Source organism: Sphingomonas sp. ATCC 31555 (assembly GCF_000282895.1).
GTDB lineage: Bacteria > Pseudomonadota > Alphaproteobacteria > Sphingomonadales > Sphingomonadaceae > Sphingomonas.
In genome coordinates this window covers 57,672-111,120 of record NZ_ALBQ01000009.1, presented here as the reverse complement: position 1 = coordinate 111,120, position 53,449 = coordinate 57,672, and the positions used below count along the sequence as shown (strand labels likewise).

Annotated in this window: 57 protein-coding genes, 1 tRNA gene and 2 pseudogenes (1 of these 60 running past the window's edge); 22 read left to right on the top strand and 38 right to left on the bottom strand. The window is 65.4% G+C overall.

What is annotated here, in order from left to right:
• Positions 1 to 81: 81 nt before the first annotated feature.
• Positions 82 to 981, bottom strand: a complete 900-nt coding sequence (gene metF / locus B215_RS0104305) for a methylenetetrahydrofolate reductase (protein WP_019368396.1) — start codon at positions 979 to 981, stop codon at positions 82 to 84.
• Positions 982 to 995: 14 nt separating this feature from the next.
• Positions 996 to 1,946 (bottom strand): ArsR/SmtB family transcription factor, encoded by a 951-nt coding sequence (locus B215_RS0104300; RefSeq protein WP_019368395.1) that lies wholly within the window; start codon positions 1,944 to 1,946, stop codon positions 996 to 998.
• A gap of 117 nt (positions 1,947 to 2,063) precedes the next feature.
• On the opposite strand from B215_RS0104300, the gene B215_RS0104295 reads away from it, so the two are divergent.
• The 3 genes from B215_RS0104295 to B215_RS0104285 are packed head-to-tail and all read left to right on the top strand — an operon-like array spanning position 2,064 to position 3,513.
• Positions 2,064 to 2,297 carry a hypothetical protein gene (locus B215_RS0104295; protein ID WP_019368394.1) on the top strand — a complete coding sequence of 78 codons (234 nt, stop codon included), beginning with the start codon at positions 2,064 to 2,066 and terminating at the stop codon, positions 2,295 to 2,297.
• 38 nt (positions 2,298 to 2,335) lie between these two features.
• Complete coding sequence (locus tag B215_RS0104290; RefSeq protein WP_019368393.1) at positions 2,336 to 3,286, top strand: aldo/keto reductase; 951 nt, start codon at positions 2,336 to 2,338, stop codon at positions 3,284 to 3,286.
• Complete coding sequence (locus tag B215_RS0104285; protein ID WP_019368392.1) at positions 3,286 to 3,513, top strand: hypothetical protein; 228 nt, start codon at positions 3,286 to 3,288, stop codon at positions 3,511 to 3,513. Before B215_RS0104290 ends, B215_RS0104285 begins: the two co-directional genes overlap by 1 nt.
• 166 nt (positions 3,514 to 3,679) lie before the next feature.
• Here B215_RS0104285 and B215_RS0104280 read toward each other — a convergent pair whose 3' ends face one another.
• Entirely contained in the window at positions 3,680 to 5,989 is a 2,310-nt protein-coding gene (locus B215_RS0104280; protein WP_019368391.1) for a TonB-dependent receptor domain-containing protein, read from the bottom strand.
• 260 nt (positions 5,990 to 6,249) lie between these two features.
• Between B215_RS0104280 and clpB the strand changes: the two genes are divergently transcribed.
• A complete protein-coding gene (gene clpB, locus B215_RS0104275) occupies positions 6,250 to 8,829 on the top strand; it encodes an ATP-dependent chaperone ClpB (protein ID WP_019368390.1) in 2,580 nt (859 codons plus the stop codon).
• A 54-nt stretch (positions 8,830 to 8,883) separates the two neighbouring features.
• On the opposite strand, the gene B215_RS21215 is transcribed toward clpB, so the two are convergent.
• The 8 genes and pseudogenes from B215_RS21215 to xseA form a co-directional block, all read right to left on the bottom strand.
• Positions 8,884 to 9,177 (bottom strand): hypothetical protein, encoded by a 294-nt coding sequence (locus B215_RS21215; protein WP_152997729.1) that lies wholly within the window; start codon positions 9,175 to 9,177, stop codon positions 8,884 to 8,886.
• Positions 9,178 to 9,229: 52 nt separating this feature from the next.
• Positions 9,230 to 10,630, bottom strand: a complete 1,401-nt coding sequence (locus B215_RS0104270; protein ID WP_237718454.1) for a tetratricopeptide repeat-containing sulfotransferase family protein — start codon at positions 10,628 to 10,630, stop codon at positions 9,230 to 9,232.
• A gap of 21 nt (positions 10,631 to 10,651) precedes the next feature.
• A pseudogene (locus B215_RS22115) lies at positions 10,652 to 10,930 on the bottom strand (tetratricopeptide repeat protein); the annotation flags it as partial.
• Between the two features lie 400 nt (positions 10,931 to 11,330).
• Positions 11,331 to 14,474 carry a TonB-dependent receptor domain-containing protein gene (locus B215_RS0104265; RefSeq protein WP_019368388.1) on the bottom strand — a complete coding sequence of 1,048 codons (3,144 nt, stop codon included), beginning with the start codon at positions 14,472 to 14,474 and terminating at the stop codon, positions 11,331 to 11,333.
• 498 nt (positions 14,475 to 14,972) lie between these two features.
• Entirely contained in the window at positions 14,973 to 17,852 is a 2,880-nt protein-coding gene (locus B215_RS0104260) for a TonB-dependent receptor domain-containing protein (protein ID WP_019368387.1), read from the bottom strand.
• A gap of 316 nt (positions 17,853 to 18,168) precedes the next feature.
• Positions 18,169 to 19,014, bottom strand: coding sequence for a M23 family metallopeptidase (locus B215_RS0104255; RefSeq protein ID WP_019368386.1), 846 nt, complete (start codon positions 19,012 to 19,014; stop codon positions 18,169 to 18,171).
• Entirely contained in the window at positions 19,014 to 19,211 is a 198-nt protein-coding gene (locus B215_RS0104250; protein ID WP_026008932.1) for a DUF2093 domain-containing protein, read from the bottom strand. The genes B215_RS0104255 and B215_RS0104250 overlap by 1 nt, the downstream gene beginning before the upstream one ends.
• 40 nt (positions 19,212 to 19,251) lie before the next feature.
• Complete coding sequence (xseA, locus tag B215_RS0104245) at positions 19,252 to 20,760, bottom strand: exodeoxyribonuclease VII large subunit (protein WP_019368384.1); 1,509 nt, start codon at positions 20,758 to 20,760, stop codon at positions 19,252 to 19,254.
• On the opposite strand from xseA, the gene purD reads away from it, so the two are divergent.
• Positions 20,759 to 22,024, top strand: coding sequence for a phosphoribosylamine--glycine ligase (gene purD / locus B215_RS0104240; protein ID WP_019368383.1), 1,266 nt, complete (start codon positions 20,759 to 20,761; stop codon positions 22,022 to 22,024). The two genes, xseA and purD, sit on opposite strands and share 2 nt — an antisense overlap.
• 45 nt (positions 22,025 to 22,069) lie before the next feature.
• Here purD and B215_RS19555 read toward each other — a convergent pair whose 3' ends face one another.
• Positions 22,070 to 22,651 carry a YbjN domain-containing protein gene (locus tag B215_RS19555; RefSeq protein WP_156804354.1) on the bottom strand — a complete coding sequence of 194 codons (582 nt, stop codon included), beginning with the start codon at positions 22,649 to 22,651 and terminating at the stop codon, positions 22,070 to 22,072.
• Positions 22,652 to 22,690: 39 nt separating this feature from the next.
• Between B215_RS19555 and B215_RS0104230 the strand changes: the two genes are divergently transcribed.
• Positions 22,691 to 23,302 (top strand): helix-hairpin-helix domain-containing protein, encoded by a 612-nt coding sequence (locus B215_RS0104230; RefSeq protein WP_019368381.1) that lies wholly within the window; start codon positions 22,691 to 22,693, stop codon positions 23,300 to 23,302.
• 74 nt (positions 23,303 to 23,376) lie between these two features.
• On the opposite strand, the gene B215_RS0104225 is transcribed toward B215_RS0104230, so the two are convergent.
• On the bottom strand, positions 23,377 to 24,678 hold the full coding sequence (locus B215_RS0104225; protein WP_019368380.1) for a hemolysin family protein: 1,302 nt from the start codon (positions 24,676 to 24,678) through the stop codon (positions 23,377 to 23,379).
• Positions 24,679 to 24,811: 133 nt separating this feature from the next.
• On the opposite strand from B215_RS0104225, the gene B215_RS0104220 reads away from it, so the two are divergent.
• Complete coding sequence (locus B215_RS0104220; protein WP_037513011.1) at positions 24,812 to 25,477, top strand: OmpA family protein; 666 nt, start codon at positions 24,812 to 24,814, stop codon at positions 25,475 to 25,477.
• Positions 25,478 to 25,486: 9 nt separating this feature from the next.
• Here the strand turns inward: B215_RS0104220 and B215_RS0104215 are convergent, their stop codons facing one another.
• The 4 genes from B215_RS0104215 to B215_RS0104200 all read right to left on the bottom strand — a co-directional run bounded on the left by B215_RS0104215 (position 25,487) and on the right by B215_RS0104200 (position 26,962).
• The gene (locus tag B215_RS0104215; RefSeq protein WP_019368378.1) at positions 25,487 to 26,008 is read right to left on the bottom strand and encodes a hypothetical protein; all 522 of its coding nucleotides are present in this window, start codon (positions 26,006 to 26,008) and stop codon (positions 25,487 to 25,489) included.
• A 70-nt stretch (positions 26,009 to 26,078) separates the two neighbouring features.
• Positions 26,079 to 26,507: a nucleoside deaminase gene (locus B215_RS0104210; RefSeq protein ID WP_019368377.1), complete on the bottom strand. Its 429-nt coding sequence runs from the start codon at positions 26,505 to 26,507 to the stop codon at positions 26,079 to 26,081.
• A gap of 30 nt (positions 26,508 to 26,537) precedes the next feature.
• The gene (locus B215_RS20795) at positions 26,538 to 26,714 is read right to left on the bottom strand and encodes a YqaE/Pmp3 family membrane protein (protein ID WP_019368376.1); all 177 of its coding nucleotides are present in this window, start codon (positions 26,712 to 26,714) and stop codon (positions 26,538 to 26,540) included.
• Positions 26,711 to 26,962 carry a hypothetical protein gene (locus B215_RS0104200; RefSeq protein ID WP_026008931.1) on the bottom strand — a complete coding sequence of 84 codons (252 nt, stop codon included), beginning with the start codon at positions 26,960 to 26,962 and terminating at the stop codon, positions 26,711 to 26,713. Before B215_RS0104200 ends, B215_RS20795 begins: the two co-directional genes overlap by 4 nt.
• Before the next feature lie 149 nt (positions 26,963 to 27,111).
• Between B215_RS0104200 and rpmB the strand changes: the two genes are divergently transcribed.
• Entirely contained in the window at positions 27,112 to 27,408 is a 297-nt protein-coding gene (gene rpmB / locus B215_RS0104195) for a 50S ribosomal protein L28 (protein ID WP_019368374.1), read from the top strand.
• 71 nt (positions 27,409 to 27,479) lie between these two features.
• On the opposite strand, the gene B215_RS0104190 is transcribed toward rpmB, so the two are convergent.
• The 4 genes from B215_RS0104190 to B215_RS0104175 all read right to left on the bottom strand — a co-directional run bounded on the left by B215_RS0104190 (position 27,480) and on the right by B215_RS0104175 (position 32,677).
• Positions 27,480 to 28,475 (bottom strand): esterase-like activity of phytase family protein, encoded by a 996-nt coding sequence (locus B215_RS0104190; RefSeq protein ID WP_019368373.1) that lies wholly within the window; start codon positions 28,473 to 28,475, stop codon positions 27,480 to 27,482.
• Positions 28,476 to 28,674: 199 nt separating this feature from the next.
• Positions 28,675 to 29,397 carry an acetoacetyl-CoA reductase gene (phbB, locus tag B215_RS0104185; protein ID WP_019368372.1) on the bottom strand — a complete coding sequence of 241 codons (723 nt, stop codon included), beginning with the start codon at positions 29,395 to 29,397 and terminating at the stop codon, positions 28,675 to 28,677.
• Positions 29,398 to 29,432: 35 nt separating this feature from the next.
• A complete protein-coding gene (hemH, locus tag B215_RS0104180; RefSeq protein ID WP_019368371.1) occupies positions 29,433 to 30,440 on the bottom strand; it encodes a ferrochelatase in 1,008 nt (335 codons plus the stop codon).
• A complete protein-coding gene (locus B215_RS0104175; RefSeq protein ID WP_050990127.1) occupies positions 30,437 to 32,677 on the bottom strand; it encodes a xanthine dehydrogenase family protein molybdopterin-binding subunit in 2,241 nt (746 codons plus the stop codon). Before B215_RS0104175 ends, hemH begins: the two co-directional genes overlap by 4 nt.
• A gap of 130 nt (positions 32,678 to 32,807) precedes the next feature.
• Between B215_RS0104175 and lgt the strand changes: the two genes are divergently transcribed.
• The 4 genes from lgt to pgeF are packed head-to-tail and all read left to right on the top strand — an operon-like array spanning position 32,808 to position 36,061.
• On the top strand, positions 32,808 to 33,686 hold the full coding sequence (gene lgt / locus B215_RS0104170; protein ID WP_026008930.1) for a prolipoprotein diacylglyceryl transferase: 879 nt from the start codon (positions 32,808 to 32,810) through the stop codon (positions 33,684 to 33,686).
• Positions 33,687 to 33,696: 10 nt separating this feature from the next.
• Positions 33,697 to 34,797 carry a class I SAM-dependent methyltransferase gene (locus tag B215_RS0104165; protein WP_019368368.1) on the top strand — a complete coding sequence of 367 codons (1,101 nt, stop codon included), beginning with the start codon at positions 33,697 to 33,699 and terminating at the stop codon, positions 34,795 to 34,797.
• A complete protein-coding gene (locus B215_RS0104160) occupies positions 34,794 to 35,297 on the top strand; it encodes a GNAT family N-acetyltransferase (RefSeq protein ID WP_019368367.1) in 504 nt (167 codons plus the stop codon). Before B215_RS0104165 ends, B215_RS0104160 begins: the two co-directional genes overlap by 4 nt.
• Positions 35,294 to 36,061, top strand: coding sequence for a peptidoglycan editing factor PgeF (gene pgeF, locus B215_RS0104155; protein WP_019368366.1), 768 nt, complete (start codon positions 35,294 to 35,296; stop codon positions 36,059 to 36,061). The genes B215_RS0104160 and pgeF overlap by 4 nt, the downstream gene beginning before the upstream one ends.
• A gap of 3 nt (positions 36,062 to 36,064) precedes the next feature.
• Here the strand turns inward: pgeF and B215_RS0104150 are convergent, their stop codons facing one another.
• The 15 genes from B215_RS0104150 to B215_RS0104080 all read right to left on the bottom strand — a co-directional run bounded on the left by B215_RS0104150 (position 36,065) and on the right by B215_RS0104080 (position 46,642).
• Positions 36,065 to 36,643: an outer membrane beta-barrel protein gene (locus B215_RS0104150; RefSeq protein WP_019368365.1), complete on the bottom strand. Its 579-nt coding sequence runs from the start codon at positions 36,641 to 36,643 to the stop codon at positions 36,065 to 36,067.
• An 86-nt stretch (positions 36,644 to 36,729) separates the two neighbouring features.
• Positions 36,730 to 37,641 carry a hemolysin family protein gene (locus B215_RS0104145; RefSeq protein WP_026008928.1) on the bottom strand — a complete coding sequence of 304 codons (912 nt, stop codon included), beginning with the start codon at positions 37,639 to 37,641 and terminating at the stop codon, positions 36,730 to 36,732.
• A gap of 8 nt (positions 37,642 to 37,649) precedes the next feature.
• Positions 37,650 to 38,159, bottom strand: a complete 510-nt coding sequence (gene ybeY / locus B215_RS0104140; RefSeq protein WP_019368363.1) for an rRNA maturation RNase YbeY — start codon at positions 38,157 to 38,159, stop codon at positions 37,650 to 37,652.
• A complete protein-coding gene (locus tag B215_RS0104135; protein WP_019368362.1) occupies positions 38,159 to 38,551 on the bottom strand; it encodes a type II toxin-antitoxin system VapC family toxin in 393 nt (130 codons plus the stop codon). The genes ybeY and B215_RS0104135 overlap by 1 nt, the downstream gene beginning before the upstream one ends.
• A complete protein-coding gene (locus B215_RS0104130) occupies positions 38,548 to 38,796 on the bottom strand; it encodes a type II toxin-antitoxin system VapB family antitoxin (protein WP_019368361.1) in 249 nt (82 codons plus the stop codon). Before B215_RS0104130 ends, B215_RS0104135 begins: the two co-directional genes overlap by 4 nt.
• A 51-nt stretch (positions 38,797 to 38,847) precedes the next feature.
• Entirely contained in the window at positions 38,848 to 39,852 is a 1,005-nt protein-coding gene (locus tag B215_RS0104125; RefSeq protein ID WP_019368360.1) for a PhoH family protein, read from the bottom strand.
• A gap of 199 nt (positions 39,853 to 40,051) precedes the next feature.
• Positions 40,052 to 41,362, bottom strand: coding sequence for a tRNA (N6-isopentenyl adenosine(37)-C2)-methylthiotransferase MiaB (miaB, locus tag B215_RS0104120; RefSeq protein ID WP_019368359.1), 1,311 nt, complete (start codon positions 41,360 to 41,362; stop codon positions 40,052 to 40,054).
• 177 nt (positions 41,363 to 41,539) lie between these two features.
• The gene (locus B215_RS19550; protein WP_019368358.1) at positions 41,540 to 42,433 is read right to left on the bottom strand and encodes a lysophospholipid acyltransferase family protein; all 894 of its coding nucleotides are present in this window, start codon (positions 42,431 to 42,433) and stop codon (positions 41,540 to 41,542) included.
• Positions 42,411 to 42,833 carry a Fur family transcriptional regulator gene (locus tag B215_RS0104110; RefSeq protein ID WP_026008925.1) on the bottom strand — a complete coding sequence of 141 codons (423 nt, stop codon included), beginning with the start codon at positions 42,831 to 42,833 and terminating at the stop codon, positions 42,411 to 42,413. The genes B215_RS19550 and B215_RS0104110 overlap by 23 nt, the downstream gene beginning before the upstream one ends.
• Before the next feature lie 136 nt (positions 42,834 to 42,969).
• Positions 42,970 to 43,386, bottom strand: a complete 417-nt coding sequence (locus B215_RS0104105; RefSeq protein WP_019368356.1) for a MucR family transcriptional regulator — start codon at positions 43,384 to 43,386, stop codon at positions 42,970 to 42,972.
• 112 nt (positions 43,387 to 43,498) lie between these two features.
• Positions 43,499 to 43,969, bottom strand: a complete 471-nt coding sequence (locus B215_RS0104100; protein WP_019368355.1) for a GNAT family N-acetyltransferase — start codon at positions 43,967 to 43,969, stop codon at positions 43,499 to 43,501.
• 2 nt (positions 43,970 to 43,971) lie between these two features.
• On the bottom strand, positions 43,972 to 44,616 hold the full coding sequence (gene tsaB, locus B215_RS0104095; RefSeq protein WP_019368354.1) for a tRNA (adenosine(37)-N6)-threonylcarbamoyltransferase complex dimerization subunit type 1 TsaB: 645 nt from the start codon (positions 44,614 to 44,616) through the stop codon (positions 43,972 to 43,974).
• Between the two features lie 32 nt (positions 44,617 to 44,648).
• Complete coding sequence (locus tag B215_RS0104090; protein WP_019368353.1) at positions 44,649 to 45,242, bottom strand: malonic semialdehyde reductase; 594 nt, start codon at positions 45,240 to 45,242, stop codon at positions 44,649 to 44,651.
• A gap of 49 nt (positions 45,243 to 45,291) precedes the next feature.
• The gene (locus B215_RS0104085) at positions 45,292 to 45,867 is read right to left on the bottom strand and encodes a NifU family protein (RefSeq protein ID WP_019368352.1); all 576 of its coding nucleotides are present in this window, start codon (positions 45,865 to 45,867) and stop codon (positions 45,292 to 45,294) included.
• A gap of 67 nt (positions 45,868 to 45,934) precedes the next feature.
• On the bottom strand, positions 45,935 to 46,642 hold the full coding sequence (locus B215_RS0104080) for an NAD-dependent deacylase (RefSeq protein WP_019368351.1): 708 nt from the start codon (positions 46,640 to 46,642) through the stop codon (positions 45,935 to 45,937).
• Between the two features lie 172 nt (positions 46,643 to 46,814).
• Here B215_RS0104080 and dapB point away from each other — a divergent pair, with 172 nt between their 5' ends.
• From dapB to B215_RS0104065, 3 genes are all read left to right on the top strand, one after another.
• Positions 46,815 to 47,543 carry a 4-hydroxy-tetrahydrodipicolinate reductase gene (dapB, locus tag B215_RS0104075; protein ID WP_019368350.1) on the top strand — a complete coding sequence of 243 codons (729 nt, stop codon included), beginning with the start codon at positions 46,815 to 46,817 and terminating at the stop codon, positions 47,541 to 47,543.
• Positions 47,540 to 48,193: an endonuclease III gene (gene nth, locus B215_RS0104070; protein ID WP_019368349.1), complete on the top strand. Its 654-nt coding sequence runs from the start codon at positions 47,540 to 47,542 to the stop codon at positions 48,191 to 48,193. The genes dapB and nth overlap by 4 nt, the downstream gene beginning before the upstream one ends.
• Positions 48,194 to 48,272: 79 nt before the next feature.
• A tRNA-Arg gene (locus B215_RS0104065) sits at positions 48,273 to 48,349 on the top strand.
• Between the two features lie 321 nt (positions 48,350 to 48,670).
• Here B215_RS0104065 and B215_RS0104060 read toward each other — a convergent pair.
• Both B215_RS0104060 and B215_RS0104055 read right to left on the bottom strand, forming a co-directional pair.
• Positions 48,671 to 49,132: a DoxX family protein gene (locus B215_RS0104060; protein ID WP_019368348.1), complete on the bottom strand. Its 462-nt coding sequence runs from the start codon at positions 49,130 to 49,132 to the stop codon at positions 48,671 to 48,673.
• Between the two features lie 57 nt (positions 49,133 to 49,189).
• Positions 49,190 to 49,453: a BufA1 family periplasmic bufferin-type metallophore gene (locus B215_RS0104055; RefSeq protein WP_019368347.1), complete on the bottom strand. Its 264-nt coding sequence runs from the start codon at positions 49,451 to 49,453 to the stop codon at positions 49,190 to 49,192.
• 208 nt (positions 49,454 to 49,661) lie between these two features.
• Here B215_RS0104055 and B215_RS0104050 point away from each other — a divergent pair, with 208 nt between their 5' ends.
• The 7 genes and pseudogenes from B215_RS0104050 to B215_RS0104025 form a co-directional block, all read left to right on the top strand.
• On the top strand, positions 49,662 to 50,195 hold the full coding sequence (locus B215_RS0104050; RefSeq protein ID WP_026008924.1) for a sigma-70 family RNA polymerase sigma factor: 534 nt from the start codon (positions 49,662 to 49,664) through the stop codon (positions 50,193 to 50,195).
• On the top strand, positions 50,192 to 50,860 hold the full coding sequence (locus tag B215_RS0104045; protein ID WP_019368345.1) for a DUF1109 domain-containing protein: 669 nt from the start codon (positions 50,192 to 50,194) through the stop codon (positions 50,858 to 50,860). Before B215_RS0104050 ends, B215_RS0104045 begins: the two co-directional genes overlap by 4 nt.
• Before the next feature lie 74 nt (positions 50,861 to 50,934).
• Entirely contained in the window at positions 50,935 to 51,195 is a 261-nt protein-coding gene (gene bufA2, locus B215_RS0104040; RefSeq protein ID WP_019368344.1) for a BufA2 family periplasmic bufferin-type metallophore, read from the top strand.
• A gap of 58 nt (positions 51,196 to 51,253) precedes the next feature.
• A complete protein-coding gene (gene bufB / locus B215_RS0104035; protein ID WP_019368343.1) occupies positions 51,254 to 52,075 on the top strand; it encodes an MNIO family bufferin maturase in 822 nt (273 codons plus the stop codon).
• An 11-nt stretch (positions 52,076 to 52,086) separates the two neighbouring features.
• Positions 52,087 to 52,326, top strand: a pseudogene (locus B215_RS22110) (HvfC/BufC N-terminal domain-containing protein); the annotation flags it as partial.
• Between the two features lie 111 nt (positions 52,327 to 52,437).
• The gene (locus tag B215_RS21730; protein ID WP_236704395.1) at positions 52,438 to 52,812 is read left to right on the top strand and encodes a hypothetical protein; all 375 of its coding nucleotides are present in this window, start codon (positions 52,438 to 52,440) and stop codon (positions 52,810 to 52,812) included.
• A 116-nt stretch (positions 52,813 to 52,928) separates the two neighbouring features.
• Positions 52,929 to 53,449, top strand: partial view of an MFS transporter gene (locus B215_RS0104025; protein WP_019368341.1) — the 5' end (the start) only. The gene runs 727 nt beyond the window's last position; the window shows 521 of its 1,248 coding nt (coding positions 1-521); it begins with the start codon at positions 52,929 to 52,931; its stop codon lies beyond the right edge, outside the window.

The following is a 53,449-nucleotide window of genomic DNA, read 5'->3' as shown; positions in this document are numbered from 1 at the left end:
CTGAAATCGATACGGTCCGGCGAAGAGGCGCCCATCCCCTCCCCTAGCCCCTCCCGCAAGCGGAAGGGGAATGAAGTTGGGTCAGGCCGCCGCCACCGCCGCCTGTTGCCGCGGGCGCAGGCCCAGCAGGTGGCAGATCGCGTAGCTCAGTTCGGCGCGGTTGAGCGTGTAGAAGTGGAACTGCCGCACGCCGCCCGCATAGAGCTTGCGGCAGAGTTCCGCCGCCAGCGTCGCCGCGACCAGCTGCCGCGCGCCCGGGTGCTCGTCGAGCCCCTCGAACAGCTTCTCCATCCAGGCCGGCACGTCGGTGCCGCACATGGCGGACATCTTCACCACGCTGGCATAGTTCATCACCGGCATGATGCCCGGCACGATCTCGGCATCGATCCCCGCCGCCGCCGCGCGGTCGCGGAAGCGCAGGAAGGTCTCGGCCTCGAAGAAGAACTGGGTGATCGCGCGGTTGGCACCGGCATCGATCTTGCGCTTGAGATTGTCGAGATCGGCCTCGGGGCTCGGCGAATCCGGATGGCATTCGGGATAGGCGCTCACCGAAATCTCGAACGGATGCAGCCGGCGCAGGCCCGCGACCAGGTCCGCCGCATTCTCATAGCCGCCGGGATGGGTGCGGTACTTCTCGCCGGCGCGGGGCGGATCGCCGCGAAGGGCCACGATATGCCGCACGCCCGCCGCCCAATATTCCTCGGCGATCTGGTCGATCTCCTCGCGCGTCGCCTCGACGCAGGTGAGATGCGCGGCGGCGGCCAGCGGCGTCTCGCGCGCGATCTTCGAGACCGTGGCGTGGGTGCGCTCGCGCGTCGTGCCGCCGGCGCCATAGGTGACGCTCACGAAACGCGGCCCGAGCGGCGACAGCGTCTCGATCGAGGCCCAAAGCGTCTCTTCCATCTTCTCGGTCTTGGGCGGGAAGAATTCGAAGCTCACCGCCACATCGCCCGCCACGTCGGCGAACAGGGGCGGTGCCATGGGGTCTACGATACTCATGCCGCCTTCACCTTTTCCCCGCTCCCCCCGGTCTTGCGACCGAGCCATAATTTCACCGTCAGCGCACCGCCTTCCAGCGTCTGCACCTGCACCGGGGCGAGCCCGGCGCGATCGAACCAGCCGAGCATCTGCTCGTCCGAAAATCCCAGTCGCGCATGCGCATCGCGGGTGCGCAGTTCCTCGCGCTCGTGCGGCGCGAAATCGACGATCAGCAGCCGCCCGCCGGGGCCGAGCACCCGTGCTGCCTCGCCGATCGCCGCTGCCGGTTGCTGCGCGAAGTGGAGCACATGATGCAATATAGCAGTATCTGCGGTCCCGTCCGCCAGCGGCAACGCATAGAGATCGGCCTGGCGTAACTCGGCATGAGCAAGATCCGCCAGCTTGGCACGCGCTAGCCGCAGCATTTCGGACGAGCGATCGATGCCCAGCGCCTGGGCCGATCGCGGCCCGAACAACTCGAGCATCCGCCCCGTGCCCGTGCCGATGTCGACCAGGCTGCCGAGTGAGCCTTCACCCAACGCGATCGCCATCGCGGCTTCGACTTCGCTGTCCGCGACGTGCAGCGAACGGATCGCATCCCATTGATCGGCATTCGCCTCAAACCATGCCTCGGCAGCCGCGGCACGATCGGCACGCACCGCCGCGAGCCGGGCCTGGTCGGCGATTACCCAGGGATCGCCCGCCAGTTCCCAGGCGTCCAGCGCTGCAAGCACCGGCGCCGTGATCCCCCGCCGGCCCAGCGCCACGAACACCCAGCTGCCTTCCTTGCGCCGCTCAACCACGCCGGCGTCGCAGAGGATTTTCACATGACGCGAAACCCGCGGCTGGCTTTGCCCCAGCACCTGCGCCAACTCGCCCACGCTCAATTCCATGGCCCGCAACAATGCGACGATCCGCAGCCGGGTCGAATCCGCGAGCGCGCGGAAGATGGTGAGGGGCTCTGTCATGGGCGGCTTATAGATATAAAGATATCTTTATATCAGGTCAACGCATCGCTGCGCGGTTGCGTGCGTTTGCGCCTGTGGCTAGCCCCGACACCTCTCCCCGTGAAGGAACCCACATCCATGCGCAAGCTTCTCCTCCTCCCCGTCGCCGCGTTTGCCCTTGCCGGCCTTTCCGCCTGTGGCGGCAACGCGCAGAACGAAGCCGCAGAAGCCAATGAGGCAATGGTTGGCGACAGCAACACGATGGGCGAAGCGGTGGCAGACGTGAACGCGGCCGAAGATGCTGCCTTCACCGATGCCGAGAACGCCTATGCCACCAATGCGACGACCATTGGCAACGAGATCGTCGACTAAGGCGTTTGTGCAGCCTTCCCTCTTCTCGGAGCATCGCCATGCCGCATCTTCGCCCGCTGGGCGCCTCGGGCCTGGATATCTCGCCGCTGGTTCTCGGAGGCAACGTCTTCGGCTGGACCGTCGACAAGGCGAGGGGCTTTCGGATCCTCGATCGCTTCGCCGAGCGCGGCGGGGTGATGATCGACACCGCCGACGTCTATTCGGCCTGGGTCTCTGGCCATAGCGGTGGCGAATCGGAAAGCCTGATCGGCGAATGGCTGCGCACGTCCGGCAAACGCGACCAGGTGCTGATCGCCACCAAGGTGGGCATGCTACCGGGCGATGGCGGCGAAAAGCTGGCGCCCGCTCGCATCGCCGCCGCGGCCGAGGCCTCGCTCCGGCGGCTCGGCGTGGAGACGATCGACGTCTACTTCGCGCACCAGGATGATGAGAGCGTGCCGCAGGAGGAGTATCTCGCCGCATTCGGCACGCTGCTCGATGCCGGCAAGATCCGCGTGCTAGGCGCTTCCAACTTCCATGCGATGCGGCTGAAGTCGGCGCTCGACATTGCCGCCAGGGAAGGCCTGCCGCATATTCGCGTGCTCCAGCCTGAATATAATCTGGTCCGCCGGCACAAGTTCGAAGGCGAGTTGCAGGATCTGTGCATCACCCAGAATATCGGGGTGGTTCCCTATTACGGGCTCGCCTCGGGCTTCCTAACCGGCAAGTACCGCAGCGAGGCCGACCTGGGTAAGAGCGTGCGCGGCGCCGGCATGGCCAAGCTGCTCGCCGGCAGGGGCGGCCCGGTGCTGGCGGCGATGGATGCGGTTGCAGCGGAGACCGGCGCCAGCCTGGCCCAGATTGCCCTCGCCTGGGTGACGGCGCAGGACGGTATCACCGCGCCGATCGCCAGCGCCACCAGCGTGGAGCAGCTCGACGAGTTGATCGGAGCCTGGGATCTCGAACTCAGCCGCGACCAGCTCGATCGCCTGACTGCCGCCGGGGCCTGATGACCGCAGCAGACCTGATCGATCGTATCGTCGCCCAACTCGTCCGCCGCCACGGCGGAACCGTGCGCCGTTGGAAAACGGTGCTGGGCAAGGTGCGCGTCTATGACGCCGAGACGCACCCGCATTGCAACTGGTCGCTGGCCCCCAGCGGGGCGGCGGGCGACGTCGCGGCGGTGGAGAAGCTGCTCGACGAGCTGCGGATCACCTATCCGATCGTCGCCAGCTGAAACCTTGCACCGTCATCCCGGCGATAGCCGGGATCCATTGGGGGCAACGTTGCGGCTCTTGCTGAAGCCGAGAGGCGACTGGATCCCCGCTTTCGCCGGGATGACAAAGGCAAAGAAGGGCGGAGCACGTGGTGCCCCGCCCTTCTTCATCCTCTCCCGGCAGCGATTAGATCCCGACCTTCAGCGTCAGAAAGAACTGCTGCGGCGCGCCGACCATCAGCGTCTGGTTGTCGCCGCTGTTGCCGAACCCGTTGGTACCGATCGTCGAGATGTACTTCTTGTCGAACAGGTTGGTGACGTTGCCCTGCAGTTCGAGCTTCCGGCCGCCCAGGTCGAACGCGTAGCCGAGCGTCGCATCCACCACCACGCGGCCGTCCACGAACTGGTCGTTGGTATAGGTGAAGTAGCGCTTGCTCATGTAGTTCGCGCCGACGCGGGCGTTGAAGCCCTGGCCCGACCAGGTAACTTCGCCCTTCAGCATGTGCTTGGGCGAATCCACCACTGTCTTACCCTTGGTGGGGATCACCGCCGTGGCGGTGCGGACATCGTCGCGATAGGTCGAGTCGTTGTAGCTGTACGAGGCGAACAGCCCGAAGCCCATCGGCAGGCGCACGTCGCCAGTCGCCTCGACGCCGATCGAGCGCGCATCGCCGACATTCTGCAGGATCGCCGGGTTGCCGACGATGCCGGCGCTGGTCGTCACCGCCAGCAGGCGGTTGCGGAAGTTGACGTAATACCCAGCCAGCGAGCCGGTGAAGATGCCGCTCCGATAGCGGCCGCCGACTTCATAGGTGTCCGATGCTTCGGGCTTGAGCTTGGTCGCACCGCTGTTGAGCGCGTTGAAGCCGGCCTGGGTCGTCGCGAACGGGCCGCTGGTCGCCGCCGACACGAAGGCGCGGGTCACCTGGGTGAAGCCGGCGAACAGCTCGGCATTGTCGTTCACCCGGTAGTTGAGGCCGGCATGCGGCTGGAACCAGTCGGTCACCTTGATCCGGCCGCCGGCGAGCCCGCCCGCGACGATCGGCGTCGCATGGTTGGTGACGGCGAAGCCCTTCCAGCCCAGATTCGCGGTCAGCGCGCCCAGCTCGATCTTGTCCTGCACGAAATACTGGACGGTGTCGGTCTGGTACTTCCAGTACCACTGGGTGGCGAACGGGTTGCTCTGGAAGGTCAGGCTGTCGCGGCCCGGGTTGGTGCGGCTGTCCAGCGCGTAGAAGCGGCGCGCCTGGCGGAAATCGTTGCGCTCGTACCACCCGCCGACGGTCACGTCGTTAAAGCCGAGCTTGGTGCCGATATTGCCGAACACGCCGCCGCGGCGGATGTCATATTCGGTGGTGCGCAGCGACATCGGCACGCCGTTGGGCGAGGCGACGTACGGCGTGTACCACAGGCCCTGGCCATGGTTGTTGTGGAAATAGCCCTTCAGCACGCCGTGGACCGCCGAGCCGCCGGTCGTCTCCAGGCCCGCCGAGGCGAGATAGTCGCGGCGCAGGCCCGCGGCGTTGTAATAGGCGTCGTCCGGGTTGAGGAACGGCGCCGGATACACCTTGCCGGCACCCGGATTGGTCGGCGTCACGCCGGTATAGCCGTTGTTGGCGCCGATGTCCGAGACCAGGATCGCCTTGGCATAGTCGTTCGAGATATTGTCCCAGTTGTAGCCGAGACGCTTGATCATATCGAGCGACATGTCCTGATAGTCGTTCTCGCGACGATCGGAGAAGTCGAACGTGCCGACCGCGCGCAGCTCCGGCGTGATCGGGGTGACGATCTTGCCATTGACCTGGTTGATGCGCTGCGCACCCCAGCCCTTCCACTTGTCGGTATCCGAGTGGAGGTAGGAGAGATAGGCGCGGGTGCCGCCCGGGGTGAGCTCACCGAAATCGAGCCGACCGAAGACGCGCCAGAAATTGTCGCTGCCGCCGGTGGCGTTGACGTCGATGCCGAGCTTCTCCTTGGGGTCGCTCGACAGGAATTCGAGCGTGCCGCCGAGATTGTTGGTCGCCTGGGTATCGATCCCGCCCGAGCCCTGCGACACGCGTGTCTCGGCGATGTTCTCGCTGATGATCGCGCGGCTGATGTGCAGGCCGTTGACGTTGCCGTAGCTGGCATCGCCGAGCGGGACGCCGTCCAGCGTGAAGCCCAGCTGGTTCTGGTTGAAGCTGCGGATCGACACGCGCTGCGCCCATTCATAGGCGCCGAACGGATCGGCGCCCTGGAAGTTGACGCCCGGCAGCTTCTCGATCGCCTTGAGCGGGCTGGTGCCCGGCGCGAGTAGTGCGATGTCGGCCTGAGTCAGCGTCTGGATCTGGCGGGTCTCGCCCTTGCCGATCACAACGATGTCGTCGGCGCCGCTCTGCGGCTGGGTGTCGTCGATCAGCGTGGCGGTGGGCGCCGTCTGCGCGAAGGCCGCGCCGGCAGTGAACAGCGACGTGCCGGCGAGCAGCCCGGCGGCAAGCATACGGATGCGCATGCGCATGATCCCCTTGGGAAAGCACCAGGCCCCTCGCCCGTGCTGGGCCGCCGCTAGCCGTGCCGCGTTGCAACATTCGATAGTTAACGCTTCATTCTCGGGACTCCATCGTGACATCTCCGTGACGTTTGGATTTACGCTTCGGAAAAGTCCGGATTTCCCGTTGTCGACCGCTGCCGCACTACGATAGCCATGACGCATCTCGCCCCTCTTGTGTTGCCCAATTGCAACACTATCTGCTGGTCACACGCGAACAGGGATCAGGCATGAACCTCGAAAAATTCACCGACCGCGCCAAGGGCTTCCTGCAATCGGCGCAGACCGTGGCGATCCGCATGAACCATCAGCGGATCAGCCCGGAACATCTTCTGAAGGCACTGCTCGAAGACGAGCAGGGCATGGCCAGCGGCCTGATCCAGGCGGCCGGCGGTGACGCCAAGCGCGCGCTGAGTGAGACCGATCTTGCCCTGTCGAAGATCCCCGCCGTCAGCGGCTCGGGCGCGCAGTCGACGCCCGGGCTCGACAACGATCTTGTCCGCGTGCTCGACCAGGCCGAGACGATCGCCCAGAAGTCCGGCGACTCCTACGTCACCGTCGAGCGGCTGCTGGTCGCGCTGGCGCTGAGCCTCAACACCGCCGCCGGCAAGGCGCTGCAGGCCGCGAATGCCAAGCCCGAGGCGCTCAACACCGCGATCAACAGCATGCGCGGCGGCCGCACCGCCGACACCGCCTCGGCCGAGGACCGCTACGACGCGCTCAAGAAGTTCGCCCGCGACCTGACCGAGGCGGCGCGCGCCGGCAAGCTCGATCCCGTCATCGGCCGCGACGAGGAAATCCGCCGCACCATCCAGATCCTCGCTCGCCGCACCAAGAACAATCCGGTGCTGATCGGCGAGCCCGGCGTCGGCAAGACCGCGATCGCCGAGGGCCTCGCGCTGCGCATCGCCAATGGCGACGTGCCCGATACGCTGAAGGATCGCACGCTGATGGCGCTCGATATGGGCAGCCTGATCGCGGGTGCCAAATATCGCGGCGAATTCGAGGAGCGGCTGAAAGGCGTGCTCGACGAGGTGAAGGGCGCCGAGGGCCAGATCGTGCTGTTCATCGACGAGATGCACACGCTGATCGGCGCAGGGAAAGCCGAGGGCGCGATGGACGCCGGCAACCTGCTCAAGCCCGCGCTCGCCCGCGGCGAACTGCACTGCATCGGCGCGACCACGCTCGACGAATATCAGAAGCATGTCGAGAAGGACCCCGCGCTCCAGCGGCGGTTCCAGCCGGTGTTCGTCGGCGAGCCCACGGTCGAGGACACGATCTCGATCCTGCGCGGGCTCAAGGAGAAGTACGAGCTGCACCACGGCGTGCGGATCACCGATGCGGCGATCGTTGCGGCGGCGACGCTCTCCAACCGCTACATCGCCGACCGCTTCCTGCCCGACAAGGCGATCGACCTGATGGACGAGGCCGCCAGCCGCATCCGCATGGAGGTGGAATCCAAGCCCGAGGAGATCGAGTCGCTCGATCGGCGGATCATCCAGCTCAAGATCGAACGCGAGGCGCTGAAGCGCGAGACCGACGAGGCCTCGCGCGACCGGCTAGCGACGTTGGAGGAGGACCTCGCCAATCTCGAGGAGCAGTCGGCCGGGCTGACCACGCGCTGGCAGGCGGAGAAGGACAAGATCAACGCCGAGGCCGTGCTGAAGGCACAGCTCGATCAGGCAAGGATCGAGCTTGACCAGGCGCAGCGCGCGGGCGACCTCGCGCGTGCAGGCGAATTGTCCTATGGCGTGATCCCGCAGCTCACCCGCCAGCTCGACGAAGCACAGAACGTCACCAAGGGCGCGATGCTGCGCGAGGAAGTGACGGCCGACGACATTGCCGGGGTGGTCGCGCGCTGGACCGGCATCCCGATGGAGCGGATGCTGGAGGGCGAGCGCGAGAAGCTGCTCCACATGGAGGAGCAGCTCGGCAAGCGGGTGATCGGCCAGGCCGATGCGGTGAAGGCGGTCTCCACCGCCGTGCGCCGCAGCCGCGCGGGCCTGCAGGATCCGAACCGGCCGCTGGGCAGCTTCCTGTTTCTCGGGCCCACGGGCGTGGGCAAGACCGAGCTGACCAAGGCGCTCGCCGAATTCCTGTTCGACGATCCCAACGCGATGGTGCGCATCGACATGAGCGAGTTCATGGAGAAGCACGCGGTCGCGCGGCTGATCGGCGCCCCTCCGGGCTATGTCGGCTATGAGGAAGGCGGCGTGCTCACCGAGGCGGTGCGACGCAGGCCGTATCAGGTGGTGCTGTTCGACGAGGTGGAGAAGGCGCACAACGACGTGTTCAACATCCTCCTCCAGGTGCTCGACGACGGTCGCCTGACCGACGGGCAGGGCCGCACGGTGGACTTCTCGAACACGATCGTGATCCTCACCTCGAACCTGGGCAGCCAGTATCTCACCAACCTGGCCGACGGACATCCGGTGGAGGAGGTGGAGCCGCAGGTGATGGAGGTGGTGCGGGCGCATTTCCGCCCCGAATTCCTCAACCGTCTGGACGAGATCATCTTGTTCCACCGGCTGGGCGCGGACCACATGGCGCCGATCGTCGACATCCAGGTCGGCCGCGTGGCCAAGCTGCTCAAGGACCGCAAGGTGGGCATCGACCTGTCGCCGGCGGCGCGGGAATGGCTTGGCCGCGTGGGCTATGATCCGGTGTACGGCGCGCGTCCGCTCAAGCGCGCCGTGCAGAAGTACCTGCAGGATCCGCTCGCCGACCTGATCCTGCGCGGTGCGGTGAAGGACGGATCGACCGTGCATGTCGACGAAGGCGACGGAGCCTTGGCGCTGCGCGTCGATTGATCTGCGGGAGGAGGGGCGGCCATCGCCCCTCCTCCCGCCCGGTACTCTAGACGATCAGCAGCCTGCTTGCGGCTGGCAGCTTCCAGTCTGCACGCGCTCGATATTCTGACGGTCCGCTTGACGAAGTTCAGCCCATTGCGCGCGCGTGTGGCAGACCTTGCGAGTCTGCAGCCGGCTCCCCAGAACCTCTTCCTTCACACAAACCATCTCGTTTGGATCGCGCGCAGCGCGCGATGACTTCTCAGGCGGTTTCGTAGCCGGGTCCGGTTGCTGCTGCGCTGTAGCCGTCCCGATCCACAGCAGCCCCAGCAGCGCAGCGCACCCCCAAGCGAGACGATTGTTGTTCACGCCGAATCCTCCTGCTCTGCCCACTAGGCATCGATCGAATTGCCGATGTATGCTATAGCTTGTAGCCGAATTTCGTCACCCAAGGCGCAATTTTCGGGAAGATCGGCGCAAGGTGATCCCGGTAGCGATGCCACCGTCCCGCCGCCCGCTGATAGATGGGCTCCGTCACCTGCGAATAGCTTGCCGTGGTGATAAGGCCGCGTTCGCGCGCGGTCCGTTGATGGTCAAGCGCCGCAGCCGTCCACGAAAGGTCCAGCCAGTCGAAAAGCGGGCGAACTTCTGCTTCCACGTCTTGCACCAGACGCTCATAGACGATCGTCCGCACCGGCACGTCGAACAGCAGCTGCGCCCGCTCCCAGTGCGCAAAGCTCGCATCATAAAAGTCCGCAGCATCCTCCAGCCGCAGGAAATTGGACATCGCTCGGTTGAGCCGGAAGTTGCTCATCAAGCAGCTCAGCAACACATCGCATGGGTGGCGCAGCGCCAGGATGATCCGGGCTTTTGGGAAAAGCCGGCGGATCAACGGCACTTTGTATAGATAGAGCGGCGACTTATCGACCAGCATCCGACCTGAAGGCAGCGCGGTGTACCGCGCCACTTCCGAGAAATAGTGTGCGCGCGCTGCATCGATGGCTGCTTCGTCCATCGCCGCCAGCGCATCCATTCCGCCGATAGCATCCTCCACGACGTTCAGCGCTGGCTTTTCCTCCAGTACCACCGTCTCCGGATGGCCCATGAGGATCGTGTCCAGTAACGTCGTACCGGAACGCGGAAAGCCTAGGAGAAAGACTGGATCCTGCCCTGCGAACACAGGATCCCGCGTCCAGCCGTTCACCCACGCAGGCGTCATTCTGCCAATTTCGCTGCGCACCTGCGTTCGTAGCGCTTCCGCACGCAGCAACGGCGCCGACTCATGCGCGGCATGGCGCCGCCCGGTTTCCTCAATCCAGTAGAAAGCCTCGTCCGTCCGGCCCAGGCGATCCAGGACCGTCGCCCGCAAATGTGCGGTACGTTCGGGCTCTATGTCAGCTGGAACAAGCTCCAGGCAGCCGAGCGCTTCCTGAAATCGATCAGCGCGACGATGATCGAGCGCAGCCAGGAACGCTCGAGTCCCTGCGTCGATTCCGTTCGCTTCCGCGCGAGCGGCAAGCGGGGCCAGGTCCTCGCCCCGATTGTGGTGTTCGTAATGGATCGCGAGCCCGAGATAAGCGAGTTGCTCATTTGGCCGATGCTCCAGGACGCGGAGATAGGCCTGTTCCGCCTTCTCCGTTTCCATCATGATTCCGTATTCAATCGCCAGCTTGAGCTGGATGGCCATGTCGGCCGGGTCGCGTATCGCGGCAGCTTCCAGCGCTTCCAAGGCAGGCTCATGACGGGCCTGCTCCTTCAACACGATATAGAGTTCGTGGAGCGGCCTGGCATCCTGCGGAAAATCACGCGCCGCGTCCCGCAACGTCGTTTCCGCATCGTCGCCCCGCCCAGCGGCGCGATAGGTGAGCGCAAGGTTGATCCGGGTCGGTGCCGCGGCAGGATCCGTGGCGACCGCACGTTCAAGGACGGCGATTGCTCCATCCAGATCACCGATGGCAGCGCGGGCATTGCCAAGATTGTTGAGACTATCGACATCGTTCGGCACGCGCGCGATGACGAATGCATAGGCTTCCACCGCCTCCTCAAATCGCGACAGGGACTGTGCCAGGAAACCGCGATATCGCGCGATCCGCAGGGAGGGGTCAGCCGTGGCACGCGCCATCGTTGCGATATCGAGTGCATCGGCATGGTTACCGCGATCGATTTCGATCGCGATGCGATTGCAGGCTATGGTCACATCGTCGGGCCGCAGTTGCGCGGCTTCCGCCAGATGGACCGCTGCCGTCTCCAGCGCGCCACGGCGAGCGCAGACCATGCCTAGGAATGCCCGGAGCGGCGCCGCATCGCTGCTCCCCGCCAGCGCCGCCTCCGCCAGCGCTTGAGCGCCGAGAAGATCGCCCGCTTGCGCAAGCCGCACCGCTTGGCTGAGCGCGGAGGGTTCGGATGCAGGTGAGGAAGAGGCTGATTTCATGGCAGAGCTTGTGCGCCGTTCGGCTGGGGTAAAACAAGAGGGGCGGCCGGCAGAAAGCCGACCGCCCCCAATGGATCTTAAGTCGCTCGCCTCAGAAGTTGAGCGTTACGCCGGCGAACAGATAGCGACCAAGCGCATCGTAGGTAGCCGGATAGGTGTTGCCGTTGCAGGGCCCGGTGGGGCACTGGTTCGAGCCTGCACGGCCGGCGTTGCCGGACGTCACAAGCGGCGGCTCCAGATCGAACAGGTTGTTCACGCCGAGACGGAACGTGTACGACTTCCCGATCTGGAAGCTGCTCATCAGGTCGATATAGTTATACGGCTTGAGGCGGCTGCCCGGATCGAAGACGAACGCACCCTTCAGCGCTTCGTCTGGGCTGGTTGCCTGCGAGTGGATCGCGCCGATGTAGCGCCACTGCGCCGAAATGCCGACGCTCTGGTTCACCTGCCAGCTAGCACGCAGCTTGTGCCGCCACTTGGGCAACGGCGCACCCGCATTCGTCGTGCCGCCGATGCTGCAGGTCGAACCGTAGTAACCTGCGCAGTCATACGGCTTGCTCAGGCCGTTATTGACACGATAGCTGTCCAGATACGTGCCTTGCATGTTGAACGACAGCCGGCCCAACGACCCTAGCCCAACAGCATAGCTTGCACCGACCTCGATACCCTTGGTCTGCAGTTCACCGACATTGTTCGGCAGATCCGAAACATAGCCGCCCGGCGTCAGCCAAAGCGAGCCTGCCGCATCACGACGCACGAGGGCGCACGATGCGGGCGTAAAGGTAGCCGTCGCCGTTGCGCAATCCTGCAGGATCGCGTCCTGGCCGAACGCACGAATCGCGTTCTTGATCTTGATGTCGAAGTAATCGACCGTGACCGCCAGGCTACGAAGGAAGCTGGGCTGGAAGACGAGACCAGCCGTCTTCGTGGTCGCCACTTCCGGCTGCAGGTTCGGATTGCCACCAATCAGACCGTTATACTGACCGGCCGGATTGCCGGTGACACCCTGACCGACGGCGATGCCCTGTGCGCGACAGCCGTAATTGGTCGCCGTGATTGGGCCGATATCGGCACACGGATCGACCGAGCCGTTCAGCCCCACCGTCGCCGTCGAGAACAGCTCCTGCAGATTGGGCGCCCGCACCGCGCGGTTGTAGGTACCGCGGAGCCGGATGTCGGAAACCGGCGCGAACTCAACACCAACCTTGTAGGTATCGGTGTCGAACTTGTTGTCTCGGCTCGTCTTGTACGAAGAACGACGATAGCCGGCGTTGATTGCCAAAGATTCGATGAAGCCGTTCTGAACGATCGGTATCTGCGTTTCACCGAAAAACTCATAGACGCGGAAGTTGCCGGAGATCGGCAGGGTCCTGCCGCCCTGGCCGGTCAGATCGCCGGCTTGGAAGGCGCTGTCGGTCTGCAGGTCCAGCGACGAGCGACGCCATTCGACGCCCAAGTTCACGCCGATTCCGTCAGTGGCCCAGGGAAGCCGTGCACCATATTGGCCGAGATCGCCGGTGAACGAGACGTTCGCCACCTGCTCCGTGGTGTTGCCGCGCTGAAAACCGGTGGCAGAAAGATAGGCAACCGACTCAGCACTGGCCTGACCCGGTCCCGCGAAGACGTTGTAGGGCACGCACGCAGCGTCGCTGCCGTCGAGCACGGAGCGGCAGATCGGATTGATGCCAGCCACGCGCGGGTCGTCGACTACATCTAGTGCGCGGGTCAGCCGTGCAACCGAAAACTCGTTCAGATAGGTCTGCGAATAGTTCACCCGACCATATTGGTAGGAGGCGTCATAGCTCCACACCGGGGATAGGTCGCCCTTGGCGCCGATCACGCCACGGAAATTGGTGTGTTGCAGGTCCGCCTGGCGGGGCCCACCCTCGGTGTTGCGGCGCAGCAACTGCATGAAAGCGCGGTTATAAGGCGTGCCAGTCCGTGGATCGAAGAAGGTGAGCGCCGGCGCGCTGGGGTTCGGGTTGTAGGGCGCGGCAGCTGCCAGGGGGAAATCGCCCAGGAAGCCGTTGATCAGGTTGCCCGAAGCGCAGATGACCGAGCGCTGTGCCGCGCTCAGCAGCGGGTTGTCGCAGTTCACCGTGAGTGTGTTACCGAAATCGCCCGACGGCGCGATCTGCGCCACCGTACGATCGTCCATGAACATGAACTCAAGATACGGCTTGAACGAGTCCGCAACTTCATAATTGATGAAAGCACCAGCGGTAAATCGTTCGTCTGGCCGCTGAAAATAGTTAGTCGGGGCGAAGTTAAAGCGGGTAGTCGTATTTTCGAACCCGCCGTTTGGCATGAAAGTATAGACAGTCGACGAGCTGGTGTTGAGCCGCGGATCGAAAAGAATCGCCGTGCCGTTACCCGAGGTCAGCGAACCGCCGCACTGCGGACGGCCGGCGCCGGTGTTCTGGATCGTGCAGGCGCTGTAATCGCGCCGGGCCTGCGTTACGGCGTTGACCTTACGATAGCCGAAATAGGCCATTGCATGGCCGCCATCTCCCAACTTCGTGCCGAACGCGACCGTTCCGTCGAACGCACCACCATCGACGACACTGCCGGTCGGATAGTCAAAACCGCTCTGTCCGGCCGCAGTGCGCGCGTCCAGCAGCGGCGGCGTAACCTTATTCCGGTTGCCGTGCTGGTACACGCTGTATTGACCATCGATCCGGAACCCTTCGAAATCGGTATCCAGGATGAAGTTGACGACGCCGGCAACGGCGTCGGCGCCATAGGTGGACGAAGCGCCACCAGTCAGCACTTCAACGCGCTTCACCATAGCGGCAGGGATGATGTTGATGTCAGCAGCAGAGCCACCGCCAGGGCCGGGGGTACCCGGCATGAGCCGGCGGCCATTGACCAGGGTCAGGGTGCGGGCGGTACCCAAACCGCGCAAGTCGACCGTGGCGGTACCAGTGGCGCCGTTGGCGAGCGAACTCGCTTGGCTGGCCGCGACGGACGGCAACGAGTTCAGAAGATCTTCAACGCGGGTCGTTCCCTGCGCCTTGATGTCTTCGCTCGAGACGACCGTAACCGGCGCAGTGGACGTCAGATTGGGCTGCGGAATGCGCGATCCGGTAACGACGATTTCCTGCGAACCTTGCGCGGCGTCGTCGGTCTGCGGAACCGTATCCTGGGCAAGAGCCGGCGATGCCGTCAGCACGCCTGCCAGGACGAAAGCCGACAAGGCAATCCCCCCCCGGAGCTTCACTTGCATGTTCTTCATGAGATTCCCTCTTTGCCCGGCGATGTTGGTGCATGGGCACACATGCCGGATTACTCCCCGCACCGCTCACTTCGGCTGAAATGGCGGAGCTTGGCACGAGAGAAGCAGTTGCAAGCCTCTTCTGTAAACTGGCCGCAGTCATGTTTCCGCAATGTTTCGACAGAGTGTAGCTGAAACACCACACCTGTGAATGAATATTTCAGCAAACATTTCACTTTTGGTATATTATATTAGACTGCAGGTCAGCTGGTAAGATTTTTAGGCACGTAAGTTTCCATTAATAGCACGGAAACTAAATTGCTGGCCTGACAGAAGGACCAGCCTGCATGCAAGCGATGCGGCGCGGAAGTTGCCTTGTCGTAGCTCTCGGCGGAATTGGGCGCTCCACTTAATAAGCACGGCCGTTTTTTGGCATGGGGATAAGCTCAGACCATAAAAACGAGAACGCCGCGCCCTTGCTGGAAGGGCGCGGCGCTGAAGTTTCCATATTCGGCGGCGTTAGAAGCTGAACTTCGCTCCCGCGCGGAACATGCGGCCATAGACGCCATTCCCTGCCTGAACAGGGTTGTACAGGTACGCGCCATAGGTCGCCGGATCCACGCCCGGCATGCGATCGAACAGATTGAGGATCGTGCCGTACACGGTGACCCGATCGTTCACGTTGACCGCAGCGTTGAGGTCGAAGGTGGTGTAGCTCTTCACGCGGCATCCATTGAACCAGCTCGGCTTCAGACCGCAATCGGCATAGGCATTGTCTTGGTCCATCGCCGAAAGGTCGTAGCCGGACGTGTAGTTCACCGTGCCCGACAGCGTGAATTGCCGGAAGCTGAACGTGTTCTGCCAGTTGCCGTGCCAGCGGAAGGTGCCGCTGCCTGCGGTAAGGTTATAATTGCCGAGCGTATCGACATAGGTCTGGCGCGTGCCATCCGGCAACGTGGTGCTCAGCTCCAGCTGCAGCGTCGCATCCAGGTTGCTGGTCCAGGCGACCTCGCCGAACTGCTTCTGCACGTTCATGCCGAAGTCAATGCCTTCGGACTTGATCGTGTTCGCATTGACGAAGCTCGAGCGAACGAACGCGATGCGCGGCGTGGCGTTGGGGAACGCCGGATCGGGGGAGTCCGCGATTACCTCGTATCCGGCGGGGATTTGCTGGCCGGTGTAATAGGCGGTCAGCGCCGGACCGGCAGGAAGCGTGGTGATCGCGCCGGTCTTCTTGATGTTGAAGTAATCGACGGTGAACGACACGCCGCGAACCGGCTCGAAATACACGCCGGCCGTCCAACTGCGCGACTTCTCCGGCTTCAGATCCGGCGTCGCCAGCGTCGTCGAGCCATAGCTGCCCGACCGAATATAGGTGGGGCACGACGCGAAGGTCGCGACGGTGCAGCCATATTGCGCGAGATAGGTGTCGTTGAAGTTTGACGGACCGTTCGTGACATAGCCCGTCGTCGGCAACGCGTTCGCTTCCGCGAAGCTTGGGATGCGGAAGCCGCGCGACCAGGTGCCGCGCACCGTGATCTGGCGGATCGGCGTCAGCTTGGCGCCGACCTTAGGCGAGAAATAGCTCTGCCCGGTGGAGTAATGGTCGTACCGGCCGGAGAGGTTGACGTCGAGAATCGACAGGATCGGCGCATTCACTTCGCCGAATGCCGACGAGACGGTCCGATGTCCTTCCGTACCGAAGGCGTTCAGACGGAAATAGCGCTGAGTCGGGCCATTGAAGTCGGTGTTCGCGCTGGGCGAATCCACGGCTTCGTAGAAGATCGATCCACCGAAGCCGACGTTGAGCGGGCCACCCGGCAGGTCCATCACGGCCTTCTTGAACGAAACCTGTGCCTGGTAGAGATCCGACGAAGCGTTGGTGACGTTCTCCGGCATCAGATAGTTCATCACCGCCGCGCTGTTCGCCGACGGGTTGACGAAATTGTACGTGCCGTCGGCGATCACATCGAGCAGGTGCTGGATGTAGACATAGCCGTTCTGTTCACGCTTCAGATCGCTGTGCATTGCGGTCGCGTCGAACTGATAATCCCAGCCGAACACCTGACCGGTCACACCGGCAGCGGCGCGGTAGACGCGGCTGCGCGTGCGATCCTGTTCGATCGAGTTGGGAAGACCGCCCACCAGCAGCGCCGTGTCGCCCGACGCCGCGAACGGATTGTTGGGATTCAGGCGGCCGTCGGCGGCCGTGGCGCAATTCACCCGTGCGGCACAGACATAGACCGGCAGCGTCAGCGGCTGCGATCCCGCCGCAAAGCGTGCCGCATCAGAGCGGGTCGAATATTGCGGATAGAAGACGCCGGTCGGCGCATGGGCATAGATGGTGGACGGGGTGCCCGAATAGCTGCTGGTCGCCTGCTGGAAGTTCAACGCCAGATATGCCTGGGTTTCGTCGTTCAGATTGGCGGTGAAACGCGCGGAGCCGCCGAAGCGCTCGATCTCCGGCGCAACGACACCGTAGCGATTCACGGTATCGACCCGGCAGACATTGGTCGGCAGCAGATCATTGCCAGCAAGCTGGGATGCGGAGCTGGAGACGGACGACCCGTTGAGGCAATTGCCGGCCAGGAGCTGATAGCGGCCGCCCGATCCTGGCGCCACGTAGAGGTTCGACCCCGCGTTGGTGACGCCGAACGTATCGGGATTGATGGTGTCGTCCGGACCGCCGATGCGGGTCTTGTCGTCGCTGTTGAACGGCGCCTTCAGGTCGCTGTTACGTACCAGATCGCTGTGATAATAGAAGCCGCTGATATAGGCGTTGTAGCCCTTTTCGTCGAGATCGCCGGTTCCGGCGGTGAGCGACAGCCGCTGGCTGGCGCCGAAACCGCGCTGCGCCACGCCGGCTTCGACGCGGCCTGAAATGCCTTCAAACTGCTTCTTGGTGATGATGTTGACGACGCCCGCGATCGCGTCCGCACCGTAGCTGGACGAGGCGCCGTCGCGGAGCACTTCGATACGATCGACGATGTCGTCGGGGATGGTGTTCAGATCGACGAAATTGCGCGAGCCATCGTCAGCGAGCGGATAGTAAGCGGCGCGCAAGCCGTCGAAGAGCACAAGCGTCGAGTTGGTCGTCATGCCGCGCAGCGAAACCGCCGAGGCGCCGCCCGCGAACGCGCCGTTTGCCGTGAACGAGTTGGTCAGCGCCGGACCGTTGTTCGACGACAGCTTCTGCACGGCGTCTTGGATCGTGGTGATGCCGCGCTGATCGAGGTTCTCGGCGGTAACGGTGGTGACCGGCGACGGCGTGATCTTCGTCGTTCCGAACAAGGAACCGGTAACGACGATTTCCTGACCCGGGCCCTGATCGGGCGCTTCGGAAGTAGCGGACTGCGCAGTGCCGGCGGACGTGGTTTGCGCCATCGCAGGCGCGCTCATGAACGCAGTGGCGAGAAGGGCCGCTGAAAGACTGGTGCCAGCCCGCAGAGCGGATCGATAATTCTGCATGATCACCCTCAAATTACAGCCGCCGAAACCAGTTTCGGCGGCGTTCTTGCCAACTGCGCGACGGGGTCCGCATTGGCCTGGGTGCATGTGGAAACGTTTCGTAGCGGAACTGTAAAGGTCCAAGCGCAGAGAGGCTCAATCTTTCACGCGGGAGTGACATCAAAAGCACTAATAATTTCAGCAAATAAGCGAAGGTAGCTGGGACATTTCGGCTGGATTTCCGCTAAGTTTCCAGCAACAAAATGTTTCAAAGGCGCGGCATGCTCCCTGCGACGAGCAGCGGATCGATACGAGCTCCGCGCCACATCAACCCCCAGTGCAAATGAGGGCCAGTCGCACGCCCGGTTGCGCCCACTGCGCCGATCAGCTGGCCTTGCGAGACGGCATCGCCGGTGCGAACATCGATACGGGACAGGTGCAGGAAAGCGCTGGACAGGCCCATGCCGTGATCAAGCATCAGCAGATTGCCCTCCAACATGAAGGGCGCCTCTGCAGCCAGGATGACCACGCCGTCCGCCGGCGCATGCACTGGCGTTCCTGTGGGAAGGGCCAGATCGATGCCCGAGTGGTAAGCACCAGGCTCGCCCGAATAGATTCGCTGCGCACCAAACAGAGTGGAGATGCGTCCGATGGCGGGCCAGCGAAAGGGCTGCCGCCAACCTTGCGCCGCCGTTTGCTTTTCCCGAGCGGAAGCGATCTGGGCCAGTTCGGCCGGACGACGAGCGGCGAATTCCGCGCTCGGGACCGGGTATTTCGGAAGGCGATTCAGTCGCGAGAGGTTCCACTGCCGAGGCATGATCGCCAGATCGGCACGGACCGATCGCCCGTCCGGCAGTACGGCCTCCAGCCTTGCACCGCGGGCCGCATCGCGATCGAATCCGACAGGAAATCGCCCATCAGCGGCAAAGGGGATCAGCCGATCGTCGACACGGAGGCTGCTGGTGCCGACAGGTACTTGCCCCAGCGCCCAGCCACCTTGCTCGAGACTGCCGACCAGTGCGAAGGAGTCAGTCTCCCCTGCGCCACGGGCACGGGCGGTCGGCGCTGCAATCAATGCTACGCAACCCGCGGCGAACCGCCGCCGGCTGAACATCAGGCGCCGAGCGCCTGCACCGCCGCTTCGGCGCTGGCATAGGGCTCCTGCCGATCGACGCTCCAGTAGCGAAGCTCATCGATCGGAATACGGGCGCCAGTGACGGCGCACAGCACGTGATCGCCAGGCGCGAGAACGCGAAAGCCATTGGCCATATAATGGAGCTTGGCGGCGCGGGCGGTATTCGACATCAACATGGGCGGCGCCATTCCTGAATATTCGAGTTGCGGGTACGCCTCACAGCAGCGTCGGCTGCTCGGGCTTCGGCGAAACATAGGATTTGCCGGCCCCGCGCTCAACCCGGGCTTCTACCGGACCATCGGCAAAATGCAGCGTCACGGCTTGCGCCGCTCGGGCGTCTTCGGCCGAGGCGACGACCTTGCCGGTGCCGCGCGCCTCCACCCAGGCATAGCCTTTCTTAAGCGGCAGCTCGGGATCGAGCAGTTCGAGATGCCGGCCGATCGCCGCGAACCGCTCCGAAGCGGTGGCGAAGCGGCGTTCAAGTATTGCGAGCTTCAGCGCCTCGGCCGGGCGGGCGAAGCGCTGGCGGCGCGTGGCCAACTCGCGATCGGCAGCGCGATCGAGCGCAATGCCGCCCAACCGCTGCCGTGCGGTTGCCAGCCTTTGTTCGAGAGCCGCCGGGCGCAGTGCGGCGCCGGCGCGATCGAGCTGGCCACGCGCGACCGCCACGCGGCGTTCAAGCCCCAGCCCCAGACGCGCGCCGACGTCGTCGAGCCGCTGGCGCTGCGGCCCCAGCAGCGCATCGCGGCGCGGCAGCACGCGGACCAGCGCCGCAAGCCGTTCCCCGGCACGCTCGTGATAGCGCCGAACGCAACGCTCGGTACGGTGGGCCAAAGTGGCGATGCCGTGGCGGACTTCGGAGAGCACCGGCACCGCGATCTCGGCGGCGGCCGTGGGTGTTGGCGCGCGCAGATCTGCGGCGAAGTCGCACAGCGTGGTATCGGTCTCGTGGCCCACCGCCGAGATGATCGGGATCGAGCATTCGGCCACTGCACGAACCACGACTTCCTCGTTGAACGACCAGAGGTCCTCGATCGAGCCGCCGCCGCGCGCCACGATCAGAAGGTCCGGACGCGGAACCGGGCCCCCTGGCGCGATCGCGTCAAACCCGCGCACGGCACGCGCGACCTCTTGCGCCGATCCGTCACCCTGCACCTTCACTGGCCAGACCAGGACGTGGCTCGGGAACCGGTCTTCCAACCGATGCAGGATATCGCGGATCACCGCGCCCGTTGGCGAGGTCACCACGCCAATCACCTTGGGCATATAGGGCAGCGGCTTCTTCCGCGGAGCGTCGAATAGCCCCTCGCCCGCCAGCTTGGCCTTGAGCTTCTCCAGCAGCGCCATCAGCGCGCCCTCGCCGGCCAGCTCCATCCGCTCGATGACGATCTGGTATTTGGAACGACCGGGATAGATGGTGAGCTTGCCGGTGGCGATCACTTCCAGCCCGTCCTGCGGCTGGAAGGGCAGTGCCGAGGCAGCGCCGCGCCAGATCACGCCGTCAATCACCGCGTCCATGTCCTTGAGCGCGAGATAGGCATGGCCCGAGGCGGCGCGCTTCCAGCCCGAAATCTCGCCGCGCAGGCGGACATGCCCGAACTCGCCCTCCACCATTCGCTTCAGCCGGCCGGAGAGTTCGCTGACGCTCATCGGCGCCGCGTTGTCCCCGGGCACCGCCTCGGCTACGAGCCGCGTCGATGAAGTCTCGAAAAGGGGGTCGGCCATGAACGTCCTGCTACTGGGTTCGGGGGGGCGCGAACATGCGCTCGCCTGGAAGCTCGCGCAATCGCCGCTGCTGACGCAGCTTTTCGCCGCGCCGGGCAATCCGGGCATAGCGGCGCATGCGACCTGCGTCGACCTTGCCGCGACCGACCCGGCCGCCGTACTCGCCTTCGCGCAGGAACATGCCATCGGCCTTGTAGTCGTCGGTCCCGAGGCTCCGCTGGTGGCGGGCGTGGGCGACGTGCTGCGCGAAGCCGGCATTCCAGTGTTCGGGCCGAATCGCCTGCCGGCGCAGCTGGAAGGATCGAAGGGCTTCACCAAGGATCTGTGCGCGCGCGCCGGCATCCCCACCGCCGGCTATGTCCGCGTCCACGGGCTGGACGAGGCGCTGGCGGCGCTCGAGCCCTTCGGCCTGCCGGTGGTGGTGAAGGCGGACGGCTTGGCCGCCGGCAAAGGCGTCACCGTAGCGATGACCCGCGACGAGGCGGTCGACGCGCTCACCGCAATCTTCGCCGACGCGGGCGCAAGTGCTGTGATCGAGGAGTTCCTTGATGGCGAGGAAGCCAGCCTGTTCGTCATCACCGACGGGACCAGCGCAGTTCTGTTCGGATCGGCGCAGGATCACAAGCGCGTGGGCGAAGGCGATGTCGGCCCCAACACCGGCGGCATGGGCGCCTATAGCCCCGCCCCCGTCCTAACGCCCGCGCTGGAGCGCGCCGCGATGGACCAGATCGTCGAGCCGACGATCGCCGCGCTGGCGGCGGAGGGTATTCCCTATTCGGGCGTGCTCTATGCCGGGCTGATGCTCACCCGCACCGGGCCTAAGCTGATCGAGTACAACGCGCGCTTCGGCGATCCCGAATGCCAAGTGCTGATGCTGCGGCTGGAAGACGATCTGCTCGAGCTGCTGCTGGCCACCGCCCGCGGCGAGCTGGCCGGGCGACCGGCGCCGCGCTTCTCGCCGGCGACCGCGCTCACCGTGGTGATGGCGGCGCGTGGCTATCCCGGCACGCCGGAAACCGGCGGGGCGATCCAGGGCATCGACAAGGCCGAAGCGGCAGGCGTACGAGTCTTCCAGGCCGGTACGCGACAGCTGGGCGATACGCTGGTGGCGAGCGGCGGCCGGGTGCTGAACCTGACCGCAATCGGCCCCGATATCCTCGCCGCTCAGATCGCAGCCTATCGCGGCGTCGATGCCATCGATTTCCCGACCGGTTTCTGTCGCCGGGATATCGGCTGGCGCGAAGTGGCGCGGACGAAAGGCTGAGCCGGGTGCCGGCGAGGCGCCACCAGCACTTCGCCGGCAACACGATTAAGATCCGCCGACATCGTCCTTTTCGTCGACGAAAGCGGCGAAGCGACCGACCAGCATGTCCCACAGCTCCAGATCCTTGCGGAACAGCGCGGTGGGGATCGCCTGATCCTCGAGGTTCAGATCATATTCGAGCGCAGCTTCCCCCTGTGCATCCGAGTAGACGCGGGCGAACCGGTGCTTGCTGTTCCAGAGATTGGCGCGCTCCGCCGTAAGCTTGTTGGTAAAGCCGATATAGAATTGGATGTCGCCGCACTTTTGGTGCGCCTCGCAGTTGAAGAAGAGGATGGCGAACTTGTAGCCCGACGCGGCGCTGCGGATCAGGGGATCGCCCTCGCCGTCCTTGGTCAGTTCCGATTTGTAGCCGGCATCCTGCAGCGCCTTGACGATGGACTGCGGATCGGTCGATCGCACTTGCGCCTGTGCCGGCGCCACGAAAAGCACGGCCGCAAGCACGGCCAGCAACAGCGATTTCATCTCTTCTCCTTCCCACATCCACGCCGCGCACAGCGCGCCCGCCGCTGCCTGCCCGATTTCCGGAACAGGGTCCATGGCGAGCGGCTGGACGCGGCGGCAGCGCACGCTAATGCAGGAAGCTTCAAACGATCCGGAGCGTGAAACATGAACGATCAGGCGGCCCAGGAATATGGCGCAGTAGCGGCGGCCACCGAGACGGGATGGTTGACCCTGTCCTTCGTGCTGATCGCTGTCGGTGTGCTGCTGGCGCTGTTCATCTTGCTGTGGGGCACGCGGCTGGCCGCCAAGCGTCGGCAGGCCCGCACCGAGCTGGCTGACCGCGGCGAATTGCCCGTCCATGACGCGCCGGTGCCGACGCCACTGGCGGAAGTTGCCCCGCCGAACGCCGCCGAGCCGACGCCGGTGCCGGCCCCCACGCCACTGGCGGACGAACCCATCGCCGCTGCCGCACCGATGGAGGCGAGCCCGGCGACGCTGGCGGCCGATGCCGCCGCGGCGCCGGTGCCGCCCCCGGCGGCGGGAGACGACCTGACCCGGTTGAAGGGCGTGGGGCCGAAGCTGGCGACGCGGCTGGGGGAATTGGGAATTACCAGTTTCGCTGCGCTGGCTGCGCTGGACGAGGGCCAGGCCCGCGCCCTCGACGGCCAGCTCGGGAGCTTCCAAGGGCGGATGTTCCGGGATCGATGGATCGAACAGGCCCGGTTCCTCGCGGCGGGGGATACGGCAGGCTATGAGGCGGTGTTCGGCAAGCTTTGAGCCGGCCTGAAGTTTAGGAAGTTTAGGCTCGTGGAAAAATTCGCTTCAGCCCAATATGGCGTCTTTCCAGTAGCTTAGTCCGATTCGCGACTCACCAGCAGCTTGTCGATCTTGCGGCCGTCTAGATCAACGATTTCGAACTTCCACCCTTCCACCAGGAAGGATTCGCCTTCGCCGGGCAGGTGCTTGAGCACTGCGAGCGCCAGGCCCGCGACGGTCGCATAGTCGCGATCGGCGGGCAGTTCGATGCCCAGCCGTTCGGCCAGCGTATCGGCGGGCGTCGCGCCTGCGACGAGCAGCGAACCATCGTCACGCACGACGATATTGGGGTTGTCGCCCGGTTCGGCATCGGAAGCGAATTCGCCGGCGATCGCGGCCAACAGGTTCGCGGGCGTGACGATGCCTTCGAAATGGCCATATTCGTCGTGCACCAGCCCCATCGGCACTTCGGCCTGGCGCAGCGCAGTCAGCGCATCCATCGCATCGACCTGATCGGGCAGGATCGGCGCACGGCGCATCAGCTTGCGCAGGTCGAGCGGTTCGCCGCGGAACAGCGCGGCCGCGATGTCGCGGGCCTGCACCACGCCGATAACCGAATCGATCGACCCTTCGGCCACCGGCAGACGCGTATGCGGCGTCGCCAGCAGTTCCTCGCGGATACCGGCGCCGTCCAGATCGACGTCGAGCCAATCGACCTGCGTGCGCGGCGTCATCCCCTCGCGCACTGGCCGATCGGCGAGCCGCACCACGCCGGAAATGATCGAGCGTTCATGCTCCTCGATCACGCCCGACTTGCTGGCCTCCGCGACGATCAGGTGCAGTTCCTCTGCCGTGACGCGGTTTTCCGATTCGCGATTCAGCCCTAGCACGCGGAACACCAGCCCGGTGGACGAATCGAGCAGCCATACCAGCGGCGCGGTCGCGGCGGAGAGCCAGCGCATCGGCAACGCCACCGCCGCGGCGATCGGCTCGGGCGAGCGCAGCGCGAACTGCTTGGGGACCAGTTCGCCGACGACCAGCGAGAAGAAGGTGGTGAGCCCGATCACCAGCGTGATTCCCACCGTGTGGGCGAGATCGGGCGCGATGCCGAGCCCGGCCAGCCGTTCCGCCACCGGACCGCCGAGGCTGGCGCCCGAATAGGCGCCAGTGGCGATCCCGATCAGCGTGATGCCGATCTGGACGGTGGAAAGGAACTTGCCCGGATCGGCCGCCAGTTCAATCGCCATCTTGGCACCCCGCCGGCCGACACGGGCCAGCGCCTCCAGCCGGGCCGGGCGGGCGGATACGATCGCCAGCTCGGACATGGAGAAAATGCCGTTGATCGCGATCAGCACGAAGATGATCGCAAGGTCGATCCAGGGAAAAGGCGCGCTCATGGTGCGCCTCCCCCATACAGCCAGCAAAGCCCCGTTCACAACCTTTCCCGCGCGCATTGTCGATGCGGGCCCGGAACAACATCGCCGCGGGTGCTTTGTGCGGAAGACAAAGGACAGAACAGGAGGACGACCGATGTTACGGAAGAGCCCGTTGATCGTGGCGGCACTCGCCGCGGCGGCGCTGACCAGCGGCTGCGTTACCGATCCCAATACCGGCCAGCGCCGGGTATCGCGCACCGCCATCGGCGGCGGCGTCGGCGCGCTTGGCGGCTATCTGCTCGGCGATCTGGTAGGCGGCCGGAACGACCGGACCGAGAAGCTGGTCGGTGCTGGTGTGGGCGCCATCGCCGGCGTTGCAGTGGGCAATTATATCGACCGGCAGGAACAGGAACTGCGCCGCCGTACCGCCGGCACCGATGTGCAGGTGATCCGCCAGGGCGACGATCTGGTGCTCCGCATGCCATCGAACGTGACGTTCGACACCAACCAAACGGCGATCCAACCGCAGTTCCGAAGCACGCTGGATCAGGTAGCCGACGTGCTGCGCGAGTATAACCAGACACTGCTCGACATTTATGGACACACCGATTCGCAGGGCAGCGATTCGTACAACCAGGACCTTTCCGAACGTCGGGCACGCTCGGTTGCGGACTATCTCTCGACCCGCGGCGTCGACGGACGGCGTATCGCGACGCGTGGGTTCGGCGAAACACAGCCGATCGCCAGTAACGACACCGCGGAGGGCCGCGCGCAAAACCGTCGGGTTGAAGTCAAGATCGTCCCGATCGAGGCGCGCTGAGCGACAGCCTCAGAGCTGTTGCGTCTCGAGGACCGCCGGATCGCTCGCCAGGCCGTGAAGATAGGCGTGGCGCTCCGGCGAGCCGAGGCGGAAGGCGCGCAGCCGGCGCTGCTGCGAATCGGTAAGCCGGAATTGGCGATAGCCCCGCGCTTGGAGGCACGCGGCAACCGTGTCCTGCAGCAGCGTGCGCACTTCCTTCATGCGGCGGGCGGGCTGCGTCCGCTCGACGATTCGCGCCGAATCGACCGCCATGTTCATGATCCGGTTTGTGTCACCCGTCATTGCGGAAGCGGTGATGTTGTTTTCGTTGTTTTCGAGCTGGCGCGACGCGTCCTTGAAGACCTTCGCCGCTTCGGTGTTCGACACATCGAGATAATAGCCTTGCCGCCCGCACTGCACCGCGTCTTCACGATAGGCGGCCAGCGTCACGCCCGGCTTGCCCCAGCTGACCATCGGCGGCTTGGCGGCAAGCGCCGCGGATGGCAGGAGCAGTGGAAGCAGGACGAGCAGGCAACAGCGATCGGCACGCATCGGAACCTCCAGGCTGAAGTGTTCCCGCGCAGTTTCGCACGAAGCACGGCGGGAGTCGACGCTGCCCGCCTCAGCGGCGAGTACGGAAGAAATCGCGGAGCAGCGCCGCTGCCTCGCGTTCGCCGATTCCGGCATAGACCTCGGGTCGATGATGGCAGGTCGGCTGCCCGAACAGCCGCGGGCCGTGTTCGACCGCGCCGCCTTTGGGATCGCCCGCGGCATAATAAAGGCGTGCGATGCGCGCATGGGCGATTGCGCCCGCGCACATTGCGCACGGCTCCAGCGTGACCCACAGATCGCAATCTTCCAGCCGGTCGCGGCCCAGTGCCTGCGCGGCGGCACGAATCGCCCGCATCTCGGCATGGGCGCTGGGATCGTGCAGCCGCCGGGGCGCATTGCCCGCCGACGCGACGATCTCGCCATTCCGCACGACGACGGCGCCTACCGGCACCTCCCCCTCGGCAGCAGCCTGCACGGCAGCATCGAGCGCGGCACGCATCGGGGAAGGGAGGGGGAACATCGCATCTGCTTAGCCGCCCGATGCAGGATGGAACAGCCGCCACAGCGCATAGCCGGCGCCGGGAAGAAATCCCAGCGCCGTCAGCCCGCAGCTGATGCCGAACGAACGCCCCGGCCCTTCGGCCAGATAGACGCCGAGCGGCGGCAGCAGCGCCGCTGCGGCGAGGCGGGCGGGCGCCGGCCTCACCGTTCCGGAGACGGCGTCGGGTTCGGCGCCTTTTCCACGTCGATCGTCGGTACCGAAACGCGTTTTTCCTTCATTTCCACCGTCGGCACGCGCACCGTACTGTTCGACTCGCCCACCTTCACCGATCCGGTTTCGGCCGACACGGTCGGCAACTTGCCGCCGCTGACATCGAGGTTGATGAAGCCCAGCGCGATCAGCACGACGGCGACCAGCACCAAAATGCCCAACAGCCCTAATATTGCGCGCATTTGCCATCTCTCCCTAATCGTTTCACCTGCCTAACGCCCCCGGCCACCAGCGGTTGCGCTTGGCTGACGGTGAATCGGTTGACGGCGGCGCGCATTGACGCTAACTGCGCGGCCTTTCCGGCTTTCTGCCCAACTCAGGATTTGAAGCGATGTCGCGCATTTGCGAGCTGACCGGCAAGGGCCGGCAGGTGGGACACAATGTTTCCCACGCCAATAACAAGACCAAGCGTACGTTCCTGCCGAACCTGCAGAACGTAACGCTGATCTCCGACGCGCTGGGCAAGGGCGTGCGTCTGCGCGTCTCCACCCATGGCCTGCGCTCGGTGGAGCATGTCGGCGGTCTCGACAACTGGCTGCTGAAGACCAGCGACGACGATCTGTCGCTGCGTGCGCGTCGCCTGAAGCGCGAAGTGCGCAAGGCGAACGCGGGCACTGCCGCCGCCTGATCCTGCTCTGCAGCTAATGACAAAGCCCGCTGCCGCCCCCGCGGCGGCGGGTTTTGTCGTGGGTGCTATCCTCACAGATCGAGGCGGAACTTGAGCAGCAGCGTCTGCTGCCACCATTGTTCGTTGTCGTCGGAGATCATCCACAGCACGGTCGAGTCGCCTTCGCGCGCAACCGCCAGGCCTTCGAAATTGTCGTGCTGGAACGGCGGCGCGAAATCGGCGATCGTCTCTCCGCGCAGCACCGCTCCGGGCTTCGCGCCTCGTAAGTCGACCAACTCGACCCGCACGGTGAACAGCGAAGGCAGGCCGAATCGGCGCACCAGCACGAGCAACCGCCCATCGGGCAGCGCCACCGCATCGCTGGGATCATAGCCGGGCGGCGGCACATAGCCGAGCCGAATCGGGCGCGGCGCATCGCGGGTGGGATCGCCGGCAAACAGCAGCATCTCGCGCTGGTCGCGATGCCCCTCCCCCGGCGGTCGCGCGGTTTCGCCGATCACGACGAATCGGCCGTCGGGCAGGCGCGCCATTGATTCGGGGCCGCCATTGGCAGGCCATCCCCGCATTTCGAGAGGGAAGGCGACGCGCTCGCCGCGAAAATCGGCATCGAAGCGCCAGATCACGTTGTGCGATTCGAAACCGACCCAGAATTTGCCCGTCACCGGATCGCGCGTCAGCGATTCGGCATCGCGATCGCCCTTATAGGCGCTGATCCCCGGCCCGTTCGGCAGCTCGCCGAAGCGGATGTCGAACGGCCGCCAATCAGCACCCATGTGGAAACGGACGACATTGCCCCGATCGCTGACCAGGACGAAGGCGTCACCGATCACCTGAAGCGCGGAAAAGCCCGAAAATCCGCGATCGGGGCTGGTGAGCCGCACGCCGCCTAGATAGGCGAGCCGGCCGATTCGAGTGCGCGCGGGATCGCCCGGCGCCAGCTGCACGGGCTGCGCCGCCATCCTGGGTGTGCTGCCGATCGCCGTACGCAACGCCTTTCCAGAGGCGCCCAACGACAGCGATGCCACGATCAGCGGGAGGAAGGCGAGAGTGCGAAGCCAAGGGCGCATTGCCCTTCCTTAGCGGTTCGATGCGCCACGACCAGTGCTGCACCTGCGAAAGATGAACGCAGGATAACCATCTCGTTCAGGGTTCGATCAAGGGAACTGCGCTAAACAGCAGGTGTTGTAAGCGTACAAAGCCTCTCGCGTAGCGTATCGAGAGACTTGGGGGGGCCGGAACCGCAAGGATCCGGTCCCCCTCTGTATATCAGTACATGTGCTGGCCGCCGTTGATCGACAGCGTCGACCCGGTGACGAAACCCGCATCTTCAGAGCAGAGGAACGCGACGGCGCGGGCGATTTCGTGCGCCTGGCCCAGACGCCCGACGGGGATCTTGGCGACGATCTTTTCCAGCACATCGGCCGGTACCGCCGCCACCATGTCCGTATCGATATAGCCGGGGGCGATCGCGTTCACCGTGACGCCGAAGCGCGCGCCTTCCTGTGCCAGTGCCTTGGTGAAGCCATGGATGCCGGATTTGGCGGCGGCATAGTTCACCTGACCGTACTGACCGGCCTGGCCGTTGATCGAGCCGATGTTGACGATCCGCCCCCATTTGCGCGTGCGCATGCCGGGGAACACGGCGTGCGCCATGTTGAAGCAGCCGCCCAGGTTGATGCGAATCACGTCTTCCCACATCTCGCGCGACATCTTGAGGATGGTGCCGTCGCGGGTGATGCCGGCATTGTTGACGACGGCGTCGACCGGGCCGAGCTCTTCCTCGACCTTCTTCACGCCTTCGGCGCAGGCGTCGAAATCGCCGACATCCCACTTATAGGCCTTGATGCCGGTGCGCTCGGCGAAGGCAGCGGCCTTCTCGTCATTGCCGGCATAGTTGGCAGCGACAGTGAACCCGGCTTCCTTGAGCGCCAGACTGATCGCCTCACCGATACCGCGTGTACCACCGGTAACGATCGCTACTCGTGCCATAAGCCTTCCTCTCCACAATCAACCCAAAGAATTGGCTAGGCGGGGGTCACCCAGCCGGCAAGTTCGCGCCCGATGATCTTGCTCAACAGCTCCATGCCCGGCGGGCTATCATTGAGACAAGGCAAATATGCGAAATCCGTTCCGCCCGCGGCGATAAAGGATTCGCGGCCGCGGATCGCCAGTTCTTCCAGCGTTTCCAGGCAATCGGCGGAGAAACCGGGCGCCACGATCGCGATGCGGCGGATACCACGGGCGGGCAGCGACTCCAGCATGGTGTCGGTCGCCGGCTCGAGCCATTTGGCGCGGCCGAAGCGCGACTGGAACGTCACGATCAGTTCGCGCCCCAGCGCTTCGCCCAGCAGCCGCCCAGTCTTGCGGCAGTGGCAATGATAGGGATCGCCCAGCTCCAGCGTACGCTGGGGCATGCCGTGGAAGCTGGCGATCACCGCATCTGGCACGAAATCGAGCGTGGCGATGCCTGCTTCCACGCTGGTCTTCAGCGCGGCGATATAAGCGGGATCATCATGATAGGGCGGAAGGGTTCGGATCGCCGGCTGCCAGCGCATTGCCGCGAGCGCGGCGAAGGCGCTGTCGTTTGCAGTGGCCGTCGTGGCCGCACAATATTGCGGATAGAGCGGCGCGATCAGGATGCGCTCGCATCCCTTCGCTTTCATCGCCGCGAGTTGCTCGCCGATCGCGGGGCGGCCATAGCGCATGGCATAGTCGACCAGCACGCCGGGGCCGAACGCGCCTTCCAAGCCCCGCGCCTGCGCTTTGGTGATCGCGGCAAGCGGGGAGCCGTCGTCGCGCCACACTTGGCTATAGGCATGGGCGGACTTCTTCGGCCGGGTCCGCAGGATGATGCCCCGCAGGATCGGCTGCCAGAGCAGCGGGGGGATTTCGACCACCCGGCGATCGGACAGGAATTCGCCGAGATAGCGCTTCACCGCGCCCGGGTCCGGCGCATCGGGCGTGCCCAAATTGGTGAGGAGCACGCCGATGCGGGCGGGCGGGATCGCGGGATGGTGGGCAGGCAGGGTCATTCGACCTCCGAAAGAAAGGGAAGACGGCGGAAGCGCGTGCCGGTTGCGGTTTGCAGGGCGTTGGCGATGGCAGGAGCGGCGGGCGGAACGGCGAGCTCGCTGACGCCGCCGGGATCCGATCCGCTGGGCACGATTTCGACCGTGATGTCGGGCGTGGTGGCGAGCGTCGGCAGGTTGCAATCGGCGAGGCTCTGCACATCGGCCACGTTTTCGCTGAAGCCGGTGGTCGCGCCGAGCGCTGCGGCGAGCCCGAAGATCAACCCGCCTTCGATCTGCTGGCGCACCAGGTCCGGGTTGACCACGCGCCCGCAATCCACCGCCGCGACCAGCCGCTCCACCACCACCTCGCGCTGCGGCGTCAGGCGCGCTTCCGCCATCACCGCGATATAGGAGCCGCGAAAAGCATGGACGGCAAGGCCCTGGCCGCTGCCTGGCTCGCCGCCCTGCCAGCCGCCCAGTTGCGCCGCGGTTTGCAGGCAGCGCGCGAGCCGCGGCTGATCGCCCAGCATCGCCATGCGGAACGACAGCGGGTCGCGATTCGCGACATGCGCCAGTTCGTCTACGAAGCTCTCGGCGAAGAAGCAGGTGTAGCTGTGTGCGCCCGATCGCCAATAGCCGGTCGGCACACCGATATCGGCGGGATGATGATCGACCGCGGCGTTGGCGATGCCATAGGCCGGCAGCGCGCCCGCTACCGCCGAAGGATCACCGCCCTTCGGCAGCGCCAGCGACGCCGCCACGACCGGATCGCCGCCGAGCAGCCGCGACGCGAGTTCGCGCCCGGTTTCCGGCGCGGCGATCTTCGCCAGCCAGGCATCGATGGTGCCTCCCTGCCCCAGCTTTGCGGTGAGCCGCGCCGCCGCCGCCGGACGGAAGCGATCCCGGCGAAGATCCTCGTCGCGCGGCCAGGTGAGCTGCACTGGACGCGCTACCGATTGCGAGACCAGCGCCGCCTGCACCGCGACCTCATGCTCCAACTTCGCACCGAACGAGCCGCCACCCAGCATGGGATGCACCACCACCCGCGCCGGATCGATGCCCAGCGCGCTCGCAGCCGCCGCGCGGGCGAGCCCCGGCGCCTGGGTAGGCAACCACAAGGACAGCCGACCATCGGCATAATCGGCGGTGCAGGTCATCGGTTCGAGCGGCGCATGGGGGGCGAGGCCCACGCGATAGTCGGCCGTCACCACCCGCGCCCCGCGAAAGGCAGCGGCAAGATCGCCGCGCGTTTCGATCCGGCTGCCGTCGCCATCCAGCGCAGCGGTGAGCGCGGCATTGATCGAATCGTCATTCACCACGGTCGCGGGCAGGCGAAAGCGCGGGCGCATCGCCTGGAGCGCGCGTTGCGCCGCCCAGCTGTTGTTCGCCACGGCCGCAACCCAGTGACGCGTAGTGACGACCGAAAGCATGCCGCGCACGCGATCGGCCGCGGCGCGATCGACATGCACCAGTTCCGTCTCGCCGACCGGCCCCTGCCGGATCGCCGCGAATACCATGCCCGGCAAGCGCACGTCGGCGGCGAAGTTGGCGCTGCCATCCAGCTTGGGCGGCGCATCGAGGCGCGGCAGCGGCTGGCCGAACAGCCGCGCGCCATCGCCGCGCAAGGGTAGCCTTGTCGGCACGGTTTCGTCCGCCGCCGCTTCCGCCAGTTCACCGAAGCCGAGCCGCTGCTTGCCGTGGATCACCACGCCATTAGCGGTGCCGCAGGACTGCCAGTCGACGCCCCAGCGCGCCGCCGCCGCCTTGCACAGCAGCACCCGCGCCGCAGCACCGGCCTGGCGCAGCGGATCCTCGAACTGCCGAACCGACGTGGAGCACGCAGTGAGCACCAGCCCGGCGCGCGCGGCATGGCTGCGCTGAAGCTGTTCGGGCAGCCCCCCCAGCGCCAGTTCGAACAGGCTGCGCGCCGCCAACGGATTGGCATAAAGCGGATTGAGCGGGGCTGGCTCCACGCCGATGCGCTGCCAATCCGCGCCCAGTTCGTCAGCAAGGATCTGCGGCAGAGCCGTATAGACTCCCTGCCCCATTTCCGCCTGCGGCACGGCGATACGGACATGCCCGTCCCGACCAATCTTGAGCCAGGCGCCGAACAGCGTTTCGCCGGGGGCTGCGCTGAGGTTGGGCGAATAGCTGCGGGGCCACAGACCCCAGGCGACCACCAGCCCCAGCCCGGCGCCACCACCGATCAACAGCCTGCGCCGATCGAACCTGATGCGGGATGCGGGTTTGCCAGCCATCGGCCCGCTCTATCGCCGTGCCGCGCACGACGCCAGCATGGGCTTTCGATCACCCTGATCGCACCCCCTTGGGTTCGGGGCGTTTTGGCTCTATCGCGGGCCCATTGTTTCTTTGCGCCGGGGATCGAACGTGCTGCCTACCCTGCTTGCCGCTGCCGGCGGACATCTGCATTTCGCCGATCTCCACCTGGATCCGGTGGCCCTCGATCTCGGTTTCTTCCAGATCAAATGGTATTCGCTGGCCTATATCAGCGGGATCCTGCTCGGCTGGCTGTACCTGATGAAGCTGCTGGCCGCGCCGGGCGCGCCGATGGGGCGGCGCCATGCCGACGATCTGGTGTTCTACGCGACGCTGGGCATTATCCTGGGTGGGCGGCTGGGCTATGTGCTGTTCTACGCGCCCGAAATGCTCAGCCATCCGCTGCAGATCCTGATGCTGTGGGAAGGCGGCATGAGCTTCCATGGCGGTGTGATCGGCACCTCGCTGGCGATCCTGTGGCTGGCGCGGCAGCACAAGCTCGATTGGCTGCGCATCCACGATTATGTCGCCTGCTGCGCGCCGTTCGGCCTGTTCTTCGGCCGCCTTGCCAATTTCGTAAACGGCGAATTATGGGGCAAACCCGGCGACATGCCCTGGGCGATCGTGTTCCCGGGTACCGTTCGCGCCGGGCTGGTGGAACCGGCGCGCCACCCCAGCCAGCTCTATGAGGCCGGGCTGGAAGGCATTCTGCTGTTCCTTGTCCTCTGGTTCTTCTTCTGGCGCAGCGATGCACGCTACCAGCCGGGCAAGCTGACCGGCATCTTCCTGCTCGGCTATGGCCTGTGCCGCTTCTTCGTCGAGTTCTTCCGCGAACCAGACCGCCAGCTCATCTGGCTGGTCGACATGACCGGCCTGCACATGGGCCAGTGGCTGTGCCTGCCGATGATCGCAGGCGGCATCCTGCTGATCGCCACTGCCAAGCGCCGCCGCAAGCGCGTGGAAGCGATCACCGGGCCGAGCGTCGCCTGACCGGACCCCGATGGCGAACGACAATCCCCTGAACGCCGCGCCCGACGAACGGCGCGACAACGCCGCCGAGCCGGCGCTGCCCGAACGGCTGGCGCGGGCGATCACGCTGGCCGGCCCGATCCCGCTATCCCAGTTCATGGGGTCGGCGAACGCGCATTATTACGCCACCCGCGATCCGCTGGGCGCGCGCGGCGATTTCACCACCGCGCCCGAAATCAGCCAGATGTTCGGCGAATTGATCGGCTTGTGGCTGGCGGACCTCTGGGACCGCGCCGGCCGACCGGCAGAGACACGCTATGTCGAGTTCGGCCCGGGCCGCGGCACCCTGGCAGCCGATGCACTGCGCGCGATGGGCAAGGCAGGCTTTACGCCGCCGGTTGATTTCCTGGAGACCAGCCCGGTGCTGCGTGCCGCCCAGAAACAGCGCGTGCCGAATGCCGAATGGCATCTCGATCTGGTCGGCCTGCCGGAGGATGCCCCGCTGCTGGTCGTCGCCAACGAGTTTTTCGATGCGCTGCCGATCCGTCAGTTGGTGCAGACCGCGCAGGGTTGGCGCGAGCGGCTGGTTGCCTGTCAGGACACGCTGTTCCTCCCGGTAACCGGCGACCGGAGCTTCAACGCGGTAATCCCGCCCGCGCTGCGCGATTCGGCGCCGGGTTCTATCCTGGAAACCTCTCCGGCCAGCGTCGCGCTGCTGCGCGCGCTCGCCCAGCGACTGCACCGCCAGGGCGGCGCGGCACTGATCATCGATTATGGCTATGAAGGCCCGGCGATCGGCGACACGCTGCAAGCGGTGCGCGGCCATGCCTTCGCCAACCCGTTCGACGCGCCCGGCGAGGCGGATCTGACTGCGCATGTTGATTTCGGCACACTGAAGGAAGCCGCCGAGGCCGAGGGGCTGACCGTGCACGGCGCCGTGACTCAGGGCGATTTCCTGAAGGCGCTGGGCATCGACGAGCGGGCCCGCGCTCTCGCCCGGGGAGCACCCGAGCGCGGTGATGCCATCGCTGCCGATCGCAACCGACTGGTTGGGGGTGACCAGATGGGATCGCTGTTCAAGGTGCTGGCGATCACCGCCCCAGGCTGGCCGGTGCCGGCGGGGTTCGCATGAACGCTCGCGACGCCACCCCCGCCGACGCCGCCGCGATTGACGCGCTGTTCCGGGAAAGCTTCACGGCGACCTTCGCGCATCTTTATGCGGCCGAGGATCTGGCCAGCTTCTTCGAACGCTTTACCGTGCCGGGCTGGGCCCAGGAACTTGCAGATCCCGGCTTCGCGTTCCGCGTGATCGAAGACGGGGAAGGGCTAGCTGGCTATTGCAAGCTCGGCCCGATCAGCCTGCCGGCGACACCCCAAGGGCCGGCGATCGAGCTGCGCCAGCTCTATCTGCGCGAGCGCGCTAAGGGCAGCGGTGCGGCCCAGGCGCTGATGGATTGGGCGCTGGCCACCGCTCGGGTGCGCGGGGCCACCGAACTCTGGCTTTCCGTCTACATCGACAACCATCGCGCCCAGCGCTTTTACGAGCGTTATGGCTTTGAGGATCGCGGACCCTATGCCTTCATGGTGGGCAACCATGCCGACGAGGATCGGCTGATGCGGCTGGCGCTGTGAGCGGCGTGGACGTCCACCGTGCCCGGGCGCTGGCTGACGTACCGCACGGCTTTCTCGGCCGCCGCGGCGGCGTGTCGACCGGGATCGTCGCGGGGTTGAACGTCGGGATCGGGTCGAACGACGATCCGGCTGCAATCGCCGAGAATCGCTGCCGTGCGGTACAAGCCGTTCTGCCGGGCGCGCGGCTGGTCACCGTCTACCAGGTCCATTCGGCCGATGCGGTGACGGTGCTCGCTCCGATCGACGAAGCGCTGCGCCCGCGGGCCGATGCGCTGGTCACCAACCAGCCGGGGCTGCTGCTCGGCATCCTCACCGCCGATTGCGCCCCGGTGCTGTTCGCCGACCGCGAGGCCGGGGTGATCGGCGCTGCTCATGCGGGGTGGAAGGGCGCGATCGGCGGTGTCACCGATTCGACGATCGCCGCGATGGAAGCCCTGGGCGCACGCCGCGAGCGGATCGCGGCGGCCGTAGGCCCCTGTATCGCCCGCGCCAGCTACGAGGTCGATGCCGGCTTCTTCCAGCGCTTCTGCGAGCAGGATCCGGCCAACGAACGCTTCTTCGCCGATGGCCGCCCCGAGCATTTCCAGTTCGACCTGGAAGCCTATGTCGTCCACCGGCTGGCGCTGGCCGGGCTGCGGACGATTGAGGCGCTGGGGCTGGATAGCTATGCGAACGAGGCGCGCTTCTTCAGCTTCCGCCGCGCGACGCATCGCAGCGAGCCCGATTACGGCCGTCAGATCAGCCTGATCGGGCTCGCGGACTAAAGGTCAGAAGCGGATCGGTATGCCCAGCAGCAGCTGGTTGCTGCTGTTGTCGACATGGGTATAGTCGAGCCTCAGCCCGACGCCTTCGGTGACGCGCCACTCCGCGCCGCCGCCCACCGCGAAGCTGCTGCTCCAGCCATGCGCGTCCTGCACCGCAAAGTTGCCGGTCAGCCGATATCGATTCCCGCCATAGCCGCCCTTGCCATAAAGCAGCAGTCGCGGCGTTGCGACGAAGCCCAGACGGCCCGTGGCGCGAAACCCAAAGCGCGGCGATTGGCCATAGCGATAACCGTCGCGGATCACTGCCTCGGGCGTTCCGCCGCCGATCGTCCCCTCCAGTTCGCCACCGATACGCCAGCGCCGGGCGATCGCAAGGTCGTAACCGGCAAAGCCACCGCCGCCAAAACCGGTATCGCGATAATAGCGGCTCGAATAGGGCCGGTCGTTCACCGTAACGTCGAGATAAAAATGATGCTCGATCATGCCGGCGTCGGCGCCGGCATAGGCTCCGGTGAACGGCGCTTGCTGCGCATGGGCAGTAGCCGCACCGAACAGCGCGGCGGTACTAACTATCAATCGCATGATAAAGCCCTCCCCTCAGAGAACCTCAAGCTATGGCGATTGAAATAAACGAATGCTGAACGAAACGACTTTTGCTCGTACTACTATTATGCCGCGTCTTCTACGCGCACTTCCGGTGGATGCAGCCGAAGTCGATTGACCTTGCGCTCGTCGGCATCGATCACTTCCAGCTTCCAGCCGCTTTCGTGTTCCAGGCATTCGCCGACTTCCGGCACATGCCCGGCAAGCACGAAGGCAAGGCCACCGATCGTGTCGACATCTTCCTCCACCTCGGCCAGGCGGGCATCAACCATCTCGGCGACGTCTTCCAGTTCGGCGCGGGCATCGGCTTCCCAGCCGCCGCCGTCGATCGGCACGATCAGCGCGGCGGGCGCCTCGTCATGCTCGTCCTCGATCTCGCCGACAATTTCCTCAATCAGATCCTCGATCGTGATCAGGCCTTCGGTGCCCGAATATTCGTCGAGCACGATGGCAAGGTGGGTCCGCTTGACCTGCATCTGGGCCAGGAGGTCGAGCGCGCCCATCGATTGCGGCACATAGAGCGGCTGGCGGATCAGCCCGGAAATGCTGGACGGATGCTCCTCGCCCTTCGCCAGAATTTCGAACACGTCCTTGATATGAACCATGCCGATGATCGTATCGAGTTCTTCGCGATAGACCGGCAAGCGGCTGTGTCCTGCCTCGGCGAAGAGCTGAACGAGCCTGGCGAAGCTTGTCTGCTCCTCCACCGCGACGATATCCGCGCGCGGCACGCCGACGTCCCCGGCATCGCGCTCGCCGAAGTGCAGCAGGTTCTTGAGCATCTGCCGCTCGATCGGGGCGAGGTCGCCGGCCGGCGGGGTGCCGCCGTCGCTCTCATGCTCCTCGATCGCTTCTTCCAGGCGCTCGCGCAGCGTTTCTTCCTGTTCCTCGCCGAACAGGAGCGCGCGCAAACTGCGCCAGATGCCGCCATTTTCGTGTCGGTGTTCAGGCGAGCCGGTACTCGGGCCCTCGTTCATGTTGGTGTTCAATCCTCGCGTACGGGATAGGGATCGTGCAGGTTCAGGGAGGCCATCGCAGCCTGTTCCATCGCCTCCATGGCTTCCGCTTCGGCATCCCCCATATGGTCATAGCCTAGCAGATGCAGCATGCCGTGGACAATGAGATGCGTGGCATGATCTTCCACTGCAACACTGCGCTCGGCCGCCTCGACCGAACAGACGCCATGGGCCAGCACGATATCGCCGAGCAATACTTCGCCATCGTCGCTGTTCTGGGTGACGGCGTCGAGCAGATCGGGCTGGATCATCGGGAAGGACAGCACGTTGGTTGGCTTGTCCTTGTCGCGATACTGGCGGTTGAGCGTATGAACTTCGTCATCGCTGGTGAAGCGCACCGCGACTTCGACGGCGGTGGGCCAGCCGCGCCATTCGGCATAGGGCGTCTGCGCGATCGCCGCCTCGACGGCGCGAAGCGCAAGCGTTTCCCAGTCGCCTTCCGGCCAGGGTGCTTCAGGGAGAGCGGCAACGTCAAGCATCAGGCGAGGTCCGTCTGGACAAAGTCATTCCCTTTGTAGAGCAAGCGGGCATTGTTCGCGACCGCGCAGGCATAGGCGAAGCAATCGCCCATGTTGAGCGCGGCCGGGTGCACGCCCTTGCCGTAGACTGCATAACTCCGGAGAGCCAGATCGGCTTCCTGCTCGCCGATCGCGACCATACGGACGCGCAGATCCTCAGCAAAGGCGAAGGTGCGCTGCGTCGCCTCGGGCAGGGTCAGTCGGTAGGCTTTGTGAAGTCCGACGATCGTTTCCCATCGTGCAACCGGCGACCAGATCGCGTCCTCGTCCAACAGCCGGGCCAGCATCATTTCGCGCTCCGGCTCGCCGCCCAGAATAGCGATGGCAGCGGATGCGTCGACGAACAGCGTCACAGATCGCCGGAGAGCGAATCGAAGAACGCTTTGTCTGCAGGGGCTTCCCGCGCCTCGGGCACGGGGAAGCGCGCGTCGAACTGCGCGAGCCAGTCGCGCGCCCGCGGCAGCGTGTCGGCATCGCTGCGCTGCTCTAGCGCCTCCACAGCAAGGCGAACCGCCTCAGTCTTGGAGAGGCCCAGCCGCGCAGCTAAACGGCTGACCCGCTCGGTCGTCTCGCTATCCTTGATGTAGAGCGATGCCACGCTGCGTCTCCAAATGGGATATCCCGAACGTAGGACGGGATATCCCGCACTTCAACCTTCCCCCTCATAGGCCGCGACGATGCGGCCCACGATCGGGTGGCGCACCACATCGCCGACGCCGAAACGCACCATCGAAATGCCCTCCACGCCTTCCAGCCGGGTGACCGCGTCGTTCAGACCCGACGCGGCCGGGCCACCGGGAAGGTCGGTCTGCTTCGGGTCGCCGCAGATCACCATCCGGCTGCCCTGTCCGAAGCGGGTGAGGAACATCTTCATCTGCATCGGCGTGGTATTCTGCGCCTCGTCGAGGATGACGAAGGCCTCAGCGAGCGTGCGGCCACGCATGAACGCGATTGGCGCAATCTCGATCTCGCCGCTCGCGATCCGCCGCTCCACCTGTTCGGCGGGCAGGCAGTCGTAGAGCGCGTCGTAAATCGGGCGGAGATAGGGATCGACCTTCTCCTTCATGTCGCCCGGCAGGAAGCCCAGTCGCTCGCCTGCCTCCACCGCCGGGCGCGACAGGATCAGCCGCTGCACGCTGCCGCTGATCAGCTGCGCCACCGCCTGCGCGACCGCGAGATAGGTCTTGCCGGTGCCCGCCGGGCCGAGCGCGAAGATCAGGTCGTTCGATGCCAGCTCGCGCATATAGTGCGTCTGCGTCACCGAGCGCGGCACGATCGTCTTCTTGCGCGTCCGGATCATGATCGAGGGCGGCGCGCTGCTGCCCGCAGGTTCCGCGCGGACGATGCCGGTGAACATCGGCTCGCTCGACATGGCGACCACCGCGTCGATAAGCCCGCCATCGACATCCTCGCCGCGGATAACCCGGCTGTGCAGCTCCTGCAGCACTTCGCGGGCGTGCGCCACCGCCTCGGCAGTGCCTTCGATCACCACCCGCTGGCCGCGCGCATGGATGTACACACCCAATCGTTCTTCCAGCATCAGCAGATTGGCGTCGAACTCACCGAAAAGCTGGGGCAGGAGCTGCGGCTTGTCGAAATTTACCTCTACCCGAGAGCGTTGACCGGGCTGGGCGGGGACAGGCTTGCGGCTCATGCGGTCCTTTCGATGCTGGGAGCGTGCGGAAAAGGCATGCGGCCCCGGCGGGGCAAACCTTGGCGAGGGGCGGAGGTTCCTTGGCGCATGATCGAAGGCGAGATTGACAGACGAACGCAGGCGGACACAAGCCCAACCTGCGTCTGCCTGCCGATAGCGCGCGGGTGTGACAAGCGGGCGACAGCCGCCCCGCCGCCGCTCAGCCGGCGTGCGGTCCCAGTTCGCGTCCACCAAGCGAGTTGGGCCCTGCGCTCACGATCTCCACCTCGATCAGGTCGCCGATCTTGGCATTCGTCTCCAGATGCACAGATTGCAGCCAGGGAGACTTGCCGATCATCTGGCCGGGACGGCGCCCAACCCGCTCGATCAGAACTGCGCAGCGCCGGCCGACGCTCGCCGCGTTGAACGCCTGCGAATGGCGGCCCAGCGCCGCCTGCAACCGCTGGAGCCGTTCGTCGGCCACTTCGGCAGGCAGATACTGATCGACCAGCTCTGCCGCCGGCGTACCCGGGCGCGGCGAATATTTGAAGCTGAAGCACTGGGCATAGCCGACGGCATCGACCAGCTGCAGCGTCTCCTCGAACTCTGCTTCGGTCTCGCCGGGAAAGGCAACGATGAAGTCGCCGGACAGCGCAATATCGGACCGCGCGGCGCGGACCCGATCGATGATGCGCAGGTACGAATCGCGCGTGTGGCTGCGATTCATGGCTTTCAGGATGCGATCGCTGCCCGCCTGCACCGGCAAATGCAGGAACGGCATCAGCTTGGCCACATGGCCGTGCGCCTCGATCAGTCCTTCGGCCATGTCGTTGGGGTGGCTGGTGGTGTAGCGGATGCGGGCCAAGCCCTCGATCCGGTCGAGCGCGACGATCAAGTCGTGCAGGCCGCGGCCGTCGTCATCGCCCCACGCGTTGACGTTCTGGCCAAGCAGCGTGATCTCGCGCGCGCCGGCATCGACCAGCGCCTTCGCCTCGTCGACAATCGCGGCATAGGGCCGGCTTACCTCGGCGCCGCGGGTATAGGGCACCACGCAATAGGTGCAGAACTTGTCGCAGCCTTCCTGCACGGTAAGGAACGCGCTCGCACCCACCTTACGCCGCGCCGGCAGCTTTCCGAACTTGCTCGCGATCGGCATGTCGGTGTCGAGGCCGAGCTTGCCCTCGGCCGCCTTGGCGACGAGGTCAGGCAGGTTATGATAAGCCTGCGGCCCGACCACCACGTCCACCTTGGCGCGGCGGGCGATCTCCTCGCCCTCGGCCTGCGCGACGCAGCCGGCCACCGCGATCATTGGCTTGCCGCTTTCGCGCAACTTCAGCCGCCCGATCTCCGAATAGACCTTTTCGGTCGCCTTCTCGCGAATATGACAGGTGTTGAGGACGACGAGATCGGCCTGGTCCGCTTCGGCGGCGACGAGGCCCTGGGCGGCCATCAGCTCGCCCATGCGCTCGCCGTCATAGACGTTCATCTGGCAGCCGTACGACTTGACGTGATAGGTCTTGGGGGTGGTCATGATCGGCGCGGCTATACGCGTGAAAGGCGGCGAAAAACAGACCTTGGGCGCTACCGCGATGGAGCACCACCGCCATCCACGTCATCCCAGCGAAAGCCGGAACCCATTGGGATCTCCGTTCAGGCTCGTGCTGGCAGCGACAGGCGAATGGATTCGGGCTTTCGCCGGAATGACCGCTTATGCGGAGCGATGGATCGCACCATCAGCCGGCGCCTTGTACCCGATCGGATCCTCCGCGAAGCGAAACGGCCGCAGCGGGTGCCCCAGCGTGCGCACCAGCGCTTCTTCGATGCGCCGCCGGCTTTCCGCTGCGATCGCCTTGCGGCCCGGGAAGTCGCGCGGATCGAAAGGCTCGAGGAAATGCACGCGAAGCCGGAAACGCTGCTTGCGCGCAAGTACCCGCCTAGCGTTGTTCAGCCCGCGCTCCTGACCGATCCAGGCAATGTCCTCGGCGGCTGCGCCGTAATCGAGCAACACCGGCTGCACCATCACGCCGGGCGGCGGCGGTTCCAGCACGCGAAGCATCGGCGTCTTGAACGGCAGCAGCGACTTGCCATCGGTCGTGGTGCCTTCGGGAAAGATCGTGACGGCCCAGGTTTCGGCCAGTGCATCCCGCAACTGGTTGATCTGTTCCGCCACGCCCATGCGGTTCTCACGCTTCACGTAAACGGTGCGGTTGAGCCCCGCGAGCCAGCCGACCAGCGGCGAGGCGCCGATCTCCGCCTTGGCGACGAAGGCTGTGCCGCTCGCCCCGCCCAATGCGAGAATATCGATCCAGCTCAGATGGTTGGAGATATAGAAAACGTCACGTTTCAGCGGCGTGCCGACACGCTTGACCTTGGCGCCGGCGATCCGTGCAGCACTGCCGAGAAACAGCCGCGGCCAGGGCGAGGGCAGCCGAACCAAGCGGAAAAGATAGTGGAGCGGCACATGGATCAGCACCGCGAACACCAGCCGCGCCACGCGGAACCACAGCCGTGCCTGCTCCGCGCCGGTCAGCCGCGTCGGCAGCCCCTGGGTGGCTTCTTCGCGGCGACGCCGGGCGCGCTCAGTTCTTGCGGTCGAGCGCAACCCCGTAAAGTTCCATGCGGTGATCGACCAGACGGAAGCCGAGCCGTTCGGCAATCTGCTTCTGCAGCAGTTCCAACTCGGGATCGACAAACTCGATCACCTTGCCGCTTTCAACATCGATCAGGTGATCGTGATGCGCTTCCGGCGCCGGCTCATAGCGGGCGCGGCCATCGCCGAAATCGTGCCGATCGAGGATGCCCGCTTCCTCGAACAGCCGCACGGTGCGGTAGACAGTAGCGATCGAAATGCCCGGATCGATTGCGGCGGCGCGCTCATAGACCTTTTCCACGTCGGGATGGTCATCTGCGTCGGAAAGGACGCGGGCGATCACCTTGCGCTGTTCGGTAATGCGCAGCCCTTTTTCGTGGCAAAGCGCTTCGAGATCGATCTTGCGAGACATGGCGTTCATGTAGCCCGATTACCGCTCGGGGAAAAGAGCCGTCTCTGCCTGAAGGATTGGCCGAGACGAAAGCGCCGGCCCGGGAGCATTCCCCGCGCCGGCGCTCGCAACTGCGGATCCTGGGGGATCGAAGCGATCAGCGCGTCTTGCGACGCTTGGTGCCGAGGCCGATCTTCTTCGCCAGGCTGCGGCGCTGCTCGGCATAGTTCGGCGCGACCATCGGATAATCGGCGGGCAGGTTCCACTTGGCGCGGTACTGCTCCGGCGTCATCTGATAGTGCGTCATCAGGTGACGCTTCAGCATCTTCAGCTTCTTACCGTCTTCGAGACAGACGATATAGTCCGGCTTGACAGACGCGCGCACCGAAACCGCGGGCTCCTGCTTCACTTCCGGCTCGGGCTGCACCGTGCCAAGGCCGGTCAGCGCGCCGTGAACGTTCTGGATAAGCTGCGGAAGATCCGAAACCGCGACGCTGTTATTGCTGACATGCGCAGCAACAATATCGGCGGTCAGTGCAATAAGCGTTTCGTGAATCTCAGATGAAGCTTCCATGATATTCCTTTCGACCCGTTTTGATGGCGACTATCAACTGTGTCACCTGATACGCCCTATCGTGCCACGCCGAACGAATGGCAAGAGATGAAGTCGCAAGTCCAGCAAATTTTTATCGTAGCGATCGTGCCAATGTGAGAGCATCGAAAGATTGGCCGGTAGTTCCACGATAATAGCCGCGCCTTTCACCAACCTTGCCAAAGCCCTCGCGATGATAAAGCTGCATCGCATCATTGCCGGCTCGCACCTCCAGATGCAATTTCACGGCACGACGATTGCGCGCTTCGGCAATGACCGCGCGCAGCAAGGCGCCGCCGATGCCGCGACCGCGCGAATCCGGGTGCGTCGCCAACAGCAGCAGTTCGGCCTCGTCGAGCATCGCCCGCGCCATCGCGAAGCCGCAATCCTTGCCGTCGACACTGGCGATCGTCAGCCAGACACCGGAAAGCGCCAGCATGCCCATGCACTGGGCGGAGGTCCATGCCTCGCCATATTGCGGATCGAAGGCCGCGTGCATGATGCGACCGACCGCGGCGAGATCCTGCGTCCCGCCTTCGCGCAACTCGATGAGCGACGCTTTCATATTCATGCCAGTCCGCGCTCCGCCAGCGTTTTCGCGTCCGGCGCCCGCCCGTACAGAGGCCGCGGTGCAAGTGCCGCGAAATCGGCTGGCAGCAGCACCGCATCGGCGGCACGCGGCAAGGCCTCGCGCAGGTCCAGCCCTTCCGCCAGCGCAGCAAGGCGCCGGGTGCCGCTGCCGATCGCCGGCCGACCGTCCAGCCCCTGCAGCGCCGCTTGCGGAAGCATCGACGCGAGCGGCCCGGTCTCCATCAGCGGATCGGCGCTGAAATGCTGGACGAACACTTCGCCATGACCGCCTTCCAGAACCACCGCCAAACGATCCAGCTGGGCATCTTCGGCAAAGGCGGCGGCGGCGATCAGTGCAAGCGACGAATATCCCCGGACCGGCACGCCCCAGCCGATCGCCAGGCCGCGCGCCGCGGCTAGGCCAACGCGCACACCGGTGAAGCTGCCGGGGCCGACATCGACCAGAATCGCATCGGCGCGCCCGCCGCCGGGCAGTTCGGCGATCATCGGGATCAGCCGTTCGGCGTGCCCGCGGCCGACCACTTCATGCCGTTCGGCGAGCACGGCACCATCCACCAGCAATGCCACCGAACAGGCGGCCGTGGCGGTTTCGAGGATGAGCAGTCGCGGGGCTTCAGCCATTGCCCCGCGCTAGCCAGAAGTACCGCAAAAGGTCAAATCACCCGGTTGAAGCGATCAAAGCCGGGGCGCGGCGACCGATCATGCAATGTCGACGGATCGCCCACGCCCAATGTCGAGATGAAGTTCGACTTCACGCCAGGCTGGTCGGCGAAAAAGGCCTCGTCCACCTTGGCATTGTCGAAGCCCGACATCGGCCCGGTATCGAAGCCGAGCGCCCGCGCCGCAATGATGAAATAGGCGCCCTGGAGCGACGAATTGCGGAAAGCCTGTTCGCGACGACCTGCTTCCGTGGGGAACCAGTTCTTCGCCTCGGGCGCGTGCGGGAAGAAGTCGATCAGATGATCGTGGAAATTCATGTCATAGGCGATGATCACGCTGGCGGGAGCCTTGCGGATCTTTTCGGCATTGCTGCCGCTTGCGAAACCGGCCAGCTTGTCCTTCGCGGGCTGGCTCAGCAGCCAGACGAAACGGGCGGACTGTTGGTTGACGGAGGTGGGTCCCATCTTCAGCAGATCGTAGATGCGCGCGACATCCGCCTCGGTCACCGGTGCATCGGTATAGCCGTTATACGTGCGCGCAGTGCGGAAGATGGTGTCGAGCGCGGCGTCGTCGAGCGGCTGGCCCATGGCGTACGGATCCTTGATTCGGGAAAGCAGGAAACGGAGGGAGCGGCGCTCAGACGGCGCGCACCTCGGTCACTTCGGGAACATAGTATTTCAGCAGCTGCTCGATACCGTTCTTCAGCGTCGCGGTGGAAGAAGGGCAGCCGGCGCACGCGCCCTGCATCTGCAGATAGACTTTGCCCTGGTCGAAACCGCGATAGATGATGTCGCCGCCGTCGTTGGCTACGGCCGGGCGGATCCGGGTATCGATCAGTTCGCGGATCTGGGTAACGATATCGGCATCCTCCGGATTGTCCCCGAAGTCGGCGCTTTCCGGCGGGACACTGAATCCGGCGGCGGAGCCCTGCGCGAACAGCGGCATGTTCGCGGAGAAATGATCGAGCAGGATGCCGAGCACGTCGGGCTTCAGCCCCGCCCAATCGACGCCGGGCGCCGCCGTCACCGAGATGAAGTCGCGGCCGAAAAATACCCCGGTGACGTCGCCCAGGCCGAACAGCGCATCTGCAAGCGGCGAAGCCTCCGCTTCTTCCGGGCTTGCGAAGTCGCGCGTGCCGACCTCCATCACCGCCCGGCCGGGCAGGAACTTGAGCGTGGCAGGATTGGGGGTGAGTTCGGTCTCGATCAGCATGGCGCTCACATGGGACGAAGGTGCCGCAGGATCAAGCTGCACCCTGATATGCCCAGCCAAAGATGCGCTATCCGGCGCCGGCGAGCACCGCTTCCACCCATTGGGGCACCAGCACGCCGGCCGGCCCCATCCGGCTTTCGTCGAACCAGTGGCTGCCGCCCGACGGCTCCAGGTTCATCTCCAGCGTCTCAGCACCATAATGCCGTGCGGTGCGCACGAAGCCCGCCGCCGGATAAACCGCACCCGAGGTACCGATGGAGACGAACAAGTCAGCCTCTGCGAGCGCCGCTTCGATCCGCTCCATCTGATACGGCATTTCGCCGAAGAACACGATGTCGGGGCGCAGGGCGAGCATCCCGCAATGGGGGCATTCGCTTTCGGGGGGGAGCGCGTCGGTCCAGCGCTCGCGAATGCCGCACGCAGCGCACAGGGCAGACAGAAGTTCGCCGTGCATGTGCAGCAGCCGGGTCGCGCCGGCGCGCTCGTGCAGATCGTCGACATTTTGGGTCACGATCAGCAGCTCGCCCGGCCAGGCAGCATCGAGCCGTGCCAGCGCCTGGTGCGCGGCATTGGGCTGCACCCCCGCCAGCGCTTCGCGCCGCAAATCATAGAAGCGATGCACCAGCGCCGGATCCCGCGCCAGCGCCTCTGGCGTGCAGACATCCTCCACCCGATGCCCCTCCCACAGTCCACCCGGGCCGCGGAAGGTGGCGACGCCGCTTTCTGCCGAGATGCCGGCACCCGTTAGGACGACGATGTTGCGCGTGTTCGGCATGGTTTCTCCCCTTCGCCCCGAAGCGGCTAGCGGATCAACGCCGCATTGCCGGATATGCTCAATCTGCGCTGGCCCGCGCATCCATGCACGGCGGGCCGCACAAGAAAAAGGCGAAGGATCCGTAAAAATAGCCTCTGTCGTTCCGCTACGGGATCGTGCAACAGCGCGGCCCATGACGAGTATCGGCATCTTCGGCAGCATGGGGCGGATGGGCCAGGCGATCAGCGCCGCCCTTCCCGAATTCGGCGCGCAGGCGGCGGGCGGCGTGGACGTGGGCGACGATCCCGCCGCGCTGGCACGCAAGGCCGATGTGATCGTCGACTTCTCGGCGCCGGCCGCGCTCGAGGCGAATCTCGCTGCCGCCCGCGCTGCACGTACCCCGATCGTGATCGGCACCACCGGCCTTGCCGAGCGCCACCACCGCATGATCGATGCCGCCGCTGCCGAGATCGCCGTGCTGCAGACCGGCAACACCTCGCTCGGCATCGGCCTGCTCTCGCGTCTGGTGCAGGAAGCGGCCCGCCGGCTCGGCCAGGATTGGGACATCGAGATCGTCGAGATGCACCATCGCAACAAGGCCGATGCCCCCTCCGGCACCGCGCTGATGCTCGGTGCGGCCGCGGCGGAGGCAATGGGAACCACGCTGGCCGAAGCAGGCGTCAGCGACCGTGCCGGCCTCACTGGCCCCCGTGCCGCCGGCACGATCGGCATGGCCAGCCTGCGCGGCGGATCGGTGATCGGCGACCATAGTGTCGTCTTCGCCAGCGACGGCGAGCGAATCGAACTGATCCACCGCGCCGACGATCGCGCGATCTTCGCCAAGGGCGCGATCCGCGCCGCGCTCTGGCTCGCCGGCCGAGAGCCGGGCCGCTACACGATGGATCAGGTACTCGGCGTGTGAAGAAGGCAGCGGTCGTCGAGTTCTTCGCGCGGCTGGCGGCGGACAATCCGCACCCGGAGACGGAGCTCGAATCCGTCAACACCTTTACGCTGCTGGTGGCGGTGGTGCTCTCCGCCCAGGCAACCGATGCTGGCGTCAACAAGGCGACGCGCGCGCTCTTTGCGCAGGTCGACACGCCCGAGAAAATGGTGGCGCTCGGCGAGGCAGGGTTGAAGGAGTACATCAAGACGATTGGCCTGTTCAACACCAAGGCCAAAAACGTCATCGCGCTCTCTGAAGCGCTGATCCGCGACCATAACGGCGAGGTCCCCGCCGATCGCGACGCGCTGGAACAGCTACCGGGCGTCGGCCGCAAGACCGCGAACGTGGTGATGAACGTGGCGTTCGGCGCAGAGACCTTCGCCGTCGATACGCACCTGTTCCGCGTCTGCAACCGTACCGGACTCGCCCCCGGCAAGACTCCGCTGGCGGTGGAGCTGAAACTGGAAAAAGCGGTACCCCAGCCCTTTCGCATGCACGCGCACCACTGGCTGATCCTGCACGGCCGCTATGTTTGTAAGGCACGAACGCCCGAATGCTGGCGCTGCCCCGTCACCGATCTTTGCGCCTTCAAAGCGAAAACCCCACCGCCGGGGCGCAAGGCGGCATAAGCTTTCCTGCACCGGAAACGCGCCGCCTGCCGAAACGGGCTGGCCTTCCCCGAATTGCTTTGCTAGGCGATCCCCCCACGCACCCGTAGCTCAGCTGGATAGAGCGCTGCCCTCCGAAGGCAGAGGCCACAGGTTCGAATCCTGTCGGGTGCGCCAGCTTCTTGAATCGTGTTCAGAACAGCGGCGCCCCGGGTGGCGCGCATCGTCCCGGGGATGCGGCTCGCCGCGCGCGTTGTTTGACACCGTCGCCCGGAGTCTGCGGCCTGCAGGAGCGGAGATCAGGCTGCAGGACGTGGCAATGCCCGCCGTCTGCGTACGGGACTCCGTCCGGGCGGGCCGTATCTCTATTCTATCCTGCCCCACCTACAACGCGCGGGTCGACCTTGTGGTCCGCCTTGGTGGTCGCTCGTGTTGAGGCCCTGAGCGCAAACGGGCTGAGCGACGGACACTTGCCTGCACGAACCACGGCGCATCGCTTTAGCGTCGTGGAACCGGCGCGGCTTCGAGACCCAGCAGGCGGTCCAGCGACCAGGCGCCAGGCCCGGCGGCGATTACGGGGAGGAGCAGGCCGGCCCAGCTGAGATGCGTCGGCCAGGCATCGGGGTAGACGAAGAGCTGGATCACCAGCGTCATGCCCAGCAGCGCCAGCGCCGCAGGCCTGGCGAACAGTCCCAGCACGAGGAGGATGGGGAAGAAATGTTCCGAATAGGTCGCCACATGCGCCGCGATCCAGGGCGGAACGAGCGGCAGCGCATAGTCGGTGCCGAAAAGCTCCAGGGTGGAATCGGTGATCGTCAGCCCGCCTTCCACCTTGGTGCGCCCCGACAGGAAAAAGATGGAAGCAACGCCGAGGCGCGCGACCAGCAGCAGCAGCGATGGCGGCAACAGGCGCGCGGCGATGCCGCCGGCGTGCATGTAGAGATTGGCGACGGATCGCATGGCGGGCTCCGAAACAGGGAAAAGACGCCCGGCCCAGGGGGAGGCCGGGCGCGGGCGTCACGCCTTGGGGGTGAGCGATCCGTTACCCTTGGGCGTCTTGATCGAGGTGCAGGTGCCGGCTTTTACCAGCTTCCAGGCATTGCCCTGATAATTGCGGGTCGAGGTGCCCGCGCAGCTGGTGCCGGCGCCTGCCTTGCAGTCGTTCTTGCCGGCCAGCGCAACGCCGTAGCATTTCTCCATCTTGGGCTGCTGTGCTTGCGCAGCGGCGCCGGCAATGCCGAGCGCGACGGAAGCGGCCAAGGCGGCGGACGTCTTAATCATCGATAGCTCCTTGCACGGACCTCGCGCGCTGCAGCGATCCAGGAAGGAGAGCCGCCGCGCAGTGGCCCCGGAAATTGCGAGGACGCCGGGCCACCTGCCGCTGTACGCAATGCCCGCGCGGCCGGTTACAGCCGGCGTTCTGGCGCTCGTCAGCCATCGTTGTAACCTGTCGCACGCCCCTTGCGTATCGCTCCGGCGGGGAGTGGGAATGCGGCACAGCGAAGCAGAGCTACGAGCGTGGATGACGGCGGGACTGGACGGCGATGCCACGGCACATGCGGCATTGCTGCGCGCGCTGGTGCCGCTGCTCCGCAGCTTTTTCCGTCGCCGCATGCGCGGCGACGAGGATATCGAGGACCTGGTGCAGGAAACGCTGATTGCAATACACACGAAACGCGGCACCTATGATCGGGATCGGCCGTTCACCGCATGGCTCTACGCCGTGGCGCGGTATCGCCTCATCGACCAGCTCCGTCGGCGCCGGGTTGTCGTGCCCATCGAGAGTGTCGAAGATATTCTGGTGGCGGAAGGATTCGAAGACGCGGTGGCGGCGCGCATGGATATCGATCGGCTGCTATCCGGCCTATCGAGCAAGCAGGCGCGGGCAATTCGCGACACCCAGCTGGAGGGCCTGAGCGTCTCCGAAGCGGCCGAAAGCGCCGGCATCGGCCAGTCTGACGTCAAGGTTTCGGTGCACCGCGGATTGAAGGCACTGGCCGCGCGACTGCGGGGGCAGGAATGATGCCACCCGGCGTGGAAACGGACAGCGGCACCGAGCGCCTGATCGCGTCGCTCGCCGCCCATGTACCGCCGGTGCCGCCACGGTTCATCGGGCGTCGGATCGCGCTGGGCACCGCCGGCGGCGGCGTGGTGAGCCTGGGCCTCGTCTTCGCGTTGTTCGGCGCGCGGCCGGATCTGCCCCAGGCGATGTTCGGCTTCGCCTTCTGGATGAAGTGGGCCTACACGATCTCGCTCGGGCTGGTGGCGGTCGCCGCGACGGTTCGGCTGGCGCGGCCCACCGCAGGATCGTTCCGCCCGCTCTGGCCGCTCGCGGTGCCGATCCTGCTGCTGGGAGCACTCGGCGTCGAGGAGCTGTCGCGAACGCCGATGCGCGACTGGCTGTCGATGTGGCTCGGCGGCAGCTGGGCCGAATGCCCCTGGCGCGTGCTGTTGCTGGCGATTCCTATCTTCCTCGGACTGCTCTGGTCGTTCCGCAAGCTGGCGCCGACGGATCTGCGCGCGGCCGGCGCCGCTGCGGGGCTGGCCGCGGGCGCCTGGGCAGCGACCATCTATTGCCTGCATTGCGACGAGTTCGCCGCTGTGTTCGTCCTGACCTGGTACAGCATCGGTATCCTGCTGGCCGCCGGATTGGGCGCGGTGCTGGGTCCGCGCGTCCTGCGGTGGTGAGCTGTAACCGGCGCGTCCGGCACTGCGTAGGAAGGGGGCCGAACCGGCACCAACCGATCTCAGGGAGCCACCATATGATCACCATCCAGACCGGCGCCAGCATCGCTGCGACCGCCGCCCTTGTCGCGCTGTCCAGCGCCAGCGTTGCCGCCCCCGCCGCCTCGGCCGAGAAGGTCGTCCATTGCTATGGCATCAACAGCTGCAAGGGCACGTCGGACTGCAAGACTGCGCAGAACGAGTGCAAGGGCCAGAACAGCTGCAAAGGCCAGGGCTTCAAGGCCATCACCGCCAAAGCCTGCAAGGCCCAGGGCGGCAGCCTGACCGAAAAGAAGTGATGCGGGCGGCGGCCCGGCCAAGGCGGCCGGGCCGCGCCATTGTGCCGGGATCAAAAGGATGATGGACCAGAACCGCTTCGGCCTAGGGCTCCGCAAGCCGCATTATGTCGATTTTCTCGATCGCGCGGTCCCGGTCGATTTCGTCGAGGTGATCTCCGAAAACTTCATGGTACCCGGCGGCCGCCCGCGCGACATTCTGCACAGGATGCGGGCACGCTACCCCGTGGCGCTGCACGGCGTGTCGATGTCGCTCGGCTCGGCCGATGGGCTCGACCGAACCTATCTCGCCGAGCTTCGCGCGCTGGTCGACGCCATCGATCCGCTGTTCGTTTCCGATCATCTCTGCTGGACGCGCTTCGGCGGGTTCCAGTCACACGATCTGCTGCCGCTCCCCTATACGGAAGAAGCGCTCCGCACCGTGTGCGCGAACGTGGACGCAGCGCAGGAGGCGCTCGGCCGGACGATGCTGATCGAAAACCCGTCGAGCTATGTCACCTTCGATGGTGCGGCGATGACCGAATGGGAGTTTCTGGAGGCGCTGTGCGCACGCACGGGCTGCGATCTCCTGCTCGATGTGAACAATGTGTTCGTCAGCGCAACCAACCACGGCTTCGATGCCCATGCCTATCTCGCCGGCATTCCGGCGGAGCGGGTGCGGCAGATCCACTTGGCCGGGCACAGCCAGGGGGAAACACTGCTGATCGACACCCATGACCGGCCGGTGCCGCACCCGGTATGGGCGCTCTACGCTGCGGCCTTGGCGCGGCTGGGGCCCGTCGCAACGATGATCGAGCGGGACGACGCTATTCCACCGCTGGCCGAACTGTTGGGGGAACTGGGCAAGGCGCGCGCGATCGCAGCGTTTGAAATCGCGGCATGAAACTCGCGTAGCTGCAAGCCGAATTCGGCCGCTGGCTCCGCGCCGAATGCCCCGACGCGGCAGCGCAGCTGGGCCGCGGGCCGGGGCTGGACATCTATCTCAACAACTATCGTAGTCAGCTGATTCATGCGCTGGAGAGCGGCTACCCCCAGCTGCGACGGTGGTTAGGCGATGCGGCATTCTTCTCCGCCGCGGCACGACATATTGAGACCGCGCCGCCACATTCGTGGACGCTCGACGCCTATGGCGCCGATTTCGCGCAGACGATCGCCGCGCTCTACCCGGATGATCCGACAGCCGTTGATCTGGCGCAGATCGAATGGGGCCTTGCGGCGGCCTTCACTACTCCCGATGCCGTGCCGGTGGCGGCTGCGGCACTTGGCGGCGTCGATTGGGAGCGCGCGCGATTCCGCTTCGTCCCCAGCATGACACTGTTGCCGGTCACCACCAACGCGGCCGCACTGTGGCAGGCCCTTGCGGCAGGCGCAGCCCCACCGCCAGCGGCGGCGCTGACCCAACCGGCAACCGTGCTGTTCTGGCGACGGGGGTTCCACCCCAGCTTTCGCTCCGCCGAACGCGCAGAGGCAGAGGCGCTGCAGCAGTTGCTGGCGGGCACCTGCTTCGGTGCATTGTGCGACGCGCTTGCCGCAGTAGAGGGCGCCGAGCAGGGTGCGACGATCGCCGGCAGTTGGCTGGGCGGCTGGCTGCGCGACGGGCTGATCGCGGAAATATTCTGAACCCGACGGTCCTCGCCCGCGCTTCTCCCTCCAGCCAATCCGGTTGCGCAAAAGAACAACATGCCTTGCGCCGCACCCGACGCCGAACAACAACGGCGAAAAGCGGGAGAGATGCAGTGGCAGCAGGCGCAGGCCAGGGATCGTGGCGTAATTCGATTCTAGCGGGACTGGCGAACTATATCGATGCCGGTTCGATCGTCTCGGGATCGGTTGCGCTGGCGCTGTGGAAAGCGCAGTTCGGGCTTTCGGACGGATTCATCGGCCTGATCGGGGCGTTCAGCGCCAATGCGATCTCTGCGGGCGTGGGCGCGCTGCTCGGCGGCGTGCTGTGCGACCGGTTCGGGCGCAAGAAGATCTACCAGTATGACATGCTGTTCTACGCCTTCGGCATGCTCTGGCTGGTGTTCGCCAGCGCGCCCTGGATGATCGTGCTCGGCTTCGTGCTGGTCGGTCTGGCCGTGGGCGCAGACATTCCGGCATCCTGGTCGCTGATCGCCGAGCAGGCGCCGGATACCCGGCGCGGCGCGCATTCGGGCGTGGCGCAGTTGCTCTGGTATCTGGGGCCGGTGGCAGTGCTGGTCGCCGCCTATTGGCTGCAGCCGTTCGGCATTGCCGGCATACGCTGGCTGTTCGCGCA

What these genes read in the sequence shown, in the direction of transcription:
- B215_RS0104090 (WP_019368353.1), bottom strand. Translation starts at nt 45,242, where the DNA reads ATGGGCCAGCCGCTCGACGACGCCGCGCTCGACACCATCTTCCGCACT.
- bufB (WP_019368343.1), top strand. Translation starts at nt 51,254, where the DNA reads ATGATGGACCAGAACCGCTTCGGCCTAGGGCTCCGCAAGCCGCATTAT.
- B215_RS0104250 (WP_026008932.1), bottom strand. Translation starts at nt 19,211, where the DNA reads ATGTTGATGTCGAATACCGCCCGCGCCGCCAAGCTCCATTATATGGCC.
- B215_RS0104125 (WP_019368360.1), bottom strand. Translation starts at nt 39,852, where the DNA reads ATGAGCCGCAAGCCTGTCCCCGCCCAGCCCGGTCAACGCTCTCGGGTA.
- B215_RS0104295 (WP_019368394.1), top strand. Translation starts at nt 2,064, where the DNA reads ATGCGCAAGCTTCTCCTCCTCCCCGTCGCCGCGTTTGCCCTTGCCGGC.
- B215_RS0104285 (WP_019368392.1), top strand. Translation starts at nt 3,286, where the DNA reads ATGACCGCAGCAGACCTGATCGATCGTATCGTCGCCCAACTCGTCCGC.
- B215_RS0104260 (WP_019368387.1), bottom strand. Translation starts at nt 17,852, where the DNA reads ATGAGCGCGCCTGCGATGGCGCAAACCACGTCCGCCGGCACTGCGCAG.
- ybeY (WP_019368363.1), bottom strand. Translation starts at nt 38,159, where the DNA reads ATGCTTGACGTTGCCGCTCTCCCTGAAGCACCCTGGCCGGAAGGCGAC.
- B215_RS0104255 (WP_019368386.1), bottom strand. Translation starts at nt 19,014, where the DNA reads ATGTTCAGCCGGCGGCGGTTCGCCGCGGGTTGCGTAGCATTGATTGCA.
- B215_RS0104175 (WP_050990127.1), bottom strand. Translation starts at nt 32,677, where the DNA reads ATGGCTGGCAAACCCGCATCCCGCATCAGGTTCGATCGGCGCAGGCTG.
- B215_RS0104060 (WP_019368348.1), bottom strand. Translation starts at nt 49,132, where the DNA reads ATGCGATCCGTCGCCAATCTCTACATGCACGCCGGCGGCATCGCCGCG.
- B215_RS0104050 (WP_026008924.1), top strand. Translation starts at nt 49,662, where the DNA reads ATGCGGCACAGCGAAGCAGAGCTACGAGCGTGGATGACGGCGGGACTG.
- miaB (WP_019368359.1), bottom strand. Translation starts at nt 41,362, where the DNA reads ATGACCACCCCCAAGACCTATCACGTCAAGTCGTACGGCTGCCAGATG.
- B215_RS0104165 (WP_019368368.1), top strand. Translation starts at nt 33,697, where the DNA reads ATGGCGAACGACAATCCCCTGAACGCCGCGCCCGACGAACGGCGCGAC.
- metF (WP_019368396.1), bottom strand. Translation starts at nt 981, where the DNA reads ATGGCACCGCCCCTGTTCGCCGACGTGGCGGGCGATGTGGCGGTGAGC.
- B215_RS0104290 (WP_019368393.1), top strand. Translation starts at nt 2,336, where the DNA reads ATGCCGCATCTTCGCCCGCTGGGCGCCTCGGGCCTGGATATCTCGCCG.
- B215_RS0104055 (WP_019368347.1), bottom strand. Translation starts at nt 49,453, where the DNA reads ATGATTAAGACGTCCGCCGCCTTGGCCGCTTCCGTCGCGCTCGGCATT.
- B215_RS0104215 (WP_019368378.1), bottom strand. Translation starts at nt 26,008, where the DNA reads ATGCGTGCCGATCGCTGTTGCCTGCTCGTCCTGCTTCCACTGCTCCTG.
- B215_RS0104300 (WP_019368395.1), bottom strand. Translation starts at nt 1,946, where the DNA reads ATGACAGAGCCCCTCACCATCTTCCGCGCGCTCGCGGATTCGACCCGG.
- B215_RS0104200 (WP_026008931.1), bottom strand. Translation starts at nt 26,962, where the DNA reads ATGCGCGCAATATTAGGGCTGTTGGGCATTTTGGTGCTGGTCGCCGTC.
- phbB (WP_019368372.1), bottom strand. Translation starts at nt 29,397, where the DNA reads ATGGCACGAGTAGCGATCGTTACCGGTGGTACACGCGGTATCGGTGAG.
- B215_RS0104230 (WP_019368381.1), top strand. Translation starts at nt 22,691, where the DNA reads ATGAACGATCAGGCGGCCCAGGAATATGGCGCAGTAGCGGCGGCCACC.
- clpB (WP_019368390.1), top strand. Translation starts at nt 6,250, where the DNA reads ATGAACCTCGAAAAATTCACCGACCGCGCCAAGGGCTTCCTGCAATCG.
- B215_RS0104160 (WP_019368367.1), top strand. Translation starts at nt 34,794, where the DNA reads ATGAACGCTCGCGACGCCACCCCCGCCGACGCCGCCGCGATTGACGCG.
- B215_RS0104210 (WP_019368377.1), bottom strand. Translation starts at nt 26,507, where the DNA reads ATGCGTGCCGCGCTCGATGCTGCCGTGCAGGCTGCTGCCGAGGGGGAG.
- B215_RS0104080 (WP_019368351.1), bottom strand. Translation starts at nt 46,642, where the DNA reads ATGCCGAACACGCGCAACATCGTCGTCCTAACGGGTGCCGGCATCTCG.
- B215_RS0104045 (WP_019368345.1), top strand. Translation starts at nt 50,192, where the DNA reads ATGATGCCACCCGGCGTGGAAACGGACAGCGGCACCGAGCGCCTGATC.
- B215_RS0104145 (WP_026008928.1), bottom strand. Translation starts at nt 37,641, where the DNA reads ATGAACGAGGGCCCGAGTACCGGCTCGCCTGAACACCGACACGAAAAT.
- dapB (WP_019368350.1), top strand. Translation starts at nt 46,815, where the DNA reads ATGACGAGTATCGGCATCTTCGGCAGCATGGGGCGGATGGGCCAGGCG.
- tsaB (WP_019368354.1), bottom strand. Translation starts at nt 44,616, where the DNA reads ATGGCTGAAGCCCCGCGACTGCTCATCCTCGAAACCGCCACGGCCGCC.
- B215_RS0104085 (WP_019368352.1), bottom strand. Translation starts at nt 45,867, where the DNA reads ATGCTGATCGAGACCGAACTCACCCCCAATCCTGCCACGCTCAAGTTC.
- xseA (WP_019368384.1), bottom strand. Translation starts at nt 20,760, where the DNA reads ATGGCCGACCCCCTTTTCGAGACTTCATCGACGCGGCTCGTAGCCGAG.
- B215_RS0104220 (WP_037513011.1), top strand. Translation starts at nt 24,812, where the DNA reads ATGTTACGGAAGAGCCCGTTGATCGTGGCGGCACTCGCCGCGGCGGCG.
- rpmB (WP_019368374.1), top strand. Translation starts at nt 27,112, where the DNA reads ATGTCGCGCATTTGCGAGCTGACCGGCAAGGGCCGGCAGGTGGGACAC.
- B215_RS0104190 (WP_019368373.1), bottom strand. Translation starts at nt 28,475, where the DNA reads ATGCGCCCTTGGCTTCGCACTCTCGCCTTCCTCCCGCTGATCGTGGCA.
- B215_RS0104100 (WP_019368355.1), bottom strand. Translation starts at nt 43,969, where the DNA reads ATGAAAGCGTCGCTCATCGAGTTGCGCGAAGGCGGGACGCAGGATCTC.
- B215_RS0104150 (WP_019368365.1), bottom strand. Translation starts at nt 36,643, where the DNA reads ATGCGATTGATAGTTAGTACCGCCGCGCTGTTCGGTGCGGCTACTGCC.
- B215_RS0104105 (WP_019368356.1), bottom strand. Translation starts at nt 43,386, where the DNA reads ATGGAAGCTTCATCTGAGATTCACGAAACGCTTATTGCACTGACCGCC.
- B215_RS0104225 (WP_019368380.1), bottom strand. Translation starts at nt 24,678, where the DNA reads ATGAGCGCGCCTTTTCCCTGGATCGACCTTGCGATCATCTTCGTGCTG.
- B215_RS0104280 (WP_019368391.1), bottom strand. Translation starts at nt 5,989, where the DNA reads ATGCGCATGCGCATCCGTATGCTTGCCGCCGGGCTGCTCGCCGGCACG.
- hemH (WP_019368371.1), bottom strand. Translation starts at nt 30,440, where the DNA reads ATGACCCTGCCTGCCCACCATCCCGCGATCCCGCCCGCCCGCATCGGC.
- purD (WP_019368383.1), top strand. Translation starts at nt 20,759, where the DNA reads ATGAACGTCCTGCTACTGGGTTCGGGGGGGCGCGAACATGCGCTCGCC.
- B215_RS0104265 (WP_019368388.1), bottom strand. Translation starts at nt 14,474, where the DNA reads ATGAAGAACATGCAAGTGAAGCTCCGGGGGGGGATTGCCTTGTCGGCT.
- B215_RS0104110 (WP_026008925.1), bottom strand. Translation starts at nt 42,833, where the DNA reads ATGTCTCGCAAGATCGATCTCGAAGCGCTTTGCCACGAAAAAGGGCTG.
- bufA2 (WP_019368344.1), top strand. Translation starts at nt 50,935, where the DNA reads ATGATCACCATCCAGACCGGCGCCAGCATCGCTGCGACCGCCGCCCTT.